The sequence below is a fragment of the Mycolicibacterium obuense genome, assembly GCF_055397605.1.
In genome coordinates this window covers 1,302,216-1,358,264 of sequence record NZ_AP043663.1, presented here as the reverse complement: position 1 = coordinate 1,358,264, position 56,049 = coordinate 1,302,216, and the positions used below count along the sequence as shown (strand labels likewise).

Here is a 56,049-nt window from a genome sequence, read left to right as displayed (position 1 = left end):
CGCCGCGGCGCGCGGGCGGCATGCCGAACTTCGAGAAATACGCCTGGCTGTTCATGCGCTTCTCCGGGCTGGTGCTCGTCTTCCTGGCGCTCGGCCACCTGTTCATCATGTTGATGTGGGACGGCGGCGTGTACCGCATCGACTTCAACTACGTCGCGCAGCGCTGGTCCTCGCCGTTCTGGCAGACGTGGGACCTGCTGCTGCTCTGGCTCGCCCAGCTGCACGGCGGCAACGGCATGCGCACGATCATCGCCGACTACAGCCGCAAGGATTCGACCAAGTTCTGGCTGAACACGCTGTTGGCGCTGTCGATGGTGTTCGTGCTGGTGCTCGGCACCTACGTACTGCTGACGTTCGACGCATCCATCTCTTGATCGGGAGCTCACGATGATTCAAGAACACCGCTACGACGTCGTCATCGTCGGTGCCGGCGGCGCAGGCATGCGGGCCGCCGTCGAGGCCGGCCCACGGGTGCGCACGGCCGTGCTGACCAAGCTGTACCCGACGCGTTCGCACACCGGCGCGGCCCAGGGCGGCATGTGCGCCGCGCTGGCCAACGTCGAAGAGGACAACTGGGAGTGGCACACCTTCGACACCGTCAAGGGCGGCGACTACCTCGCCGACCAGGACGCCGTCGAGATCATGGCCAAAGAGGCCATCGACGCGGTGCTCGACCTCGAGAAGATGGGGATGCCGTTCAACCGCACCCCCGAGGGTCGCATCGACCAGCGCCGCTTCGGCGGGCACACCCGCGACCACGGCAAGGCCCCCGTGCGCCGGGCCTGCTACGCCGCCGACCGTACCGGCCACATGATCCTGCAGACGCTCTACCAAAACTGCGTCAAGCACGACGTGGAGTTCTTCAACGAGTTCTACGCCCTCGACATCACCATGACCGAGACCTCATCGGGTCCGGTCGCCACCGGTGTCGTCGCCTACGAGCTCGCCACCGGTGACATCCACGTCTTCCACGCCAAGGCGATCGTGTTCGCCACCGGCGGGTCGGGCCGGATGTACAAGACCACATCCAACGCGCACACGCTCACCGGCGACGGGCTGGGCATCGTCTTCCGCAAGGGACTTCCCCTGGAGGACATGGAGTTCCATCAGTTCCACCCGACGGGCCTGGCCGGCCTGGGCATCCTGATCTCCGAGGCCGTGCGCGGCGAGGGCGGTCGGTTGCTCAACGGCGAAGGCGAACGATTCATGGAGCGCTACGCGCCCACGATCGTCGACCTCGCGCCGCGCGACATCGTGGCGCGCTCAATGGTTCTCGAGGTGCTCGAAGGCCGCGGCGCGGGACCGAACAAGGACTACGTCTACATCGACGTGCGCCACCTCGGCGAGGACGTGCTCGAGGCCAAGCTGCCCGACATCACCGAGTTCGCGCGCACCTACCTCGGTGTCGACCCGGTCAAGGAACTGGTGCCCGTCTACCCGACCTGCCACTACGTCATGGGCGGCATCCCGACCACCGTCAACGGGCAGGTGCTCTCGGACAACACCACCGTGGTGCCGGGCCTGTACGCCGCCGGCGAATGCGCGTGTGTGTCCGTGCACGGGGCCAACCGGCTGGGCACCAACTCGCTGTTGGACATCAACGTCTTCGGCCGCCGCGCCGGTATCGCCGCGGCGAATTACGCACTGGGACACGACTTCGTCGACCTGCCCGAGAAGCCCGCCGACATGGTGGTCGGCTGGGTCGGCGACATCCTGTCCGAGCACGGCAACGAGCGCGTCGCCGACATCCGCGGTGCGCTGCAGCAGTCGATGGACAACAACGCCGCGGTGTTCCGCACCGAGGAGACGCTCAAGCAGGCGCTCACCGACATCCACGCGCTCAAGGAGCGCTACGCCCGAATCACCGTGCAGGACAAAGGCAAGCGCTACAACAGCGATCTGCTCGAGGCCATCGAGCTGGGGTTCCTGCTGGAGCTCGCCGAAGTCACCGTGGTCGGCGCGCTCAACCGCAAGGAGTCCCGCGGCGGACACGCCCGCGAGGACTACCCCAACCGCGACGACACCAACTACATGCGTCACACCATGGCCTACAAAGACGGCAAGGACCTGCTGAGCGACATTCGGCTCGACTACAAGCCGGTGGTGCAGACGCGGTACGAGCCGATGGAACGGAAGTACTGACATGAGCGCGCCTGTTCTGGACAAGCAAGACACTCCGCCGGTGCCCGAGGGCGCGGTGATGGTGACGCTGAAGATCGCGCGGTTCAACCCGGAGTCGCCCGACGACGCGGGGTGGCAGAGCTTCCGGGTGCCGTGCCTGCCGAGCGACCGGCTGCTCAACCTGCTGCACTACGTCAAGTGGTACCTCGACGGCACGCTGACGTTCCGCCGGTCCTGCGCGCACGGGGTGTGCGGCTCGGACGCCATGCGCATCAACGGCGTGAATCGCCTGGCGTGCAAGGTGTTGATGCGCGACATGCTGCCGAAGAACCCGAACAAGCAGTTGACCATCACGATCGAGCCGATCCGCGGACTGCCCGTGGAGAAGGACCTCGTCGTCGACATGGAGCCGTTCTTCGACGCCTACCGGGCCATCAAGCCGTACCTGATCACCTCGGGCAACCAGCCCACCCGCGAACGCATCCAGAGCCAGACCGACCGCGCCCGGTACGACGACACCACCAAGTGCATCCTGTGCGCCTGCTGCACCACCAGCTGCCCGGTGTACTGGAGCGAGGGCTCGTACTTCGGCCCGGCGGCGATCGTCAACGCGCACCGCTTCATCTTCGACAGCCGTGACGAGGGCGCCGCCGAGCGGCTCGACATCCTCAACGACGTCGACGGCGTGTGGCGCTGCCGCACGACGTTCAACTGCACCGAGGCCTGCCCGCGCGGCATCGAGGTGACCAAGGCGATCCAAGAGGTCAAGCGCGCGTTGATGTTCGCTCGCTGACGAAGGCGGGCGAGGTACGAGCCCGACGAGGAAGCGGGCCATCTAGCCTCGCTCGCTGACGAAGGCGGGCGAGGTACGAGCCCGACGAGGAAGCGGGCCATCTAGCCTCGCTCGCTGACGAAGGCGGGCGAGGTACGAGCCCGACGAGGAAGCGGGCCATCTAGCCTCGCTCGCTGACGAAGGCGGGCGAGGTACGAGCCCGACGAGGAAGCGGGCCATCTAGCTTCGCTCGCTGACGAAGGCGGGCGAGGTACGAGCCCGACGAGGAAGCGGGCCATTTAGCTCCGCTCGCTAGACCGTCGTATCGTCGGCCTCCGCTGTTTCCTCGTCGTCTACCCGACCCGCCACCTGCTCGTCGTAGTACCGCAGGATCACGGCCACGGTCGCGGCCACCGGCACCGCCAGGAACGCACCGATCACCCCGAACAGCGACGCGCCCAGCGTCACCGCCAGCAGCACGATCACCGCGTGCAGCTTCATCGACTTCGCCTGCAGCCACGGCTGCAGCACGTTGCCTTCGAGCTGCTGCACGGCGACGATGATGCCGAGCACGATCAGTGCGTTCACCGGCCCGTTGGCGACCAGCGCGATCAGCACCGCCAATCCGCCCGCGACGAACGCGCCGACGATCGGGACGAAGCCACCGATGAACGTCAGGATCGCCAGCGCGTAGGCCAGCGGGACGCCGAGGACGACCAGCCCGATGCCGATCAGCACCGCATCGACGAGGCTGACGATCGCCTGGGTCCTGATGAACCCGCCGAGGGTGGCCCACACGCGCTGCAGGACCTCGGCGAGGTGCGGGGCCGCGGGCCTGCCCGCGACGTGCCGCAGCCACGGCAGGAAGCGCGGCCCGTCCTTGAGGAAGAAGAACGCGACGACGATCGCGGTGAACAGGGTGACCAGCGCCGACGTCGCGGCACCGACACCGGTGAACAATCCGGACGCGATCTTGGCGCTGCTGGAGTTCAGCGTGTCGTTGATCGCCTCGACACCTGAATTCAATTGTGCGTCACTGATGTTGAGCGGCGGGCCGCCCAGCCAGTCGCGCACTTCGACGACCCCGGCAGTGGCCTGCTCGGCCAGCTCGCCCGCTTGGTTGATGATCGCCGGCGTGACCGCGGCGAGGACACCGGCGAGCACGGCGATCGCCGCCACCAACACGAGCAGCGCCGCCGCGGCCGGCGGAAGCCCCCTGCCGCGCAACCAGCGCACCGGCGGCCACAGCACCGTGCACACGATCAGGGCCAACACCACCGGCAGCAGGATCACCCAGGTCTCGCCGATCACCCACGACAGAATCCACACGGCCGCGGCGACCGCGACGAGACGAAGCGATGCGCTCGCCAATGATTGGAGATGCCGGTTGTACGTCTGGCCACGGTCCACCCGCCCTTTCTACCCATCGGGACGGAATTCACCGCCATCGGCGAGCCAGGAAGTCGCGGATCAGCCCCGTCACCGCCTCCCGGTCGCTCTCGAGCAGGAAGTGGCCGCCGTCGCGCAGGTGGATCTCGGCGTCGACAGCGTCCTCGGCGAAGGCCCGGGCACCGTCCGGCCCGAAGAACGGGTCCTTGTCACCCCACACCGCCAGCACCGGCACCCCACTGGTGCGCAGGTACTCGTGCAGCGCGGGATACAGGCGCGGGTTGCTCGCGTAGTCCTTGAACAGCGCCAGTTGGATCGCGTCGTTGCCGGGGCGCGACAACAGCGCGAAGTCGTGGTGCCAGGTGTCCGGGCTGACGACGCTCGGATCGGGCACGCCCGCCACGTATTGGTTCCGCGTCGCCTCGAACGACAGGAACTGACGCAGTGCGGCGGCCGTCTCCGGCGTCTGTTCGCGCTGGTAGTCCCAGACCGCCGTCCAGCCCTCGGGGACGAAGCCGGCGTCGTAGCCGTTGCCGTTCTGGGTGATGATCGCGGTGACGGCCTGGGGGTCGCGCAATGCCAGCCGCCAGCCCACCGGGGCGCCGTAGTCCTGCACGTACATCGCGTACGTGGTCACGCCGAGCTGGTCGAGCAGGCCGGCGGTCAGGTCGGCCAGCGCGTCGAAGGTGTAGTCGAACTCCTCGACCGGCGGCGCGTCGGAGTAGCCGAAGCCCAGGTAGTCCGGCGCGATCACGTGGTAGCGGTCGGCGAGTTCGCCGATCAGGTCGCGGAACATGAACGAGCTGGTGGGGAAGCCGTGCAGGAGCACGATCACCGGGGAGCCGGGCGCGCCCGCCTCGCGGTAGAAGATCTGGCGACCGGAGACGGTGGCGTACCGGTGATGGACGACGCTCATGATGTAACTCCCTAAATTGACTTTAACGGTTAGCCCCAGTGAACCGTCCACCGTGTAACCTGTCAATAGCATTTAGGAGGTTAGTCATGGAACTGCCGGTCGCCGGGCCCGCCGACGAGACACTGCTGCTCGATCTGCTCAACACCACCCCGGTCCTCGACGGCGTGCCCACCGATCTCCTCGCAGACCCCGGATGGCTGCGCGAGCACCACATCGACGAGTCCGACCTCGCCCGGCTCACGGCCGCCCGCGACGCACTGCAGGCGGTGGTCCGCGGCGAGCGGTCCCCGTCGACGCTTCAACCGTTCCTCGACGGCGTGGCCCTCACACCGACCACCACCGAAGACGGCATCGACTGGCAGTTCTCGGCCCTCGACGCAGCCGCCCGAGCCGTCCTCGCCTGGGACACCCTGCGGATCAGCAGACCGGGACGCCTGCGGCCCTGCGCCAACGACGAGTGCCACCTGTTCCTGCTGGATCGCAGCAAGCCCAACACCGCGCGGTGGTGCTCGATGGCGATCTGCGGCAACCGGATGAAAGCCCGCAGGCACTATCGGCGCACCCACTCCGACTGAGTCGGGCATGCTGCTCAGGTGCTGACGCTGAGCCAGGTCGTCGGGACCGCCGTCCGCGGTCCCGACGGGACACCGATGGGTCGCGTTGCCGACCTGACGGTCAGCCTCGCCGACCCGAACCCACTGCCGATGATCGACCGCGTGCTGATCCGGCGGCCGCACGCCCACGACCTGTTGCTTCCGTGGTCAGCGGTGTCGGCCGCCCAAGGCTCGCTGTCCCTCACCGGCGAGGCCGCGGGGTTCGCGATCGACTCCCTCGCCGCGGCGCTCGACGACGACGAAATCCTGTTGGGGCGCGACGTTCTCGACACCCAGGTGGTGGACATCGGCGAGCAGCGACTGGCGCGAGTCGCCGACGTGGTGCTCGCCCGCACCCCCGACGGACACATGGAGGTCGTCGGGGTCGAGGTCGGATTCGGCGCCGTGCTGCGCCGACTCGGGCTGCGCGCGCTGGCCGCACGCGCCGGACGGGATGCCGTCGCGTGGAGTGATCTGCATCTGACATCCGATCGCGGCCACGCCGTGCAACTCGCCACCCCGCGTTCGGCGGTGCATCACCTCGACGCGCGTGCCCTCGCCACACTGGTGGCCCGGCTGGACACCGGCGCGGCGACCGCCGTGCTCGCCACCCAGGAGCCGCACGCGGCCGCCGAGATCGTCCGCGCCGGACCCGATGCGGTCGGCGAGCGTGTGTTGCGAGCACTGCCCGACACCGCCGCCGCCCAGATCGTCGCAGCGATGCCCGCCGAGCACGCCCAGACCTGGCGCCGCCGTCTCGCCCAACCCCGGGCCCGGCGGTTCCTGCGCTCGCACGTCTGGCCGCGTCGCACATGACGCGCCGCAAGAGGTTCGCCCTCGGTGGGCTGCTCGCAGTCGTCGGCCCCGGTCTTCTCGCGGGACTCTCCGACGACGATCCCGCCGGCATCACCACCTATTCGGTGCTCGGCGCCGAGCACGGCTATCAACTGCTGTGGGTGCTGCTGCTGTCGACCGTCGCGCTGGTGATGTTCCACGGCCTGGCCGCCCGGATGGGCGTGGTCACCGGCCAGGGCCTGATCGGTCTGGTACGCCAGCGCTACGGCGTCCGCGTGGGCGGCACCGTGCTGATCGCGCTGGTGATCGCGAACATCGGCACCACCTGCGCCGAATTCGCCGGCATCGCCGCAGGATTCGAACTGTTCGGCATCAGCCGCAACATCAGCGTGCCCGCCGCCGCGGTGATCGTGTCGATGCTGGTGCTACGCGGCAGCTTTCACCGTGTCGAGCATGTGTTGCTGGCGTTGTCGACGGTGTTCCTCGCCTACATCGCGTCCGGTGTGCTGGCGCGTCCCGACTGGGGTGCGGCGGCCAGGGGGCTCGTGGTGCCGAGCATGCCGACCGACGGCGCGACGATCGCGATCGTCACGGCGACCGTCGGCACCACCCTGGCGCCCTGGGGACTGTCGTTCATCCAGTCCTACGCGGTCGACAAGAAGCTGCGCACCGAGGATCTGGTCTTCGAGCGCATCGACGTGGTGACCGGGGCGGTACTGACCGGCGTCATCGGCTTCTTCGTCGTGGTGGCCTGCGCCGCGACACTGCACCGCGACGGCCGGTCGATCAGCGACGCCGCCGACGCCGCCGTCGCGCTGCAGCCGCTGGCAGGCGACACGGCCGCCACCCTGTTCGCCGTCGGCCTGATCTGCGCGGCGCTGCTCGCCGCCTCGGTGCTCCCGCTGTCGACGGCGTACTCGGTGTGCGAATACGCCGGCGTCGAAGCCGCCCTCGACGATCCATTCACCGACGCGCGGACGTTCTACGTCTCCTTCGGGCTGGTGACCGCGCTGGGAGCAGCGGTGGTGCTCATCCCCGGCGCGCCGCTGGTGACCATCCTGGTCGGCACGCAGGTACTCAACGCGGTGCTGCTGATACCGCTGCTGATCGCGATGATCGGCACGGGTCGCGACCGGGATCTGATGGGCGAGTTCGCGATCGGCCGGTCGGCCACCATCGCCTACGGCGTGACGACCGCGGTGGTGCTGGTGTGTGTCGCCGTGCTGGCGGTGGTGTCGGTCACCGGATGAGCCGAGTCTCGCCGGCCAGACCCATCCGAGGCCGGGGCGGCCCCGAATGCGGAGTATGGCGTCTTCCAACACCGTTGAACTGGTCGTCCTGGTCGACGACGACGGCCACCGCCTCGGCTCCGCACCCAAGGCGCAGGTCCATCACGAGTCGACACCGCTGCACCTGGCGTTCTCCTGTTACCTCTTCGACCACGCCGGCAACGTCCTGCTGACCCGGCGGGCCCTGCACAAGCGGACCTTCGCCGGCATCTGGACCAACTCCTGCTGCGGCCACCCCGCCCCGGACGAGTCGATGACCGACGCGGTACACCGCCGCGTCGGCGAGGAACTGGGCGTCGGCATCGTCGAGCTGACCTGCGTGCTGCCCGACTTCCGCTACTACGCGGTGGCGTCCGACGGCGTCGCCGAGAACGAGCTCTGCCCGGTCTACTGCGGACTCATCGACGGGCCCGTGCGCGCCGATCCGGAGGAAGTCATGGACCACCAGTGGGTGCCGTGGGAGCAGGCCTGCACCGCTGCCCGCCTGGGCTGGGCGATCAGCCCGTGGGCCGCCGAGCAGATTCCGCTGCTGGACCACGCGGGCGTCCCGCAGGGCCGCTAACCCCGGGTCTGGAACAGACGCTCCGCGTAGGCCAGGTCGTCGCGCCACAGTCTGGCCGCCGCGCGGCGCATCAGGGGCCGCAGCAGCGGTCCGGCCACCAGCCCCTTGCCGAAGTGCGGGCGATCGGAGTGCGCGATCACAGCCTCCACCACCGCGGTCCTCGGCCGCCCGTCCGAGCCCGGACCGAGCGGCGTCGCGTGGGTCTCCACCACGCTGCCCTGACCCTCGCCCTCGATGATGCGCATCGTGACCGTGCGCGGGCCGGGGGTGGTGAACTCCGCGATCACCGGAACGCCGAGGCGACCGATACGGAACGTGACGTCGACGACGAAGCGGTCCAGGGCCTCGGGGAGGTCGTCCTCGGCCGGCGGCGCGCTGAGGACCTTGAGCTGCGTGAACGAATACGGGTGAAACCACGCGCCGTGCCACGGATCGAGCCGATTGGCCACGACGTCGGCCGGTTCGCAGACCCCCTCGAGCCGGGTGACCGCCGCCAGCGCCGGGTCGCCGGGACGTGGCATGGGCGGAGGCGTGTCGGACGGTGGCGACGTCGCCGGGTCGAGCGCGTCGTCGAAGCGCACCCAGCACAACACCCCGTCGTCGTGCGAGGCGTACGGCTTCCACGCGCCGTGCCTGCGCTCGCCGAGGCGCAGACCATGCCACGGGCACACCAGCGTGCCGCACTCCACCGGTGCGGTGGCCAGATCGGCACCCAGATGCGGGCAGGCCCGCGGTGCGACGAGCAGGCCGCCGTCCGCCCCGCGCCACGCCACGATCTCCCGGCCGGCGACCGTCGTCCCCAGCGCCGAGGTGGTGAGCGTCGAACTCTCCGCGAAGGCGAACCAGTTGCCGCCCGGTCGGCGCTGGGCGCGGCGCAGAGCCGACGCGATCAGCGTGGGGCTGGCATCGGCGTACGTCGGCGTCTGGGCCGCCCAATCCAGCGCCGGAAGCACCTCGAACGGCGAGACCGCGGCCATCCGGGCGCGCCAGCCCTTGGCGTCGCTCATCGGGATGCCCCCGCAGTCGCCAGCCGGCGCAGCACACCGGAGCGGCCCTGATTGGGCACCGTGTACAGCTCATGCCCGGCCACTCCGAACCTGTGCAGCAGCTCGTTGGCGGCCGTCCAGCCCGTCGTCGCCGCCCGCTCCATCAGGGCCACCGGAAGGTCGATGCGAATACCGTCCCCCGCCAGCATGATTCGGGGATCGGGTGTGCGCACCGTCGGCCGCTCGGCGAAGTCGCCCGGGGCGAAACGTGGGCAGTCGCCGCGGAGCAGCACCCGCTCGTCGACAATCGAAGCAGTCACCGTCTCAGGGTAGAGCTCATGCATGCGCGCGATCAGGGCGTCCCGCACCGTGTTCATCGATTCGGTGTCCGTCGGTTCGCTGACCGAGTAGGCGTGCAGTTCCACCACCGATCCCCCGGTGCGCGCCGCCCAGCGCGCCGCCTCCCGCTCGTACCGTTCGACGACGCTGATGTTGTCCAGCGGTTCGCGCCCACCCGTCCCGACGAACGCGGCGCGGTCGGGACGCACCGGCCGGTTCAGCCACAACCGCAGCACCATGAACGGCGGCGCCGTGCCCAGCGCGGCGACCCGCTCCCGCCACGGTGTATCGCCGAGCTCGGGTGACGCCGCGACGATGCGCTGCAGAGCGGTGACGTCGGTGGCGAGGACCACGCCGTCGGCGTCGAGAACATCACCGCCGGCGGTGTGGACCGTCACGGTGTCCCCGGTGGTCACCGCGTCGACGCTCACCCCGGTGCGGAACACCACGCCGCGACCGCTGAGATAATCGCGCAGCGGATTCCACAGCGCCGCATCGAAATTCGCGTTCGCGACGTCGAAGATCAGGCCTTCACTGGAACCCAGGAAGTAGATGTGGAACATCGTGACCAGTTCACCGGCCGACAGCGCCTCGGGACGTGCGAAGAAGCTGCGCGCGAACACCTCGAACGCGAGGTGGCGCGCCGCATCAGGAAAGTTGATGTCGCGCAGGAAAGTCTGCGCATCCCGGTGGTCGAGCAGTCGATAGGTGTCCGGGACGGACACCGCCGCCAGGGGCGCAGCAGCCTTGGCGTCGATGCGCACGAGGTCGCGCAGTCGAAAGGTGGGGCTGCGCAACGCGAATGCCAACGCGTTCAGCGGTGGGGTCTGCGGCAGTCCGCGGAACGTGTCCCGCCGGCCGGCGCCGTCGATCAGCGGATAGTCGGCCACCGGCGTCAACGCGGACAGGGCGGGATCGCCACGCTTGAGCAGTGCGCGCAAGTTGTAGTACTGCCGGAAGAACGCGTGGAAGCCGCGGTTCATCCCGGTCTGCGAACCGTCGGCAAGCGTCTCGGTCCAGCCGCCCACCCGGCCCCCGAGATAGCTCTCGCGCTCGACGACATCGACAGCGACCCCACGTTCGGCAAGGCCGGTGGCTGCGGCCAGGCCGGCGATCCCGCCGCCCACCACGACCACGCGAGGTCTGCCACCGTCGCTGGTGATCGCGGGACGCCCGGCGCGGGCGGGCCAGGTCTGACGGCGGCGGTCAGTCACGAGCCACCGATCACACGCTGCCGTGCCGGGCGCGCGCCACCCACGACTTACCCAGCCCCGCCAGCGCGACGACCGCTCGCCGCGGCTTGCCCACGGTGGCGCGCCGGCCGAAGATGTCGAAGTCAGACGCCTCGATGCGGCCGAGGATCTCCGAGTACAGCGTCGACGCAGCGGCCACGCACGGCCGCGAGGCGTGGGCGAGCTTGCCGATGCCGGGTTGCGCCTCGTCGTAGGTCTTGCGGGTGATCGCGTGCTGTTCGGCCAGCGCGGCACGCAGTCGCGGTTCGGTGCGCCGGTTGGCCTGGCACCACCGCAACAGATCCCGATCCACACCGTGGGCGGCGAGCTCGTCGGCGGGCAGATACACCCGGCCCCGGTGCAGATCCTCGTCGACGTCGCGCAGGAAGTTGGTCAGCTGGAACGCCTTTCCCAACGCGGCGGCATAGGGGGCGGCCTCGTCCCGCGGGACGACGGTGCCGAGGATCGGCAGCATCTGCAACCCGATGACCTCGGCCGAGCCGTACATGTACTTCTCCAGGGCGGCACGGTCCGGATAGTCGGTGACCGTCAGATCCATCCGCATCGACGCGAGGAAGTCGTCGAACAGATCCCAGCCGATGTCGTACTTGCGCGCGGTGTGCACCACCGCGGCCAAGACCGGGTCGTCGCCGCACGGCTGGTTCTCGACCAGCGCGTTGAACAGTCGTGTCGACAGCTGCTGCAGCTGCTCGGCACGTTCGTCGACGGTGCGCGGATCGTCGAGATCGTCGAGGATGTCGTCGGCGAAGCGCGCGAACCCGTACAGCGCATGCACAGCGGGGCGCTGTCGCGGCGCCAGCAGCCGGGTGGCCAGGAAGAAGGTCTTGCCGTAGCGGGCGTTCAGGCTGCGGCACTGCCGATAGGCGTCGCGCAGCGACGGGTCCCGGACACCCGCCGCGTCGAGCTCGGTGTGGATCATGGGCGGTTGACCTCCGAGGTGGGCTGGCTGGCGTGCACGCCGGTGATGCGATCGGCGGCAAGCCGCCCGGACATGATCGCGGTCGGCACGCCGACCCCGGGGACGGTGGAAGACCCTGCGAGCACCACGTTGTCGACGCCGCGGACGGTGTTCGCCGGCCGGAACGGCCCGGTCTGAGAGAACGTGTGCGCCAACGCGAACGGGCTGCCGGCAGCCATACCCTGCCGGCTCCAGTCCGCCGGGGTCACGACGTGGAGGACCTCGGCGTCATCGGCGACACCCGGCGCGCGCTTGCGGACAGCGTCGATCATGTCGTCCACGTAACCCGGCCCGACGGTGTCCCAATCCACTACGCCCACATCGGTGTTCGGGGCAGGAGCGAGCACGTAGAGCAGGTCGCGACCGGCCGGGGCCAGTGACGGATCACCCGCGGTCGGCCGGGTCACCAACAGCGACGGATCACGCATGGTGCGGCCGTCATCGATGATGTCGCGGAACGTCTGGTGCCACGCGTCGCCGAACAGGATCGTGTGATGCCCGGCGGCCTCACCGACGGCCTCGCAGCCGACGTGTGCGACGACCGCCGACGGTGCGGCGCGCAACTTCACCGGCCTGCGCGGGGTGCGCCGCACCAGGCGGTAGGTGTCGGGCAGCTCGGTGGTGAGCACCACCGCGTCGGCCGGCACCCGGACACCCTCCGCGGTCCGCACCGCGGTCACCCGGGACCCACTGAACTCGAGTTCGGAAACCGTTGCGTTGTAGACGAATTCGACGCCCGCATCGGAGGCCGCGGCGGCCATCGCGTCGGGCAGGGCACGCACCCCGCCCTGCGGGAAGTACACCCCGGCCACCGTGTCCATGTACGCGATCACCGCATACGCGGCCAGCGCGCTCTGCGGTGGCACCCCGGCGTAGAGGGCCTGGAAGGTGAAGACCCGCAGCAGCCGCTCGTCGGTGATGTGGCGACGCACCATCCGTTCCCAGCCGCGGAATCCGCCGAGAGCGGCGAGCCGGGCGAGCTGCGGGGTCAGCAGCGACAGCGGCGAATCGAAATTCGCGCCGATGAAGCCGTCGAACTCGGTGCGGTAGAGCCTGGTCAGCCAGTCCCGCAGGCGGAGATAGCCGTCGGCCTGCTCGCGGCCGGCGAAGCGCTCCACCTCGGCGGCCATCGCGGCGGCGTCGGTGTGGACATGCACCGCACTGCCGTCGGCGAAGCGCGCCTCGTAGGCCGGATCGACCCGTTCCATCGGCAGCCGCGCCGCCAACGAGTCACCGACCGCGGCGAACGCGTCGTCGATGATGTCGGGCATGGTGAGCACCGTGGGCCCGGTGTCGATCTTGTAGCCGCGGATGTCTTCGCGTCCGACGCGCCCGCCCGGGTGGGCGCCGCGCTCGACGACGGTGACGGCCCGGCCGCGGCCGGCCAGCTGCAGTGCCGCCGAGAGCCCCGACAGTCCGGCTCCGACGATGACGACGCGGTCGGTGCGTCCGGTGACGGTGCGCATCACGCCGCCCGCTGGGTGCAGGCGACGGCCATGTCGGCCAACGCGGCTCGAGCGACATCGGGCAGCTCGACGGCATCCAGATGGTCGAGCGCCACGCTGTGCCGGTCGGCGATGAGCCTCTCGATCCACTCCACCGCGCCGCTCGCGACGATCAGGGTGCGCCAGTGCTCGGCGGCCTCGCGGTCGATGTGCGGGCGATTCATCAGGTCGAACAGCTGCTCGCGCAGCGGCTTGTCGGCCAGCTGGTATGCGGCGATGATCACGCTGGTGGCCTTGCGCTCCTCCATGTCGGTGCCGGCCGACTTGCCGGTCAGCGACGGGGTGCCGAACACGCCGAGGAGGTCGTCGCGCAACTGGAACGCTTCGCCGATCGCGGCGCCGTAGGCCGACAGCGCGTCGATCACGTCGTCGTCGCAACCGGCCATCACCGCCCCGATCTCCAGCGGCCTGCGCACGGTGTAGTTGCCTGACTTTCGACGCAGCACGTCGAGAACCTCCTCGAGGGTGGGCAGAGCATGTGAACTGTTGACCAGATCGGCGAACTGACCGATCGCCAGCTCGGTCCGCATGTCGTCGTAGTGGGGCCACACCCGGGCCAACGCGGGCTGCCCGACGCCGCTACGGCGCAGCATCTGCTCCGCCCACACCAGGCACAGATCGCCGAGCAGGATTGCCGCGGACTCCCCGAACCGATCGGGCGAGCCGGCCAGTCCGCGCTCCCGATGCCACCGGCCGAAGGAGATGTGCGCGGCCGGCCGGGCGCGGCGCAGCGGTGAGGAGTCCATGACGTCGTCCTGGATCAGCGCGAATGCGTGCAACAGCTCCAAGCTCGCCGAGGCGCGGACCGCGGCGGCGTGCTCCGCGGAGTCCGCGTCGCCATCCTCGCCGGCCCCGCACAGCCATCCGAGGTACATGAACGTCGACCGCACGTACTTTCCCCCGTCGAGGAAATCGGCGAGCAGGCCGCCGGCGATGTCCACATTCGTCGCGGCCAACCGGCCGGCACACTCGGACCGCACGAACTCGGCGAGATGGCTGCGCACCGACTCGCGCAGTCCGTCGCGCCAGGCGCCCAGCGGATCCCCGGGCGCCCGCGCGCCCGACATCACCAGACGAGGCACCGCCCGTTCGCCATTCCTCAAGCTGACCCCTCCTGGTGGTGCGTCCTGCTCGACCCGCGTCACCACCGATTCGTAGCGCCACCGGCCTCGGATTGGTCAGCGTCGCGACGAACGAAGCGTGGCGGTCGCCACACCGCAGCGTCTCAGTCCACCAGTACCCACTGAGAAGCCAAGCACGTATCGGCGGCGAGGTCACGTCGAATTCCGCCAGGAGATGGCGACGACGGCAGGGAGCCACCGAGCGACGCGGTAACGCTCCAACGAATTCCGAAGCTGTGAAGTTGCTGAATCGACGGAATCAGTCGATAGTGATCCCGTTCACAACGGATTCCAGCAGAGGGGCCCTGATGACCAGCGTGGAAAGCAAAGGACTCAAAGGCGGGGCGCTCGGCCTCGTCTCCAGCATCGTGGTGGGAATGGCCTCCACGGCTCCCGCCTACAGCCTGGCCGCCACGCTCGGCCTCATCATCGCCAGCGGCGGAGCCATCCTGTCGGGCGTCAAAGCGCCCGCCATCGTGCTGATCTCATTCATCCCGATGTACCTGATCGCAGTGGCCTACCAGGAGCTGAACAAGGCCGAACCCGACTGCGGAACCACCTTCACCTGGGCCTCCCGCGCCTTCGGACCGGTCATCGGGTGGCTCGGCGGATGGGGCATCATCGCCGCCGACGTCATCGTGATGGCCAACCTCGCCCAGATCGCGGGGGCCTACTCCTTCACCTTCGCCGGGGATCTGGGCTGGAGCGCGGCCGCCACGCTGTCGGACAGCACGTTCTGGTCCACCGTGGCCGGCGTCATCTGGATCGCCGTGATGACCTACATCTGCTACCGCGGCATCGAGGTGTCGGCACGGTTGCAGTACGCGCTGCTGGCCATCGAGGTCGTCGTGCTGATCGGCCTGTCCATCGTGGCGCTGGTCAAGGTGTACACCCGCACCGCGGAGAGCTATTCGCTGATGCCGTCGCTGTCCTGGTTCTGGCCCGGCGGACTGGACTTCAGCACCGTCATCGCACCGGCGGTCCTGACCACCATCTTCATCTACTGGGGCTGGGACACCGCGGTGGCGTGCAACGAGGAGTCCGACGACCCCGGACGCACCCCCGGCCGGGCCGCGGTCATCTCCACCTTCCTGCTGCTGGCCACCTACGCGCTGGTGAGCGTCGCGGCCGTCGCCTTCGCCGGCGTCGGCACCGACGGCGTCGGGCTGGGCAATCCGGACAACTCCGCCGACGTGTTCGCCGCCATCGGACCGGACCTGTTCGGCGACAGCGTGCTCGGCCACCTCGGCATGCTGCTGCTGTCCGCCTCGATCCTGACCTCAGCCTCGGCGTCGACGCAGACGACGATCCTGCCCACCGCGCGGACCACGCTGTCGATGGGCGTCTACCGCGCCCTGCCCGAATCCTTCGCCAAGATCCATCGGCGCTACCTGACCCCCACCACGTCGACCATCGCGATGGGCGTCGTCTCCGCCGTGTTCTACGTCCTGTTCACCGTCATCAGCACCAACCTGCTGACCGCGCTGATCGGGTCGGTGGGCCTGATGATCGCGTTCTACTACGGGCTGACCGGCTTCGCGTGCGTGTGGTTCTACCGAAAGACGTTGACCCGCAACACCCGTGACCTGGTCATGCGCGGCGTGGTGCCGCTGCTAGGCGGAATCGTGCTCACCGTCGTCTTCGTCTACGGCCTGCTGCAGTACGCCAAGCCCGACTGGCTCACCGACGACGACGGCAACAACGTGACGATCTTCGGCGTCGGCGCGGTCGCAGTGGTCGGCATCGGCGCGCTGATCCTCGGACTGGTGTTGATGGTCATCTGGCGGATCGCCTCACCGGACTTCTTCGCCGGCCGCACGCTCCCCCGGCGCAGCCACGACCTGGTCCTGGAGACCGTGCCCGACCAGGAAGCGGCCGTGGCGCACTTCGGCCTGCCCGACGCCGGGGAGATGCCCACCGTCATCGCCCCCGATCTGTCGAACCTGCCGCCCGGCGAGCGGGCGATCGACCCGCGCACCGGCGAGGAGTTCACCCGGGGCTGATCAGTTCCACAGGTTTCTCGCACTGTCCTGCCAGCTCACTGACAGGACCGTATATTTCCGCGCATGGCGATCACGGAAGAACCGTCGACACCCGCGGTCGGCGGGAAGGGGCTACAGGCAGGCGCCCTGGGGCTGGTGGGCAATGTCGTGATCGGGCTGGCCGCCGTCGCGCCGGCCTACAGCCTGGCCGCCACCCTCGGCTACGTGGTGCTCGAAGTCGGTGAGAAGGCGCCGTCGATGTTCGTGCTGGCGTTCCTGCCGATGCTGCTGGTCGCCTTCGCCTACAAGGAGCTGTCCCAGGACACCCCGGACTGTGGAACCACGTTCACCTGGGGCACCAAGGCGTTCGGGCCGTGGATTGGCTGGATCGGCGGGTGGGGCCTCGCGGTGTCGGCGATCATCGTGCTGGCCAACGTCGCCGAGATCGCCGCGATCTACCTGTACAACTTCCTCGGCCTCGATTCACTGGCCGACAATCCCGTCGCCACGGTGTCGCTGGGCTGCTTCTTCATCATCTCGATGACGTTGATCTCGGCCCGCGGCATCGTCGTCAGCGAACGCGTGCAGAACATCCTCATCACCATCCAGTTCGGCGTGCTGATCGTGGTCAGCATCATCGCGCTGGTCAGGGTGTTCTCGGGAAATGCCGGCGCACAGGCGATCACACCGGAGTGGTCCTGGCTCTGGCCGAGCGGGCTGGACATGTCCTCGATCGCGGCCGCGGTGATCCTGTGCATCTTCATCTACTGGGGATGGGACGCCTGCCTGGCGGTCGGCGAGGAGACCAAGGACCCGGGTAAGACGCCGGGCATCGCCGCGGTGATCACCACGCTGATCCTGGTGTGCACCTATGTACTGGTGGCCTACGCACTGCAGTCCTTCGCGGGTTTCGGTGACGTCGGAATCGGGCTGAACAACCCCGACAACACCGACGACGTGCTCACCGTCCTCGGCGAACCGGTGGCCGGCACCGTCGCCGCGTCGGCACTGCTGCTCACCGTCTCGGTGTCGGCGCTGTCCTCGACGCAGACCACGATCCTGCCGACCGCCCGCGGCACCCTGTCGATGGCGGTGTACGAGGCGATTCCGAAGCGATTCGCCAACGTGCACCCGCGCTACATGACACCGGCGTTCGGGACCATCGTGATGGGTCTGTCCGCGCTGTTCTTCTACCTGCTCCTGAAGGTGTTGTCCGAGAACGCGCTTGCCGACTCGGTGGCGTCGCTGGGGCTGGCGGTGGCCTTCTATTACGGGATCACCGCATTCGCCTGCGTGTGGTACTTCCGCCGCACGCTCTTCGCATCAATGCGAAACCTGTTCTTCCGCGGCATCTTTCCCCTCGTGGGTGGGCTCGCGATGGCCGCCGCGTTCATCGTCAGCGCCAAGGACATGATCGCTCCCGACTACGGCTACACCGCCTTCGGCCCCATCGGCGGCGTGTTCGTGCTCGGCATCGGCATGCTGGTGCTCGGCGTGCCGCTGATGCTGGCCTGCTTCGCCTTCGGCACCAAACGGTTCTTCCGCGGGGAGACGCTGAACGCCCGCACCGAAGTCCAGGTCCCCGACGTCTACTAAGGAATCGCCATGCACCTGACCGTGGGCTACCTCGCCACGCCGACCGGCGACGACGGCGTCGCGCTGGCCGCCGCTCTTGCCACGACGTTCGGCGCGACCGTCGACGTCGTCCTCGTCGTCCGCGAAGAACTCCCCGACGGCCACCCCGGCCGGGCCGAATACCAGCGCCTGCTGCTCGAACGCGGCGAAGAGTGGGTGGCGCGGGCGGTGGCCTCACTGGCCCGCGACGGCATCACCGCGGGCTCGTCGGTGATCGTCGGCGAGTCGTTCGCGCAGACGCTCGTCGACGTCGCTCTGGAGAAATCGTCGGACCTCATCGTGGTGGGCGGGGCGCGGGACGGCTTCTTCGGGCGGCACACGATCGGCCCGGTCACCGGCGCGCTGCTGCACTCCTCGCCGCTGCCGGTGGCGCTGGCGCCGCGCGGTTACGCCGAAGACCCCGACGACAACTTCGCCGCGATCACCGCGGCCGTGCCCACCCGGCCGGGTGACGACAACCCGCTGCCCTTCGCGATCACACTCGCCAGCGCTGCGAGCCTGCGCATCCGCATGCTGTCACTGGTATCGGCGGAGAATCTCGCCGAGGCAGGCAGCGCGCGTGAGGTACGGCAGCTCCAGGTCGCGGCGGCCGAGGAGAACCAGGCCGTCGCCGCGCGGGCGCTGCCCGACGCACCGGACATCGAATCGCTGGTGGCCGACGGCATGACGCTGGAATCGGCGCTCAAGAAGCTCAAATGGGACGACGGCGACCTACTCGTGGTCGGCTCGTCCCGGTTCGCCGCGCCGCGCCGCATCTTCCTGGGCTCGACGGCGTCGAGAATTCTCGCCGGGGTCGACGTACCGGTGATCGTGGTGCCGCGCGACGCGTGAGGACCTGGTTCGCGAAAGTGCACTCACGGTTGCGATCCGGGCGAGATCACGACAGTGAGAGCACTTTCGCGACAGCTACCGCTTGGCGAAAATTGTTCGGTGCCAGTCCTTGTCGACGACGCCGGTGATGTCGCTCATCACGTGCTTGATCGACAGGTACTCCTCGAGCGAGTACTGGCTCATGTCCTTGCCGAAGCCCGACGCGCCGAACCCGCCGTGTGGCATCTCGGAGATGATCGGGATGTGGTCGTTGATCCACACGCAGCCGGCGTGGATCTCCCGCGACGCACGTTGCGCGCGGTACACATCGCGCGTCCACGCCGAGGCCGCCAGGCCGTACGCGGTGTCGTTGGCCTGCCGGATCGCATCGTCGTCGTCGGTGAACGACCGCACCGTGAGCACCGGGCCGAAGATCTCGTCGCGGTAGACCTCCGAGCGCTCCGACACGTCGGCGATCAGCGTGGGCCGATAGAACGAGCCCGGGCCGTCCGGGGCCACGCCGCCGGTCACGATGCGTCCGCCCTCTCCCGGCGCGCGCGCCACCATGTCGGCCACCTTGGCCCGGTGCGCCAGCGTGATCAACGGCCCGAGGTCGGTGTCCGGGTCCTGCGGATCGCCGACGACGATCTTGCTCATCACCTCGGCGACGCCGGCGACGAAGTCGTCGTAGAGCTCGCGGGCGACGATCGCGCGTGTCGCCGCGGTGCAGTCCTGTCCGGTGTTGATCAGCGAGCCCGCGACCGCGCCCTGGATCGCCGCGTCCAGATCCGCGTCGTCGAACACGACGAACGGCGCCTTGCCGCCGAGTTCCAGCTGGGTGCGGTGGCCGTGGACCGCGGCCGCCGCCATCACCTTGCGCCCCACGGCCGTCGACCCGGTGAACGTGACCATGTCCACCCCGGCGTGGCCGGCCAGCGCGGTGCCCACGTCACCGCCCGCGCCGGTCACCACGTTGAGCACCCCGGGCGGCAGTCCCGCTTCACTGGCCAACCGGGCCAGGGTCAGCGTGGTCAGCGGGGTGATCTCGGCGGGCTTGATCACCACCGAGCATCCGGCGGCCAACGCCGGCAACACCTTCCACACCGCCATCTGCAGCGGGTAGTTCCACGGCGTGATCGTCGCGACCACCCCGACCGCCTCCCGGCGGATTGAGGAGGTGTGGTCACCGGAGTACTCCCCGGACGCCTTGCCCTCGAGATGGCGCGCGGCGCCCGCGAAGAAGTCGATGTTGTCGACGCTGCCCGGCACGTCGAACTCGCGGGCCAATCGCACCGGCTTGCCGGTCTGACTGACTTCCTCGGCGACCAGGGTCTCGGCGGCCTCATCGGCGAGCTTGGCCAGTGTGGCCAGGACCGCCGATCGTTCGGCCGGGGTGGCCCCGGCCCAGCCCGACAGTGCCGCGCGGGCCGACGAGACCGCCCGGTCGACGTCATCGGGGGCGGCCAGCGCCATCTGCGCGACCGGCGCACCGGTCGCGGGGTCGATCACCGTGTGCGAGGCGCCGCCGGTGCGTACCGGTTCACCGTCGATCCAGCTGCTGGCGACATCTGTCTCCGAAACCACAGTCATGGCCCAAAACTACCGTGCCCGCACCGGAGAAATCTACGCATTACGGCACCGTCAACGACTCACAGCAAGTGATTTCATGGTTATGGTTGCTTGAAACGACGGATTCCGTGCACAATCACAGGCATGGTCAACCCGGGCGTTCCGCACGCCGTCGGCCCCGTCTCCTTCCGAGTGAACCAATCCCGACCCGGTGCCGCCTTTCAGCTCGACGAGCTGTCCAAGGCCATCATCGAGAAGCTCCAGCAGGACGGCCGACGGTCCTATGCGGGTATCGGAAAGGCCGTCGGCCTGTCCGAGGCCGCGGTGCGCCAACGCGTGCAACGCATGGTCGACGCCGGGGTCATGCAGATCGTCGCGGTCACCGATCCGATGCAACTCGGATTCGCCCGTCAGGCGATGATCGGCGTGCGCTGCACCGGGGACACCACCAAGATCGCCGAGAAGCTGGCCGCCCTGGAATCCGTCGACTACGTCGTGCTGACCGCGGGCTCCTTCGACGCCATCGTCGAGGTGGTCTGCGAAGACGACGACCACCTACTGCAACTTCTCAACACCCAGATCCGCGCGCTGCCGGGAGTGATATCCACAGAAACCCTTGTCTATCTGAAACTTGTTAAACAGCAATACAATTGGGGCACTAGATGACGATCATCTCCGAAACACCGCAGACCACCGACTCCGATTTGGGCGCCCGGGCCAACCGGCACCTGTGGGGCCACTTCGCCCGCCACGGCGGGGACATCACGCCGACGGTGATCACCCGCGGCGACGGCGTCCACATCTGGGACAGCGAAGGCAACAAGTACATCGACGGCCTGTCGGGCCTGTTCGTCGTCCAGGTCGGGCACGGCCGCGCCGAACTCGCCGAGGCTGCTGCCAAGCAAGCCGAATCGCTGGCGTTCTTCCCCCTGTGGTCGTTCGCGACGCCGCCGGCGGTCGAGCTGGCCGAGCGGATCGCGGGGTACGCACCCGGCGACCTGAACCGGGTGTTCTTCACCACCGGCGGCGGCGAGGCCGTCGAGAGCGCCTGGAAGCTGGCCAAGCAGTACTTCAAGCTGACCGGCAAACCCGGCAAATACAAAGTCATTTCGCGGTCCATCGCCTACCACGGCACCCCTCAGGGCGCCCTGGCGATCACCGGCATCCCGACGTTCAAGGCGCCGTTCGATCCGCCGACACCGGGCGGCTTCCGCGTTCCGAACACCAACTTCTACCGGGCGCCCGAGCAATTCAGCTCCGACCCCAAGGCGTTCGGCCGCTACTGCGCCGATCGGATCGCCGAGGCCATCGAGTTCGAGGGCCCCGACACCGTCGCTGCGGTGTTCCTGGAGCCCGTACAGAACGCCGGCGGCTGCTTCCCGCCGCCGCCCGGATACTTCGAGCGGGTCCGCGAGATCTGCGACGAGTACGACGTGCTCCTGGTTTCCGATGAGGTGATCTGCGCGTACGGCCGCATCGGATCGATGTTCGCCTGCAACGATTTCGGCTACGTCCCGGACATCATCACCAGCGCCAAGGGCCTCACCTCGGGCTACTCCCCGCTCGGCGCGATGATCGCCAGCGACCGACTGTTCGAACCGTTCAACGACGGCTCCACCGTGTTCGGGCACGGATACACCTTCGGTGGGCACCCGGTGTCGGCGGCGGTCGCGCTGGCCAACCTCGACATCTTCGAGCGCGAGGGCATCAACGACCACGTCAAGGAGATGGCGCCGGCCTTCCGGGCCACGTTGGAGAAGCTGCACGACCTGCCCATCGTCGGCGACGTCCGCGGTGAAGGATTCTTCTACGGCATCGAACTCGTCAAGGACAAGGCCACCAAGGAGACGTTCAACGACGAGGAGTGCGAGCGGCTGCTGCGCGGGTTCCTCACGCCCGCCCTGTTCGAAGCCGGCCTGTACTGCCGCGCCGACGACCGTGGCGACCCAGTCGTGCAGCTCGCCCCGCCGCTGATCTGCGGACAGCGCGAGTTCGACGCGATCTACGACGTGCTGCACTCGGTGCTGGGCGAAGCCAGCCGCCGGATGTAGGCGAGACTGGGCGGCATGGCCAAACCGCCCATCGATCCCGTCCGCTGGCAGGCGCCCCCGGTGGGGGCCCTGCCAGACTTCCGGTCGGCGGCCATCACGCTGACCGCCGTACCGGGTGGCGAACCCGAGGACGTCGTCGTCGACGGCGCCGGTCGGCTCTGGACCGGCGCCCTCGACGGCAGCATCGTGCGGTTCGAAGCGGACGGCACCGCGCCGGAGGTGATCGCGAACACCGGCGGGCGACCGCTCGGCCTGGCGTTCGCGCGAGACGGCCGACTGTTGATCTGCGACAGCCCGCGGGGCCTGCTGGCGCTGGACCCCGGCAGCGGACGGATCGAGACCCTGGTGGACACGATCGCCGGCCGGAGACTGCAGTTCTGCTCCAACGTCACCGAAACCAGCGACGGCACAATCTATTTCACCGAGTCGACGACGGCGTTCACGGTGGCCCACTACCTGGGCGCGATCCTGGAAGCGCGCGGACGCGGCGCACTGCACCGCCTCGATCCCGACGGGACCGTCACCACCGTCGCTGACGGGCTCTACTTCGCCAACGGGGTCACGCCGACCGCCGACGGCGCGGCGCTGGTCGTGGCCGAAACCCAGGGCCGACGACTGTCGAAGTACTGGCTCACCGGACCGCGCGCCGGGACATGGCAACCGCTCGCCGAGAACCTGCCAGGAATGCCGGACAACCTGTCGACCGGCGCCGACGGGCGTATCTGGTGCGCGATGGTGACGCCGGCCAATCAGCTGGCCGACCGACTCGCCGCCGGCCCACCATTGCTTCGCACGCTGATCTGGCGGCTGCCCGCACGGCTGCAGCCGAAGCCCCGATCCGTGGTGTGGGTCGTCGCCTTCGACGCCGCCGACGGCACCGCCGTCGCCGGAATGCGCACCACCCACCCGCAGCTGCGGATGGTCACCGGCATGGTGGAGAGCAACGACCGGCTGTGGCTGGGCAGCATCGGCGGCCCGTATCTCGGCAGCATCGCGCTCAGCGACACGGTGTCGTGAGACACACTGCGCCACTTTTGGGAAGCATCTCAGGCGGCGCCGGGTTGTACCGCGCGGATCGGACACGCCACGAAGTCCGGTCGCAGACCGACAATTTCACACAGTCAGAACCGCGCGACATCGCTCCACGGCTCCGACCCGATCAAGGGAAGAGCACCCCATGAAGTCATTCACGATCACCACCACCGCCGCTGCCGCCCTCACCGCGGGCGTCCTCGGCTTCGCCGCCCCCGCGCTGGCAGCCCCGTCCGGCGCCGGCAGCGCCGCTGACACGATCAGCGCGCTCGAGGCGCAGGGCAACCGCGTTGTCGTCAACCGGCAGAGCAGCACGCCGCTCGACGAGGCATCGGTGGTATCCGTCACCCGCGGACCCGACGTCCGCCAGGCGGTGCCGAATGCCACCTCCAACGGCGACAACACCCGCTCGGTGAGCAACCAGACGGTGTACGTCAACGTGCGCTGAGCACTGCAGACACGACAAAGGGGCACCTCCTCACGGAGGTGCCCCTTTGCGTGGGGGTCAGAGGGAGTGCGCGCGCGACTGGAAGGACGGGTGACGACGCATCGCCTCCTCCATCGCGCTGGCCCTCCGCTCGGAGGCGTTGAACGCGGGATGTGATCGCAGGTCGACCACACCGGTGCTCGCGTTGGTGGTGCTCGCGTTTGTCGCCATGTCAACGTCCTTCCGCTGAATCGCCTGGATTCCTTCAGCGTGCTCGGCCCACCTGAGCGATTCGGTCAGTGTTAGCCGTGAAGTTGATGAGAAAGTAACCGGCCGCGCAGGCCGATAAACACGTTCAGCCGCGCAGTGTGAGCACGGTGATGTCCGGCGGTGCACCGACACGGACCGGTGGCCCCCAGAAGCCGGCGCCCCGCGACACGTACAGCTGCGTGCCGTCCACCGTCGACAGGCCCGCGAGCGAGGGCTGAGCCAGCTCGACCGCATAGTGGAACGGCCACATCTGCCCGCCGTGCGTGTGACCGGACAGCTGCAGATCGACATTGCGACGCGCCGCTTCGGCGACCTGAACCGGCTGGTGCGCCAGCAGGATCGTCGGCGTCCCGGCGTCGGTGCCGCGCAGCGCCGCGTCGAAATCGGGCGGCTCCTCGGCCGACCGGCCGGCGAGATCGTTGACCCCGGCCAGATCGAACGCCGCGGCGCCCCGACGGATCCGGGTGTTCTCGTTGCGCAGCACCTGCACCCCCAGCTGATCGAGTTCGGTCAGCCACGCCGCGGTGTCGTCGACGAAGTACTCGTGGTTGCCGGTCACGAAGAACGTGCCGTCCCGCGACACCAGGTCGGCCAGCGGCGCCGCCGCAGGTCCCAGCTGCGCGACCGTGCCGTCGACCAGGTCGCCGACCACGGCCACCAGATCGGGTTCGGTCTCGTTGACCATCCGCACGATCCGTTCGGTGTGGCGGCGGCCCAGCAGCGGTCCGAGATGGATGTCGGAGACCACGGCGATGCGGAACCCGTCGAACTCGCGCGCGAGCCGCGGCAGCCGCACCGGAACGCGGAGCACGTCCGGCGGCCCGAGCGCGGTGGCGACACCGACACCGGTCACGCCGACCGCCGCAGCGCCTGCGGCCACCGCGCCCGCGCGGGCGAGGAAGAGCCGACGCTCGAGGTCGGGTGCTTCCTCGGCGGGCCGCCGGGGTCGGGTCAGCCGGCGGATCAGGCGCACCGGCTCGAGGACCAGCAGCGCCAGGACCAGGTACACCAGGAGGCCGAACCACAGGTAGCCAGGCGAGGCGAGCCAGCCGGAGCCGGCGGGATCGCGCCGGGACACCAGCGCCGCCACCAGCAGCGCGGTCAGGATCAGCAGCAGGGCGGTCAGGATTCGGCGCACCCGCCCCGGACGGGTGGTCGAACGCACGGTGCGAAACCAGACATAAAAGGTCATCAGCCCGAGGGACGAGCCGAGAACGACGAGGAACATGGACTACTTTCTGGCGGCTCGGGCGGTCCCGCCAGCCTAGGTGAGCCTCGCCGAAGGTCGTCGTGGCCAGTCACTTGCGAAACTCTCATCACATCCGTCACCGCGTGGCTCACCGATCGCGATGTCGTGATCGCCTAATCTTCAACCCCGATGGCGACCTTCACGACGTTCCCGCTGCGAGTGTCTGCGCTGCTCACGGCGGCAATGCTGGCACTGGCGCCGGTCGCTGCGGCCCAGCCGCCCGCTCCTGAGGCGAACACCTGCCCGTACCGGGAGGCGACCCCGCCGGCCGTCGACGCGTCCGAGGTTCCGGAGTCGGGCGATCCGCCGGCGCCGCTGCCCGTTCCGCCCAAACCGATGGGTGGCGACGCGCTGTCCGGCTGCGGCGTGATCACCGCGCCCGGCACTCCCCCGGTTCCCGGCGACGTCTCCGCCGAGGCGTGGGTGGTGGCCGACATCGACTCCGGTGACGTGATCGCCGCGCGGGACCCGCACGGCCGTCACCGCCCGGCCAGCATCATCAAGGTGCTCGTCGCTATGCAGGCCATCCGCGACCTGCCCTTGCACAAGGTGGTACCGGGTACGCAGGAGGACGCGAACGCCGAGGGCACCAGGGTGGGCGTCGGCGAGGGTGGCTTCTACTCCGTCAACGACCTGCTGCACGGGCTGCTGATGCACTCGGGCAACGACGCCGCACACGCGCTGGCGATGCAACTGGGCGGCATGGACGCCACGCTGACCAAGCTCAACGCGCTGGCCAACAAACTCGGCGCCCGAGACACCCGCGTGGCCACCCCGTCCGGGCTGGACGGACCGGGGATGAGCACCTCCGCCTACGACGTCGGACTGTTCTACCGGTACGCGTGGAACAACCCCGTCTTCGCCGACATCGTTCATACGCAGGAGTTCTCGTTTCCCGGCCGGGGCGACGGCAACTACCCGATCGAGAACGACAACAAGCTGCTGGCCAACTATCCCGGCGCGCTCGGCGGCAAGACCGGCTACACCGACGATGCCGGGCAGACGTTCGTCGGCGCCGCCGACCACGGCGGTCGACGCCTGGTGGCGGTGCTGATGCGCGGCACCCGGCAACCGATCGCGCCCTGGGAACAGGCCGCGCACCTCCTCGACTACGGCTTCGCCACTGCGCCGGGCACCAAGGTCGGCACGCTCGTCGAACCTGATCCGTCCCTGCAGACCCCGGACGCCGACCCGGCGGCTGCCTCGGCCGCGACGAGCAAGGCCAGCGCCGCGCTACCCGAGATGGATGCCACGCCGGTGCGCGTCGGCGTCTGCATCGTCGGCGCCGTGATCGTGTTCAGCCTGATCATGGGCGCCCGCGCGCTCAATCGCAGGCCCCAGCACTGACGTTTCAGCGCTTGCGGCGCCGCACGACACTCAGCGCGCCCACCGCGCCGACCACCGCTGCACCCGCCGCTTGCCAGGGCGCGAGCCCGGGCCGGGTGATGATGCGATTGCGGATGACGGCCGGGCCCGGCGCCGGAATCGGTGCCTCCACCATGTTCTCCGGCATCGTCGCCGCCCACGCCGTCGCGAACAAGATCAGCCGCGCAGTGATGTAGGCGAACACCATCAGGCCCAGCACCGGACCGAACGTGGCTCCCGCCGGGCCCGTCAGCACGGACTTCAGGTAGATCGAGGCCACCAACTTGAACACCTCGAACGCGACCGCGGCCAGCAGGCCGGCGCGCACGCTGCTGCGGAAACTCGTGGATTCCCGCGGCAGCCGCGAGATCATCCACGTGAACAGCAGCCAGGACACCAGCAGCGACACCGCGATCGAGCCGATCCGCAGCAGCACCCCGATGACCGGCGACTCCGGGAAGCCCAGCCAGTCGAGCACGTTCTTCATCACCGAGCCGTTGCCCAGCGCCGACAGCGCGACCGTCACGACGATCGCGGCGAACGTCGACAGCAGCGCCAGCAGATCGCTCAGCTTCGTCTTGACGAACCCCAGCTGCTCTTCGCGGTACAGGCCCCACATCTGGCTGAGCGCCTCACGCAGATTGGCCATCCAGCCCAGACCCGCCCACGCCGCAGTGAGGAGGCCGATGACGCCGACGGTGCCGCGGGACTCGATCGCCGACTCCATCAACTGCACGACCTGCTGACCGAGGTCACCGCTGACCGCGCCCGCGATCTTGCCCTTGAGCTGCTCGAGCAGCTCCGGCTGATAGGTGAGCACGAACCCGCCGATCGCGAAACCCACCATCAGCAACGGGAACAGCGCGAAGATCGTGAAGTAGGTGATGCCGGCGGCGTAGAAATCGCCCTTGCTGTCGTTGTAGCGCTGCTGGGCCCGCATGACGTGGTCGAACCACGGCATACGCGCCCGCAAACGATCCAGAAACCCGGGCTTGTCCTCGGGTTTCTCCGGGTCGGCCGAACCGTCCGGCGCCGTCATCGTCAGCCTCCCGTCATCGCGGTGCGAGGAATCCCACCCGGTCGTATACCCGTGCCAGCGTCTTGGCAGACACTTCACGGGCGCGGTGCGCGCCGGCAGCCAGCACGTTCTCCAGTTCGGCCGGATCTGCGAGGTACTCGTCGACGCGCGCTTTGATCGGGGTGACGAATTCGACGACGGCGTCGGCCGTCTCTTTCTTCAGGTCGCCGTACCCACGGCCGGCATAGCCGGCGACCAGGTCCTCGACAGAATTGCCCGTCACCGCCGACTGGATCGTCAGCAGGTTCGAGACCCCCGGCTTGGCCTCCGGATCGAACCGGATCTCGCGCTCGCTGTCGGTGACGGCGGAGCGGATCTTCTTGGCCGTGCGGGCCGGATCGTCGAGCAGGCTGATCAACCCGGCGTCGGTGGCCGCGGACTTGCTCATCTTGGCGGTCGGATCGGCGAGGTCGTAGATCTTCGCGGTGGCCTTGGGGATCATCGCTTCGGGGATGACGAACGTGTCGGGGAAGCGCGCGTTGACGCGCTGAGCGACGTCGCGGGCGAGCTCGAGGTGCTGGCGCTGATCCTCGCCGACCGGTACCAGATCGGTGTCATACAGCAGCACGTCGGCGGCCATCAGGATCGGATAGGTGAACAGGCCGACCGTCTGCGCGTCGGCGCCGTGCTTGGCCGACTTGTCCTTGAACTGCGTCATCCGCGACGCCTGCCCGAAACCGGTGAAACAGCCCAGCACCCAAGCCAATTCGCTGTGCTCTGGGACATGGCTCTGCACGAACACCGTGGCGCGGGCCGGGTCGACACCCAGGGCCAGATACTGCGCGGCGGTGGCCAGCGTGCGGCGGCGCAGTGTCGCGGGATCCTGGGCGAGCGTGATCGCGTGCAGGTCCACCACGCAGAAGTAGGCGTCGTGGCCGTCCTGCAGACCGACCCACTGCGCGACCGCGCCGAGGGCATTGCCCAGATGCAGGGAGTCGGACGTCGGTTGCGCGCCGGAGAAGACGACGGGCTTGGCTGGAGTGCTCATGATGAGGTCCAGTTTTTCACGCGCCGTCGCGGTTTCGTCCGGCGGCCGACCGGCGGCGCTCGGTAGCATGCCCGCAACCGAGGGGGTTCCTATGCGGCGATGGGCGTCGATCCTTGTCCTGCTCGTGCTCGCGACGCTCCTGGGTGGCGGCCCTGCGCACGCGGCACCAGGCCACGCCGTCGTCATCGTCTCCGGCGGCGACGCGGTCAGCCCGTTCACCACCCCTGACGCGGCCTGCCGGTCCGGCCTGGCCGCCGGCAACACCGACACCGCGCTGCGGGAGAACCTGCTCGCCGCGGGCCACACCGTCTACACGTCCCCGGCGATGGCCGGTCGCGGTCCCGTCATCGACCAGGGCGGGTTCGGCGCGTTCGGCGACTGCCCGATCACGCTGCCGGAGATCATGACCGTCGATTCCACGGCCTCGATCGACCTGGCCGGCGAACACCTCGCCCGCTTTCTGACCTACCTCCACGACACGCGTGGAGTCGACGTCGTCGACGTCGTGGGCCATTCGATGGGCGGGCTGTACTCGCGGGCGGCGATTCGCGTGCTGCAGAGTCTCGGTTCGCCGATCCGCATCCGCTCACTGACAACTCTCGGGACGCCCTGGGAGGGATCGTTCCTGTCCGACTACGCCAACGGCATCACCCCGTTGGCGGACTGCGCGGGCGACGCCTACTGCGAGAAGGCGTCTCTGGCGATGGCCGCCGAGGTGACCCGGTTGCAGACCGGATCGGGGCGAGAGGTCAACCAGGGATATCTGATGGGCCCGCAGGGCTGGAACGAATACCAGGCCGGCGTGCTGGACCAGATCCCCGTCGTCCTGATCGGCGGCGCCCGCTTCACCCGCCCGGCACCGGTCAACCCGATGGTGTGGCCCAACGACGGCATCGTGACCACGCGAAGCGCGCTGGCCACCGACATCAGCGATCGCGTGCTGCCGCACCGCCGCTGCGTGTCCTTCGACGACACCCACAGCATCTTCGTCTCGGATTCGGTTGGGCTGCCATGGGATACGGGCATGACGTGGGATCCGCGGGTATTCGACGTGGTGCGGGGTGCGATCAACGACGCCGACGGCGCGCTATCGACCCCCACCCGCGTCGGCTGCTGAGTGATTTCGGCGTGGCCATCGTCGCTCAGCGACGACAACCACGCCGAAATCACGCGTAGGTGACCGTCACGGGGCAGTGATCGGACCAGCGCAGCGCATACGCGGCGGGGCGTTCGGTGCGCACCGCGGCCACGCGCGCCGCCAACCCCGCAGTGGCCAGGTGGTAGTCGATGCGCCAGCCGGCGTCGTTGTCGAACGCCTTGCCCCGCCACGACCACCACGCATACGGCCCGGGCTGGTCCGGATGCGCCGCCCGCACCACGTCCACCCACCCCGTGGCCAGCAGCTCGGTCAGCCACCGGCGTTCCTCGGGCAGGAACCCGGCCTTCTTGACGTTGCCCTTCCAGTTCTTGATGTCGTGTTCGGTGTGCGCGATGTTCCAGTCCCCGCACAACACCGCATCGCGGCCGTCGGCGCGCAGCACCGACATCCGCTGCGCCACTGCAGCCATGAAGCGTTCCTTCTCCCGCTGCCGCTCGGTGTCGGCCTCGCCGGTCGGGAAGTACACGCTGCCCACCGTCACACCGCCGGTGTCCACCTCGATGTAGCGGCCGTGGGCGGCGAACTCGTCGGCGCCGCAGCCGATCCGCACCTCGTCGTGGACGGTCCGGGACACCACCGCGACACCGTTGCGACCCTTGACGTGCGGCGCGGCCGAGGCCAGGTGCCAGCCGTCGGCGAGCAGCGGCGCCAGCGCCTCGGCCACCTGGTCGTCGTCGGCGCGGGTCTCCTGCAGGCACACCACGTCGGCGTCGGTCTGCGCGAACCACGGCAGCAGGCCACGGTTGTCGTCCGAGCGCTGCTTGATCGCGGCACGGATGCCGTTGACGTTGACTGTGCTGATCGTGAGGGGACGCGTCACGGCCGTCGACCCTAGCGGCCGTTCTTGCGGTACCGGCGGTATCACCTTAGGGTCGGGCGCTATGAGCAAACGCGCGCCCATCCACCTCGGCTCCGGGGAACCGGTGTTGCTCCTGCACCCGTTCATGATGTCGAACAACGTTTGGAAAGACGTCGCCCCGGCGCTGGCCGACACCGGCCGCTACGAGGTGTACGCGCCGACGATGGCAGGCCACCACGGCGGCAGCCCCAACCGCTCCTGGCTGCTCGACAGCGGCACCCTCGCCGACGACATCGAGCGCCACCTCGACCGCCTCGGGTGGGACAGCGCCCACATCGTCGGCAACTCGCTCGGCGGCTGGGTGGCCTTCGAACTCGAACGCCGCAACCGGGCCCGGTCCCTGGTCGGCATCGCCCCGGCCGGCGGATGGCACCGCTGGACCCCGGCGAAGTACGAGATCGTGGCAAAGTTCGTGCTGGGCATGCCCGTCTGGGTGGTGGCCAAGCTGCTCGGGGCGCGGGCGGCGCAGGTGCCCGGCGCACGATTCCTCACCAGCGTCCCGGTCAGTGCCCGCCCCGACGGCATCACCGACGCCGACATCCTCGAGATCATCGACGACGTCCGGCACTGCCCGGCCTATTACCAGCTGCTGGTCAAGGCGCTGTTGATGCCGGGGCTGATGGAGCTCGCCGACTCCTCGACGCCCACCTACCTGGTGGTGTGCGAGAAAGACCGGGTGCTCCCCCACCCGCGGTTCACGGCGCACTTCCGCAAACATCTGCCTCGATCCACCCGCTTCACCACACTCGACGGTGTCGGACACATTCCGATGTTCGAGGCGCCCGAGCGCATCGCCGACGTGATCCGCGAATTCCTCGACGAACAGACCGGCCCGCAGCGCGCCATCAGCTGAACCCGGTGGCACCCGATCCGCCGGGTGCGTTATTCTTCGTCACGGTCATGAGTGCCAGCGTCAAGCCCCGGCTTGCTGGCCGGCAACCCTCCAACCGCGGTGGGGTGCCCCGGGAGACGACCAGGTTGAGTAGCCGGATACGGCTATAAGGCAAGCGCGGGTCCGCTGTGAAACGGGCCCCCCGTTCACGGAGGAGACATCGATGAGCCTCGATGAGTTTGACGACCCCACCAGTCGGTGGGCGTTCGAGACCAAGCAGGTCCACGCCGGCCAGGCACCCGACACCGCCACCGGGGCGCGGGCACTGCCGATCTACCAGACCACCAGCTACGCATTCCGCGACACCGACCACGCCGCAGCGCTGTTCGGGCTGGCCGAGCCCGGCAACATCTACACGCGCATCATGAACCCGACCCAGGACGTCGTCGAGCAGCGCATCGCCGCTCTCGAGGGCGGCGTCGCGGCATTGTTCGTGTCCTCCGGGCAGGCCGCGGAGACGTTCGCGATCCTCAACCTGGCTCAGAACGGCGACCACATCGTCTCCAGCCCGCGGCTCTACGGCGGCACCTACAACCTGTTCCACTACTCGCTGCCCAAGCTCGGCATCGAGGTCAGCTTCGTCGACAACCCCGACGACCCCGAATCGTGGCGAGCGGCGTTGCGCCCCAACACCAAAGCGTTCTTCGCCGAGACGATCTCCAATCCGCAGATCGACGTGCTCGACATCCCGATGGTGTCCGCGGTGGCCCACGAAGCCGGGGTGCCGCTGATCGTCGACAACACGATCGCCACGCCGTACCTGATCCAGCCGCTGCGCCACGGCGCCGACATCGTCGTGCATTCGGCCACGAAGTACCTCGGCGGCCATGGCACCGCGATCGCCGGCGCGATCGTCGACGGCGGCACTTTCGACTGGACCAACGGACGCTTCCCCGGGTTCACCGAACCGGACCCGAGCTACCACGGCGTGGTGTTCGCAGAACTCGGCGCACCGGCGTTCGCGCTCAAGGCCCGCGTGCAACTGCTGCGCGACTTGGGTTCGGCCGCATCGCCGTTCAACGCCTTCCTGATCGCCCAGGGTCTGGAGACGTTGAGCCTGCGCATGGAGCGTCACGTCGCCAACGCCCAGCGGGTGGCCGAGTACCTGGCCGGCCGTGACGACGTGGTCTCGGTCAACTACGCGGGCCTGCCCAGCTCACCCTGGTACGAGGTGGGAAAGAAGTTGGCGCCCAAGGGAACCGGCGCGGTCCTGGCTTTCGAGCTGGCAGGCGGTGTGCCCGCGGGCAAGGCGTTCGTCGACGCGTTGACGCTGCACAGCCACGTCGCCAACATCGGTGACGTGCGCTCGCTGGTGATCCACCCGGCGTCCACCACCCACCAACAGCTTTCGGCCGACGAGCAGCTCGCCACCGGCGTGACACCCGGGCTGGTGCGACTCGCGGTCGGCATCGAGGGCATCGACGACATCCTGGCCGACCTCGACAGGGGCTTCGCCGCGGCGCAGCGCGCCGGCGGCACCGCCGATGCGCAGCTGCTCGAGGTGCAGACGTGACCCTCATGGATGTGGTGAACGATCGCGTGGCGCTGCCGCCCGAAGGCGAGATCGGCATCGTCGACATCGGATCGCTCACTCTCGAGAACGGCGAGGTACTCGACGACGTCTCGATCGCGGTGCAGCGCTGGGGCGAGCTCTCACCGGAGCGGGACAACGTGGTGGTGGTGCTGCACGCGCTCACCGGCGACTCGCACATCACCGGTCCGGCGGGCCCCGACCACCCGACTGCCGGCTGGTGGGACGGCGTGGCGGGCCCCGGCGCGCCGATCGACACCGATCGCTGGTGCGCGATCTCGACGAACGTGCTGGGCGGTTGCCGCGGCTCGACCGGGCCGAGCACTATCGCACCGGACGGAAAAGCCTGGGGCTCACGGTTTCCGGCGACAACGGTCCGCGACCAGGTGGCCGCTGATGTCGCGGTGCTGGAACGGCTGGGCATCTCCGAGGTGGCGGCTGTGATCGGTGGCTCCATGGGTGGCGCCCGCGCCCTCGAGTGGATCGTCAGTCACCCCGACGATGTCCGCGCGGCGCTGGTCCTCGCGGTCGGCGCGCGCGCCACGGCCGACCAGATCGGTACGCAGAGCACGCAGGTCGCCGCGATCACCTCGGATCCGAACTGGTGCAACGGCGACTATCACGACACCGGGCGCTCACCCGATGCCGGCATGGAGATCGCCCGTCGCTTCGCCCACCTGACCTATCGCGGCGAGACCGAGCTCGACGAGCGGTTCGGCAACGAGGCGCAACCCGGTGAAGACCCCACCGCGGGTGGCCGGTACTCCGTGCAGAGTTACCTGGAGTACCAGGGCCGAAAGCTGGTGGCGCGCTTCGACGCCGGCACCTACGTGGCGCTGACCGACGCCCTGTCCAGTCACGACGTCGGCCGCGGACGCGGTGGGGTGGCAGCCGCCCTGGCGGGCTGCCCGGTGCCCACCGTCGTGGGTGGTATCACCTCTGACCGGCTGTATCCGCTACGGCTGCAACAGGAATTGGCGGATCTGTTGCCGGGCTGCGACGGGCTCGACGTCGTCGAGTCGAAGTTCGGGCACGACGGCTTCCTGGTGGAGACCGATGCGGTGGGCGTACTGATCCGACGCACACTGGAGTTGGCCGGCCGGTGAGCGGTTCGGCACAGCGACGGTCGCTGTCCTTCGGCGCCGAGGCCGCCGCCTACGAGCGCGGCCGCCCGTCCTACCCGCCGGAGGCCATCGACTGGCTGCTCCCCCACGGCGCACACACCGTGCTGGATCTCGGCGCGGGCACCGGAAAGCTGACCACGCGCCTGGTCGAACGTGGCCTCGACGTCGTCGCCGTGGATCCCATTCCGGAGATGCTCGAAGTGCTGCGCGTATCGCTTCCCGACACGCCCGCGCTGCTCGGCACCGCCGAGGAGATCCCTTTGCCGGACAACAGTGTCGACGCCGTGCTGGTCGCCCAAGCCTGGCATTGGTTCGATCCGGCTCGCGCGCTCGAGGAGATCGCCCGGGTGCTACGTCCCGGCGGACGGCTCGGCTTGGTGTGGAACAACCGTGACGAAAGATCCGGCTGGGTCAAGGATCTCGGGCAGATCATCGGCCACGAGGTCGACCCGTTCACACAGACGGTGGAGCTGCCCGCACCGTTCTCCGATGTGTCGCGACACCAGGTCGAATGGACCAGCTACCTGACGCCCCAGGCGCTCATCGATCTGGTGGCCTCCCGCAGCTACTGCATCACCTCGCCCGAGCAGGTGCGTACCCGCACGCTGGACCGGGTGCGCGAACTGCTGTCCACGCACCCGGCGCTGGCGAATTCCACGGGCCTTGCGCTGCCGTACGTCACCGTGTGCGTGCGCGCGACCCTGTCCTGACCGTCAGGCGCGCTACTGGCAGGTGAGACCCTGCACACGACTCGCCGCCGCACGGTGCCGTCGGAGAGCTTCCGGCACATCCACGGTGACGGGCTCCCCGTCGCGGACCACGAACTTCCCGCCGACGATGGTGTGCCATGCCGAGGCCGGGCCGCAGTGCATCAGCCCGGTCACCGGGTCATCCAGAACGCCCGCGTAGGGCAGGGTGTCCATCCGCCACACGGACACGTCCGCGTTCGTGCCGACTGACAGCTGACCGATCTCGCCGTCCCGACCCACAGCGTGCGCACCCCCGCGCGTTGCCATTCGGAGGGCGTCTCTGGCACTCATGGCCGACGCGCGACCCTCCCGTTGGCGGCTGAGTAGCATCGCCGTTTTCGTCTCCAGCCACAGCGACTGATGGTCGGCGGCAGTCGCTCCGTCACAACCGATTCCGACGTTCACCCCGGCGTCGAGCATGGCCCGGATCGGTGGCGGCCCGCCGGGTAATCCGCCGTCGATCATCGTCATGCTCGGGCAATGGGCGACGGACACCCCGGCTGCGGCGAGTGCGTTGATCTCGTCGTGGTTCGGGTAGACGACGTGCGCCAACCAGGAACGCCGGCCGAGCCAGCCGAAATCCTCGTACACCTGGAGCGGGCGCCGGCCGAAGCGGGCTCCGACGTAGGCCTCCTCGTCGGGATCGTCGGCGACATGGCTGTGCAGCCGGACGTCGAAGGCGTCCGCGAACGCCGCCGACTCGATCATCGCCGCGTCCGAGGAACTCATCAGCGTGCTCGGTCCGATGCCCACGCGCACCATCGAACTCGGCGTCGGGTCGTGGTACGCCTCCACGAGCCGTCGGCTGTCGTCGAGAACGTCGTCGACGCGCTCGACGAGGTTCGGCGGGCAGATGGCGCCGTCGGCCTCCCCGAGAGTCATCGATCCGCGCACCGGGTGGAAGCGGACGCCGATGTCGCGTGCGGCCTGGATCTGCGCATCGATCAGTTCCGGCTCGGGATGGAGATAGAGATGGTCGGCGCTGGTGGTGCAGCCGCTGAGCGCCAGTTCGGCGAGCCCGACCGTGGTCGAGATGGCCACCGCCTCGGCGTCGAGCCGGCCCCAGGCGGTGAAATAGGCCCAGAACCAGTCGGTGAGATTGTCGACGTGCGCGGCAGCGGCGTAACACCGCGTCAGGTTCTGATAGAGGTGTTGATGCGCGTTGACCAGCCCAGGAAGAACGAGGCAGCCGGACGCGTCGACGACGGTCTCGGCTTCCGGCGGTGCCGTGTCTTTGTCGCCGACCGCGACGATGACACCGTCGTCGACGGCCAGCCAGCCGCCGGGCAGCTCAGTGCCCGTGTCGTCGAAGGCGCAGAGCAGCAGCGAGTTCCGGATCAGGAGATCCACGGGTGGGGTCATGACGGTTGCTCCATCGGTTGCGGCAGGGAGGTGGTGGGGACGACGCTGCGACCGGCGGTCCATCCTGCGATCGCCTGACAGACCACGACCGCGATGAGGACGGACCCCGCGTACGCCCACGACAGACCGGCCCAGCGAACGAGGCCGAGCAGTACCGGCCCGAGCGCCGCCAGCGCGAAGCCGACGCCCTGCGCGAACGCGGAGAACGGCGCGACCGGCCTGCTCGGATCGGCTTTGAGGACGATCAGCGCCATGGCGAGCCCGAACGTCGCACCCTGGCAGAACCCCAGCGTGACGACGAACAGCGGTGCCAACACTGCCGGAGCCCATACGACACCGACGAGGCCGATCACGGTGCCGGTGCTGACCGCCACGATGATCCAGTGCTGCCTGCGCACCCGTGCCGCCACCACCGAAACACCCAGCGAGCCGGGCAGTCCGGCGATGCTGGCCAGCGCCAGCAGACTCGCTGCCTGCATGGGTGGTACGCCGCGGTCGACGTAGATGGACGTCAGCCATCCCGTGACGGCGAAGAACACGAACGCCTGCGCGCCGAAGAACGCCGTGACCTGACCCAGGAGCAGTGTTGGTCTCGCACAAGACGGGGCGGGTGCGGACGCGGCACGACGGTGCGGCGTACCGCCGATGACCACCGACGCGGCCATCGCCGTCAGTGCGCACGCGGGCAGCGCCCAGAGGGCCAGCGCGAGGGACAGCGATCCGGTTAAGTGGACCAACGGGATCGTCAGTCCCGCGCCGACTGCAGCACTGACCCCGAAGCTCGTCGAGAACACGCCGGACCACCATCCGATCCGGCCCCCGAGATGTTCTCGAATCATCTGCGGGACAAGAACGCTGAGTCCCGCCATCGCAAGTCCTGCCACCACGGTTCCGACGAAGAGCGCGGTGAGACTCGCCGGCCGTAGCGCGACCGACAGTGTGAGCAGCGCTGCGAGTCCGAGGAGGGTCCGTTCGACTCCCCACCACCGCTCCAGCGCCGGCGCCAGGACGGCGCCGGCGGCGAGCATCGCCACCGGGAGGCCGGACAGGACCGCGACACCCGGGGGGCCCAACCCGTAGTGCCGGGTCACCGCGTCCAGCGTGGACGCCACGCTCGTGATGGGATGGCGAAGGTTGAGGCCCGCCGCGACGACAAGTACCGCGTAGCCCGCCGTGCGTTTCCGAGTGTCAGTCACGACGGTCCGGCAACTGACCCGAGTGATCATCGAGCACGCTCAGCGCGGCGGCGGTGGCTGCGGACGGATCTGCGCGCTCGATGGCGTCGAACAGTTCGTCGTGGAACTCGCCGTGGGGATCGTCGGCGACAGCCATGCAGTTGGTCCGCCGCACCGAATCCCGCAGTGACGTTTCGAAACTCGAGTACAAACCCGCGAGCAGAGTGTTCTTCGAGGCACGGGCGATGCCGATGTGGAACGCGACATCGGCATCGATGAATGCGGCGACGTCACCTGCTGCGACCGCGGCAGCGCGCCCGTCGAGCGCAGTGCGCAGTGCGTCGAGGTCGGCCGGGGAGCGGCGCTGGGCGGCCTCGCGCGCCGCGAGTACATCGAGGGCGCGTCGTACCGCGAGCACTTCAGCCTCGTCGGAGGCGTCGAGCGCGTTCTGCAGAGCCACCGTCATCTCGTCCTCTGCCACCACATAGGTGCCGTCGCCCTGGCGTGTCTCGAGCAGGCCCAGTTGGACCAGCGATCGCACCCCCTCGCGGACCGAGGGGCGGCTCACTCCCAACATCTCGACCAGTCGAGCCTCCGTCGGGATTTTGCTGCCGACCGGGAAGGTGCCGCTCCGAATGTCATCGCGCAATCGCTCCACCACGGAGTCCACGAGTGAGACGCGAGCGATCTGCTTCATTGTTGTTCCCTCTCCGGCAATTGTGTGATAACCATATCATCTGACAAATTCTATGGCGCTGAACACAGCACCGACTTCCGAGAGACGTAGGCCCCGATGCCCCAGACCTCTGCACCGCCCATCGTCGTCGCGGCCCCCCTTGTCGACGCGCACATCCACCCCGACAAGTCATCGTGGGGCGGGCCCTGGCTCTCCCGCGACCGCGCGGACACCCTGCGTGACTTCATCGACAACGACGTTCGCACGCAGGCCGCCTACACCCGATCGGTCGAAGACCGCGCGCTGGCGTTGTTCCGCACCGCCGCCGGACAGGGGACGCGAGCCATGCGCGCTCATGTCGATATCGGTCCGGCGTGCGGCGTCGCGAACGTGCATGGCGTACGCGCTGCCGCCGACCGACTCCGCGGCGTACTCGACGTCGAGATCGTCGCCTTTCCTCAGCAGGGATTGCTCACGGCGCCAGGCACTTTCGACCTGCTCGACGCTGCGCTCGGCGAAGGCGCCGACGTCGTCGGCGGCATCGACCCCGAGGGCCTGGAGGGTGACGTCGACGGCCACCTCGACGCGGTGTTCGGCCTCGCCGCGAAACACGGCGCCGACGTGGACATCCACCTCCACGACGGCGGCGACGCGGGCCTGGACCAAACGCGTCGCATCGCTGCCAGAGCGACTGCCGAAGGGATGGGGCCGCGTGTCACGGTGAGTCACGCGTTCGCGGTCGCGGCCGCTACCGGCGACGCTCTGACCGCCATCGCCGATGACGTGGCCGCCGCCGGGATCTGGCTGGTGACGTGCGCGCTCGGCGGCGACCCGGTGCTGCCCGTCAGGTTCCTCCGAGAGCGCGGTGTCAACGTGGCGGTCGGCTCCGACGGTGTCCGCGACGCGTGGACGCCGTTCGGCAGCGGCAGCATGCTCGACCGCGCCCACCTGCTCTCCTACCGCACCGACGCCATGACCGACGCCGACCTCGAGTTGGCCTACGACGCCTGTTCGACGGCCGGCGCGAAGCTCCTCCGAATCACCACCGATCCCTCCGGCGACCGAATCGAGTATCCCGGAGAGTGCCTGGCCCAGGTCGTCATCGACCGTCCCACCCCCATCCGCGTGCTGCGCGACGGCGACGAGATCGCCCGCGACGGCGTGCTGGTGTCCTGACCGCGAAAGCCAGAGGAGTCCCAGCGATGCTGTCCCCGCATCGGCGATACCGGTTTCGCCCCCGATCGCTGGCCTGCTGGCTGGCCACGGCGATGATGATCGCCGGCTGTTCGATGCCTGGCGCGGACCCGTACGGATCGGCGGTCGACCAGAACGATCTCCGCACCACCACCACTCCGGGTACCGCCGACATCGACACAGTCACGTGGAACCTGCCCTACGAACCACTTTCGCTCGACGCGATGCACTCGTTCAACTACGCGGAGAACACCGTCATCGCGAACATGTGCGAATCCTTACTTCGACTCACACCGAGCCTCGAGATCCGGCCGGGCCTGGCGGTGCGGGTGGACAAGCCCGACGATCTCACCCAGATCTACACGCTGAGAAGCGATGTCACGTTCTGGGACGGCACATCGATGACCGCCCAGGACGTCGCCTACAGCCTCAACCGCCAGTTCGACCCTGACAACGCATCGTATTTCGTCGGCTATTACGGCCACGTGAAATCGATAGAGGCCACCGGTGCGCACCAGGTCACCGTCCGCTTCACCCAGCCCGACGCGCTGTTCGAGAAGGCGATGGCCACCGCAGCGGGGGCGGTGTCCCAGCAGGCGTTCACCGAACGTGCGGGCGAGGGGTTCGGCACACCCCAGGGCGGCGTCATGTGCACCGGCCCCTTTGCCCTCGACACCTGGACACCCGGTCGCGATCTGCGCCTCACCCGCAACGACGCTTACTGGGATGCCACACTGCGGCCCCGCGCGCATCACATCGATTTCAGCTTCATCGCCGACGAGTCCACGGCAGTGAACGCCCTGCGCAGCGGTGAGGTCGACGGGCAGTTCTTCTATCTGCCACCCGCCGGGCTGATCCAGTTGCAGAAGGACAGCAACCTGACGCTGAACTTCGGCAAATCCCTGGTGTACTTCGCGCTCGCCACCGCCAACGCGAACGGACCTCTCGGTGACGTCCGTGTGCGACAGGCACTTTCGGCGCTCATCGACCGCAAGGCCATCGCCGGTGTCGTCATGCAGGGAGCAGGGCTTCCCGCCCCGACGCTGGCGGGTCCCGACTACTGGGGCTATGAGAAGGACGCCTTCGAGGCCGCCGCCACCCGCTTCGGCACGGACCCCGACATCGAACGCGCACGGGGACTGCTGAAGCAGGTGGGCAACGTCGGCCCGATCACGATTGGCGTCCAGGGCAGTTCGGCTGTGCACGAGCAGACCGCCAACGTCATCCAGGCTGCAGGCCGGAAGCTCGGGCTCGACATCCGCACGAAGGTCATCCCTGTCGAACAGTTCGGCAATCTCTACAGCGACCCGACGGCACGGGAGGGCCTCGACGGATTCTTCACCACCTGGTACGGAAACCTGCCGGATCCGCTCGAGGCCTACTCGATGTTCGTGCACGACGGTACCAACAACTTCGGTGCCTACGACGCGGTCAGCGACCAGGTCAACGAAGCGATCGGGACGCTGGACCCGGCCGAGCGCGCACAGCGTGTTATCGCGATCCAGCAGAAGGTCACCGAGGACGTGCCGTGGACGCCGCTGGTGTACCTGCCGACCATTCTCGTGCAGAACTCGCGCATCTCGGGGGCGACCGCGTCGATCGCCTATCTCTATTACCCGTGGGCCGCCACCGTCGGTGGAACAGAGGAAAAAACGAAATGAGCCTTGCGACATACGCTCTCAAGAGGCTGGGCGGTCTCGTCCTGGTGCTGCTCGTGACCTCGTTCCTGGTGTTCTCGCTGCTGTATTTGGCGCCGGGCAGCCCACTGTCGTTCATTCTCGGCCCCCGCGGAGGCACCCCCGAACAGGTCGCCGCCGTGACTGCGAAGTACCACCTCGACGATCCGTTCCACCTGCGGTACGTCCGCTGGCTGGGCGACGTGCTGCATGGGGACTTCGGCCAGTCGATCGTGTACCGGCAGAACGTGTCCGACATGATCGACGGACGGATCGGCACCACGGTGATGCTGGTCGCCATCTCGGCGGTCATCATCGCCGTCGCCGGCGTCGGCTTCGGCACGGTCGCGGCCCTGAAGGGCGGCCGGACCGGCGGCCTCATCACGTCGTTGGCTTCGGTCGCCCTCTCGACGCCGGTGTTCGTCATCGGTGTCGCACTCATCAGCCTGTTCGCTGTGGCGCTCAACTGGTTTCCGGTGTTCGGTAGCGGATCGGGTGGTATCGACACGCTGCACCATCTGGTGCTGCCCGCGGTCGCCCTGAGCCTGGGCAGCATCGGGTATCTGACCCGAATCACGCGCGCCTCGGTGGACGAGGAGCGCAGCCGCGAGCATGTGCAGACGGCGGTCGCCAGGGCGCTGCCCGGCTCGGTGATCATCCGCAGGCACATCCTGCGCAACGCCCTGATACCCATCACCACCGTGCTGGGTCTCACCGTCGCGTCGCTGATCGCCGGGGCCGTCGTCGTCGAGAACGTCTTCGCCATCGACGGATTGGGCTCTCTTCTGGTGAAGGCGATTCTGCAGCGCGACTTCGCCGTGGTACAGGCGGTCGTCCTGGTCCTGGTCTTCGGGTTCGTCGTAGTCAATGCGGTCGTCGATGTGCTCTACACCGTCATCGACCCGCGCATCGCTCTGGGGAGGAAACCGTGAGCCAAGCAGTGTTGACCGCACCCGCGCTGCGTGCCGCTTCGCCGTCGCACCCTCTGCGCCGCATCACTCGTCTCACTGATCGGCTCGGGCCACTCGGCACGACCGCGGCCATCACGCTCACCGTCATCGTCCTGGCCGCGGCCGCTGCGCCGCTGATCGCGCCGTTCGATCCCAACGAGCCCGACCTGCTCAATGTCCTGAGCAATCCCACTACGACACATTGGTTCGGCACCGACGCGCTAGGGCGAGACATCTTCTCGCGCCTTCTGTTCGGTACGCGGTACACCCTGGCCGGGCCGGGACTGGTGATCCTGCTGTCGACCGTGGTCGGCTCGATGCTCGCACTCACTGCGGCCTGGTGGGGTGGGCGGGTCGACACGGCGATCTCCTGGGTTCTCGACGTGCTCTTCGCTGTCCCCGGCATCGTGTTCGCCCTCATCGCCGTAGCCCTGTTCGGGCCGAGTTTCGGCACCGTGGTCGCGGGTCTGACCATCGCCTACATCCCGTACGTGGCCCGGGTGGTACGCGGAGCCGCATTGCGTGAACGCAATCTGCCGTACGTGTCCGCCGCGTGGCTGCAAGGTCAGCGCAGTCTGTCGATCACGACATGGCAGATGCTGCCCAACCTGATGCCGCTGATCGTGGCACAGGCAGTGTCCTCACTGGGCTTCGCGGTCATCGACCTTGCGGCGGTGTCGTTCCTGGGCTTGGGTGTTCAGCCGCCGACCGCGGATCTGGGCCTCATGGTCAAAAGCGGTTTCGACAGTGTGCTGCGGGGTTTCTTCAGCGAATCCCAGGCTGCGGGCACTCTGATCGTGCTGATCGTCCTGTGCGTCACCGTCATCGGTGACCGACTCACCGCATCGGCAAGGAGTGGTCAGTGAACGCGACCCTGCTCACCATCCGCGACCTGACTGTCGACGTACCGTTTAAGGCGGCAACCAAGCGCCTGCTCAACGGCGTCGACCTCACTGTCGGAGCGGGCGAAGCCGTGGCTCTCGTCGGCGAATCCGGTTCGGGCAAGTCGCTCACCACTCGCGCCGTGATGCGGCTACTACCCGAACGCTTCGTCGTCGGCGGGACGATCGAGTTCGACGGCGCCGATGTGCTCGCGATGAAACGCGCAGAGCTGCAACGCTTTCGAGGTCGGGATGTCGGGATGATCTTCCAGGACCCGAGGGCCCACATCAACCCGGTGCACCGCGTCGACGACTTCCTCACCGAGGCGCTGCGCATCACCCGCGGGGTGTCACGGTCCGACGCCGAGGACCGCGCCGTCACGCTGCTGGAAGAGGTCGGCGTGCGCAATGCGGGCCAGCGGATGCGCCAGTACCCCCACCAGTTGTCCGGAGGACTGTTGCAGCGCGTACTCATCGCGTCGGTGCTGCTTGCCGAACCGACCCTCCTACTGGCCGACGAGCCGACCACCGCACTCGATGTGACGGCCCAGTCTGACGTCATGGCCATCATCGGCGAGCAACGCCAACAGCGCGGCCTGGCCTTGCTCTTCATCACCCACGATCTCGAGCTGGCCGCCGCGTGTTGCGACCGGATCGCGGTGATGTACGCAGGTGAAATCGTGGAGCAGGGACCCGACGTATACGACGATCCGCGACATCCCTACACCAGGGAGCTACTCTCCGCGCGGCCCAGCATCGACCACCGCAGCGACCGACTGCCTGTGCTGCAGTACAACCGAACGGTGCACGCCGAATCGAAAGCGGGAGCTTGACATGACGAATTCGCCGGTGCTCTCGGTTCGGCGCCTCTGCAAGCGGTATCCGTCTCCGGTACGGGGTGGACAGCCTGTGCTCGCCGTCGACGACGTCAGCTTCGACGTAGCAGACGGCGAGTGTCTGGCGATCGTCGGCGAGTCGGGTTCGGGGAAGACCACGGTCGCCAAGACGATCGTCGGGCTGGAATCGCCGACCTCGGGCACCATCGTCGTCAATGGGGAGCCGCGCGGTCGCCCGCCCAGCCGCCACGGTCAGCGGGTGCGGTGGGCCGCCGAGGTCCAGTACGTGTTCCAGGATCCGTACTCGTCACTCAATCCCCGGCAGCGCGTCCTGGACGTGATCGCGACGTCAGTCGGTATCCATCAGCCCGGCTTGACCAGAGCGGATCGCGACGCGGCGGCACGGACGCTGCTCGACGACGTCGGACTCGGCGACGAGTTCGCTTCACGGCTTCCGTTCGAGTTGTCGGGCGGTCAGCGTCAGCGGGTGGCGATCGCGAGAGCACTTGCCGCGAACCCGGCGCTGGTCATTCTCGACGAGGCCGTCGCGGCGCTGGATGTATCGATCCAAGCCCAGATTCTGAACCTGCTCAAAGACATTCGAGCGCAGCGACCTGTCAGCTACCTGTTCATCACCCACGACCTCGCGGTGGTGAACCAGGTCGCCGATCGGGTCGTGGTGATGGAGCAGGGCGTGGTGGTCGAGGAGGGGACGACCACCGGAGTCTTGACGCAGCCCGCGCACGCGTACACCAGAGCCCTTGTGGCCGCTGTTCCACGCGCAGGGTGGCGACCTCAGCGCCGCGCCCATCTGGCCGCGGGCTGAAGTCGCCACCGGGCAACGGTCACGCCGCCCGGGCGCGCTCCCGAAGTGCGGTGCGCAGCCCACGCTTCGGCGTTCCCGGGGTGGGTTCGACGCGGCCGAACCGCCGCTCCGAGGCCGTTTCCGGCGCGTCGTCGCTGGGCGCCTTCAGGTACTTGTCCGGCAGCGCGAGCTTGAGGATCGTCCAGAACGACTGCCAGTACTGCCGCAGCAGCGGCCCGGTGGTGTACGGCAGGTCGTACTTCTCACACAGATCTTTGACTCGCACGCTGATCTCGGCGTACCGGTTGCTCGGCAGATCCGGGAACATGTGGTGCTCGATCTGGTAGCAGAGGTTGCCGCTCATGAACGCCATGACCGGGCCGGCGTGGAAATTGGCCGAGCCCAGCATCTGTCGCAGATACCATTCGCCGCGGGTCTCGTTCTCGAACTCTTCTTCGGTGAATTTCTCTGCGCCGTCGGGGAAATGGCCGCAGAAGATCACCATGTACGCCCAGTAGTTGCGGATGAAGTTCGCCACCGCATTGCATTTGAGCGTGTGCTTCCAGTTGGTTCCGGTCAGCGCCGGGAAGACGATGTAATCCTTGCCGACCTGCTTGCCGACCTTGCGGCCGATGACCTTGAGGTCTCGCAGGACCTCGCCCCTGGACTTCTCGCCCTTGCGGTACTTCGTCACCTCGACGCCGTGCAGGGCCACACCCCATTCGAAGAACGTCCCGAGTAGCAGGTTGTAGATCGGGTTGCCGATCATCCACCGTTCCCAGCGCTGATCACGAGTGAGCCGCATGATGCCGTAGCCGATGTCATCGTCGAGCCCAACGACATTCGTGTACTTGTGGTGGATGAAGTTGTGCGACTTCTTCCACTGCACCGACGGTGAGGTGGTGTCCCACTCCCATTCGGTCGAGTGGATTTCCGGATCGTTCATCCAGTCCCACTGGCCGTGAGTGATGTTGTGGCCGAGCTCCATGTTCTCGATGATCTTCGCCGTCGCCAGCATTGCCGTCCCGGCCACCCGGGCGATTCGGCTGCTGCTCGCGAACAGTGAGATGCGGCCGCCCGCCGCCAACGCTCGCTGCAGCTGGATGGTGCGCCGGATGTACCGGGCGTCGCGCTCACCGCGGGATTCCTCGATGTCGGCGCGTATCTGGTCGAGTTCGGCCGCGAGATTCTCGACGTCCTCTTCGGTGAGGTGCGCGTAGGCCTTGATGTCGGTGATCGCCATGGTAAGTCTCCTCAGATCTTGATGGTGCAGTCACCGGAGGCGGTGGATATGCATGTCTGGATACGGTCGCCCGCACCGTGTTCCTGCCCGGAACGGATGTCCCGGACGTGCCCCTCTTCGAGCGGGAGCACACAGGTCTGGCAGATACCCATCCGGCAGCCGAACGGCATCTGAAGCCCGGCGTCCTCGCCGGCCTGCAATATTGTTGTCGCACCGTCGATCTCGACCGACTTGTCGGAGATCGCGAAGTGCACGGTGCCGCCTTCTCCGCCTTTGTCGGTGGCCGCGATCGTGAACCGCTCCATATGCAGCTGGTCGGCCAGGTCGTGTTCTTCCCACACCTCTTCGGCTGCGTCGAGCATCGCCGACGGCCCGCACACCCATGCGGAGCGCTTCTGCCAGTCCGACACGATCTGGTCGAGTTCGGTGAGCTCGACCTTGCCGTCCTCCTGGGTGAGCTGGAGGTGCAGGCGATAGCCGCGCTGCTCGTTCTCCAACTCCCGCAGTTCGTCACAGAAGATCACCGACTCGGCCGACGGCGCCGAGTGGATGTGCACGATGTCGGGCGCCTGGCCGCGGGCCCGCAGCGACCGCAGCATCGCCATGATCGGCGTGATGCCGCTGCCCGCGGTGATGAACAGCAGCGATTCCGGTGGCGGATCGGGCAGCGTGAACTCGCCCTGCGGCGCGGCCAATCGAATGATCGTGCCCGGCTCGACCCCGTCGACGAGGTGGGTGGACAGGAATCCCTCCGGGGTGGCCTTCACCGTGATCGAGATCTCGTCGCGGTCCGGCTCGGGTACCGAGGTCAGCGAGTAGGACCGCCAGTGCCAGCGGCCGTCGACGCGTAGCCCGATGCCGACGTACTGGCCGGGCTGATAGTCGCGTGCGAAGCCCCAGCCCGGCCGGATGATCACGGTGGCCGAATCGTCGGTTTCCCGGCGGACCTCGACGATCTCGCCGCGCAGCTCACGCGCCGACCACAGCGGATTGAGCAAAGAGAGATAGTCATCGGGGAGCAGCGGAGTCGTGGCGCGGGCGGCGAGCCCGCGGACCATGTTCACCCACCCCCCGCTCGGTGCTTCGACGTCGCGGGCCGGTTTCTTGGACCACCGCGCCACCGTTTTGACCACTCCGGCCATGGATCACCCCTGATGCGCTCCGCAGTAGACGGTGTGACTGCAGTCACACCGACGAGGACGATGCTGGGGTATCCCTACTCACCGGTAACGAAACATTTGTTCACCGATTGATTTTCGGGGCCTCCGGAGCCTCGTGGCCTGCGCCATCAGGCCCCGGCGGCGCCGCGTCGACCCTCGCCGTGGCGCCGGTTCGTGCCACTTTCCACACCGATCGACCGGCGACGCGCCGCCTCACGATGACCGGCCGTGCGGGTCATGTGTGGTCCCGCCGTCAGGCGTCACTGCTCGAGCAGCGGCTGCGGCATTGGATGCTCCGGTGACAGTGGGCCCGTCACCGACGCGTCGCGCACATCGATCCCCGGCGGCATTCCGGCGAGCCGACGGGCGACGGATGGGTCAGCAAACAGGAAACGGTCAGCTGGTACCCAGCGGATCGATCGTCCAGGCGATGTAGAGCATGATCGCGCTGACTGCCGCCGTGGTGGCGACGTCCACCGTGCGGCTGCGCACGGCGAGCAAACCGACACGATCTTCCGGCAAGGTCAGCCGCAGCGCCGACGCCATGCCCACCGCAATCGCCATCACCAGCGCACCCCGGCGCCAGTAACCGGCAGCCACCAGCACGAACGCGGCCAGCAGCGACAGCCCCACGATCAGGATCGGCCACTGCCCGGTGAACAGCCTGCGGGTCGCCCTCACGACGCGGCGGCAGCCTCGGCGCGCTCGACGACGTTGGTGAGCAGGAACGCCCGGGTGAGCGGGCCGACGCCGCCGGGGTTGGGTGACACGTGCCCGGCCACGTCCCAGACGTCGGGATGCACGTCGCCGACGAGCTTGCCGGCGGCGTCGCGACTGACACCCACGTCGACGACGGCGGCCCCGGGCCGCACCATCTCGGCGGTCACCATGTGCGGCACGCCCGCCGCGGCGATGATGATGTCGGCCTCTCGGGCGATCTCGGGCAGGTGCCGAGTCGCGGTGTGGCAGAGCGTCACCGTCGCGTTCTCCGAGCGGCGGGTGAGCAGCAGTCCGAGCGGACGGCCGACGGTGACACCGCGGCCGATCACCACGACGTGGGCGCCGGCGATCTCCACCTCGTAGCGGCGCAGCAGGTGGACGATGCCCCGCGGGGTGCAGGGCAGCGGCGCCGGCTCGTTGAGCACGAGCCGGCCGAGGTTCATCGGGTGCAATCCGTCGGCGTCCTTGTCGGGGTCGATCCGTTCCAGCGCCGCGTTCTCGTTGAGGTGCCGCGGCAAGGGCAGCTGCACGATGTACCCGGTGCACTCGGGGTTGGCGTTGAGCTCGTCGAGCGTGGCCATCAGGTCGGCCTGGCTGATGTCGGCGGGCAGATCGCGGCGGATCGAGGTGATGCCGACCTTCGCGCAGTCGGCGTGCTTGCCGCGCACGTAGGCCTGGGATCCGGGGTCGTCGCCGACGAGGACGGTGCCCAGCCCCGGGGTGTGGCCGGCCTCGACGAGACGCTTCGTGCGTTCCGTGAGGTCGACGAAGATCTCGTCGCGCGTGGCCTTACCGTCCAAAGTGATCGCACCCACGGCGATCATTGTGACAGGCTCTTCGACATGACAACTGTCCGCGATGTGTTCACTGGAGCCGCGCTGGGTCCCATCACACTGCGCAACCGCGTGATCAAGGCAGCGACGTTCGAGGCCGCGACGCCGAACGCTCTGGTCACCGAGGACCTGATCACCTACCACCGGCTGCCCGCGGCGGGCGGGGTCGGCATGACGACCGTCGCCTACCTGGCCGTCGCCCCGGGCGGACGCACCGAAGGGAATCAGATCTACTGGCGGCCCGAGGCGATGGCCGGGCTGCGCAAGCTCACCGATGCCGTGCACGCCGAAGGCGCGAAGATCAGCGCGCAGATCGGTCACGCCGGCCCGGTGGCCAACTCCCGGTCCAACGGGACCACCGCCTACGCCCCGGTGCGGTTCTTCAATCCGCTGTCGATGCGCTTCGCCAAGCGGGCCACCCGCGACGACATCACCGACATCACCGAGGCGCACGCGCAGGCCGCGCGCATGGCCATCGACGCCGGCTTCGACGCCGTCGAAGTCCACCTCGGCCACAACTACTTCGCGAGCTCGTTCCTGTCACCGCTGATCAACCGGCGCGACGACGAGTTCGGCGGCTCGCTGGCCAACCGGGCCAAGGTGGCCCGCGGCACCGTCCTCGCCGTCCGTCGGGCGGTGGAGAAAGCGGGCACGCCGATCGCGGTGACCGCGAAGCTGAACATGAGCGACGGTGTTCGCGGCGGCATCTCGACCGAGGAGGCACTGCAGACCGCGAAGTGGCTCGAGGAAGACGGCGGCCTGGACGCCATCGAGCTCACCGCCGGCAGCTCGCTGGTCAACCCGATGTACCTGTTCCGCGGCGATGCACCCGTCAAGCAGTTCGCGGGCGCCTTCAAGCCGCCACTGCGCTGGGGCATCCGAATGACGGGCAACAAGTTCTTCCGCGAGTATCCCTACCGCGAGGCGTACCTTCTGCGCGATGCCCGGCTGTTCCGCGCCGAGCTCTCGATGCCACTGATCCTGCTGGGCGGCATCACCAATCGCGAGACCATGGACCTGGCGATGGCCGAGGGCTTCGACTTCGTCGCGATGGGGCGGGCCCTGCTCGCCGAACCGGACCTGATCAACCGCATCGCCGCCGACGGCAACTCGGTGCGATCGATGTGCACGCACTGCAACCAGTGCATGGCGACCATCTACAGCCACACCCACTGCGTCGTGACGGGTTCGCCGTCGCCTGTCAGCTCGGGGCGGTGAGCGCCTGCGCACAATCGGTGACGATCGCATCGGCACTCGCGGGGATCGCCTGGCGCGCGCTCAGGTGACGTCGCACGATCGCGTACGGCACATCGATCACCGCCGCGCTCACCCGCGCGGAGTCACCCGGGATCTCGCCGAGCACCTTCTTGAGCCTGCGCTGCAAGCGTTTCCGGCGTCCCACGAGATTCTCGGGCCATTCGCCGAGCCCGAGTTGTCCGGGCCCCGTCAGCAGCACCTGGGCCTCGACCGGATGGGCGCGGCACCAGGCGAGCACGGACAGCGCGCCGGTGATGCAGCGTTGCGCCGGCTCGTCGTCCGTGGCAAGAGCAGCCAGCAGCGCCTCCTGCAGTCGCTCCTCACTGCGCACCCACAGTTCTCCGCACAGTGCTGCGCGGGTCGGGAACCTGTGGTAGACCGAGCCACTCGGCGCTCCCGTGCTGCGCGCCACCGCCGACATGGTGACCGCACCGGGTCCGTCGACGGCCAACAGGTCCGCCGCTGCGTCGAGGAGGACGTCGACGGTGTATCGGGCGGGCCGCGGCATTGCTCCACCCTAAAGTAGAGGTTTACCTCTAAAATACGATGCGCGTGCCCGAGCTGATCCAGCGCCCGCTATTGCGGCTATTCACAGGACATTTCATGGTGCACACGACGGGCGTGTCGCACGCACGGGTAGGGAACAGCGAGATAACGGCCCGGCCACAGATCACCCACAGGGTCACGCGAGGTACTCGATGAGCGGGGCCTACCGATAGAGTTGCGCGCGATGTCTATTGTCGCCGCCGGAGCGGCTCTGTGACCCGATCTGCACCTCCTGCGCTGACCGTGCGTTATGACGGGTCCACCCGCACTTTCGCAGCCGGCAACGACGTGGTCGTCGGCCGGGACCTGCGCGCCGATGTCCGCATCGCCCATCCGTTGATCTCCCGCGCACACCTCGTGCTGCGTTTCGACCAGGGCCGCTGGCTCGCGATCGACAACGGTTCGCTCAACGGGATGTTCGTCAACAGCCGGCGGGTGCCCGTCGTCGACATCAACGACGGCGCTCAGATCCACATCGGTAATCCCGACGGCCCGCTGCTGACCTTCGAGGTGGGCAAGCATCAGGGCTCGGCGGGCACCCCACCCCCGACCACGGCCGTCCCCGTCGCGAGCCGCCCCAGCGGGCAGTGGCCGAGCCAGACGGCCACCCACCCGGGGCCACCACCGACTCGTCCACCCGGCGGGCGGTCCTACCCGACCACCGGACCACGCACCGGCTATCCCCCGCCACCGCCGCCGTCGCGCCCCGTACAGCAGCAGCCGATCTCGTCGCCGGCGATGGAGTCGGTCACCCAGATGGGGCCCGCCGCGGCGCCCCGCTCCGGCGGTGACGGCAACATCGCCACCAGCATGCTCAAGATCCTGCGTCCCGGCCGGGCGCCGGAGGTACCGCCGGGTTCGGTGAAGATCGGCCGCGCCGGCGACAACGACATCGTCATCCCCGACGTGCTGGCCTCCCGTCACCACGCGACCCTGGTGACGACGGGCGCCGGCACCGAGATCCGCGACAACCGCAGCATCAACGGCACGTTCGTCAACGGCTCCCGCGTCGAGACGCAGCTGCTCTCCGACGGCGACACCGTCACCATCGGCAACGTCGACCTGGTCTTCCGGGACGGCGCACTGGTCCGGCGCACCGAGACCGCCGCCGCCACGGCGACCGGCGGCCTGGAAGTGCACGGCGTGACGTGGACGATCGAGAACAACAAGACGCTGCTGGACAACATCTCGATCTCGGCGCGGCCGGGCACCCTGACCGCGGTGATCGGCCCGTCCGGCGCGGGTAAGTCGACCTTCGCCCGCCTGGTCGCCGGCTACACGCATCCGACGACGGGCCAGGTGTCGTTCGAAGGCCACGACGTGCACGCCGAGTACGCCTCGCTGCGCTCCCGGATCGGGATGGTGCCGCAGGACGACGTCGTGCACGGCCAGCTCACCGTGCGCCAGGCGTTGATGTACGCCGCGGAGCTGCGGCTGCCGCCGGACACCACGAAGGCCGACCGGGAACAGGTCGTCAACGAGGTGCTCGAGGAACTCGAGATGACCAAGCATCTCGACACCCGCGTCGACAAGCTCTCCGGCGGCCAACGCAAGCGCGCCTCGGTGGCGCTGGAACTGCTGACCGGCCCGTCGCTGCTGATCCTCGACGAGCCGACCTCCGGGCTGGATCCCGCGCTCGACCGGCAGGTCATGACGATGCTGCGTCAGCTCGCCGACGCCGGCCGCGTCGTCCTGGTCGTCACGCACTCCCTCACCTATCTGGACGTGTGCGACCAGGTTCTCCTGCTCGCGCCGGGCGGCAAGACCGCGTTCTACGGACCGCCCAACCAGATCGGCCCGTCGATGGGCACCACGAACTGGGCTGACATCTTCTCCACCGTCGCCGGCGATCCGGACGCGGCCGCGCAGCGCTACCTGGACCAGCACGGTCCACCGCCGCCCCAGCCGCCGGCGCTGACACCGTCGGAGCTCGGCAACCCCACCCGCACCAGCTTGCGCAGGCAGCTCTCCACCATCGCGCGACGGCAGATCCGGCTGGTCGTGTCCGACCGTGGCTACTTCGCGTTCTTGATGCTGCTGCCGTTCATCATGGGCATCCTGTCGCTGTCGGTGCCTGGCGACGTCGGCTTCGGTGTGCCGAAGACGGCGCTCGAGGGCGGTGAAGCCCCCAACGAGCCCGGCCAGATCCTGGTGATGCTCAACGTCGGCGCAATCTTCATGGGGACCGCGCTGACGATCCGGGCGCTGATCGGCGAGCGCGCCATCTTCCGGCGCGAACAGGCGGTCGGTCTGTCGACCTCGGCGTATCTGCTGGCCAAGATGGTGGTGTTCACCGCGTTCGCGGTGGTGCAGTCGGCGATCGTGACCGCCATCGCGATCATCGGCAAGGGCTGGGGGCCCGGCGCCGTGGAGGCCGGCAACGTGATCGGCAACCGCAGCCTCGAGTTGTTCGTCGACATCGCGTTCACCACCGTCGCCGCGGCGATGGTCGGCCTGGCCCTGTCGGCGCTGGCCCGCTCCGCCGAGCAGATCATGCCGCTGCTGGTGGTCGCGATCATGAGCCAGCTGGTGTTCTCCGGCGGCATGATCCCGGTGACCGACCGGCTCGTGCTCGACCAGATGTCGTGGGCGACACCGGCACGCTGGGGCTTCGCCGCGTCGGCGTCGACGATCGATCTGATCCGGTTGGTGCCCGGGCCGCTGACCCCGCAGGACGACCACTGGAAGCACACGTCGGGCGCGTGGCTGTTCGACATGGCGATGCTGGTCCTGATCAGCGTGGTGTATGTCGGTTTCGTGAGGTGGAAGATCCGCCTGAAGGCCGCGTGACGACGAGCCTGCGAGGAGTCGCGCAATCAGACACCGCTTAGAGGTCGGGCGGCAAAACCTCTGCACGGGCGACCCTTCCGAACGCAATAGACTCGGGCGGGGCGTGCGAGGGGGTTGTGTGACGGACAGCGATGCGGCGATCCGCGCCGTGGCACTGGACGCGGCATTGACGGAGTTGCAGCAGTGGGGTGTGGACCGCTTCAGCATCGAGGGTGTCGCGCACCGCTGCGGCGTGGCCCCCGAACAGATCGGTCAGTTGTGGCACAGCCCGCGCGATCTGGTCGTCGATGCCCTGACCAGCTCCACGTCCAGCGCCATCCGGACGCCGGACACGGGCAGCCTCGCCGAGGACCTGACCGAGCTCGCGGTGTCCGTCGGGCACTACCTCAACGAGCAGGTGGGCCGCCGCATCGCGCGGATGCTCGTCATCGACAGCAAGTCACACACTGTCGATGACGAGACCCGGCACTTGTTCTGGCAGCACCACCTACCGGTGATGGAGACGATCCTCGCGCGGGCGACCCGGCGCGGCGAGATCCACCTCGAGTTCCGGGCCATCCATGTGCTGCAGCTGCTGACGGCGCCGCTGCAGACGTGCGCGCTCTACAGCAGCGCGCCGGTGGAGCCCGGGTACTGCCGCGCGATCGCCGATCTGGTGACGCGCGCGGTCAGCACCGGGAGCTGATCAGCCGCCGTGGATGTCGAGACCGTGTGCGGCGGCGAAGGCGAGCGCCTGCTCGATGTCGATCTTGGCGCCGCGCAGCGACGCCGTCGTCCAGAACGTCGGATCGGCACGCGCCCCGCGCAGATCCGCCTCGTCCAGGCGGGTGCCCTGTACCCGGGCCCCGGTGAGATCGGCGCGGGCCAGCACCGCTCGTCGTAGGTCGGCGCCGACGAGGCTGGTTTCCCGCAGGCGGCAGTCCGACAGATCGATCGTGCGCAGGTCCGCTCCCCCGAGGACCGCGAGCGTGAAATCGCATTCGACGAACGTCACCGGCCGGATTCGGCACTCGACGAACGTCGAGCCCAGAAAACTGCAGTGACGAAAGACGCTGTGCCACAGCGACGTACGACGGAACATGCAGTTCCGGAACGCAGATCCGACGTGTTCGGATTCCGACAGGTCGACCCCGGAGAAATCGCAGCCGTCGAAGACGACCCGCTCCGTGCGTAGCCGGCTGAAATCCTCGTCGCGAAAATCCGCGTCGGCGAATTCGCTGTCGGTCTGATCGTCCATGGTGGTCAGCCGGCAGGGGCCAGCCGACTCAGCGCGTACTCGGTCACCGCGATCAGCGCAGCCTTCGTCGACTCACGGCTGCGCGCGTCCACGGTGATCAGCGGGACGTGCTCGGGCAGCGCCAGCGCGGTCCGCACCGCCGCCAACCGATGACGGGGCGCACCGTCGAACTCGTTGACGGCCACCAGGAATGGCAGATCACGGGCTTCGAAGAAGTCGACGGCGGCGAAGCTGTCCTCGAGTCGGCGGACGTCGACCAGGATGATCGCGCCGATCGCGCCGCGGATCAGGTCGTCCCACATGAACCAGAACCGGCGCTGGCCGGGTGTGCCGAACAGGTACAGCACCAGGTCGTCGCTGAGGCTGATGCGACCGAAGTCCATCGCCACCGTCGTCGTGGTCTTGTCCGGCAATCCGGCGAGTTCGTCGACACCTGCGGAGGCGTCGGTCAGCAGCGCTTCGGTGCGCAGCGGCACGATCTCGGACACCGCGCCGACGAACGTGGTCTTGCCCGCGCCGAACCCGCCGGAGACGACGATCTTCGTGGAGGCGGTCCTGGGCTGCTCGGACCTAGAGTGCACGAAGGCCACGCAGCGTCCTTCCGATCAGGTCCCGTCGCTCGTCTGTGGTCGCCGTCGCCGAGAGCGTGTCGTGGACGGTGACATAACCCTGCACCACCAGGTCGCCCACCACCACGCGCGCCACGCCGAGGGGCAGATGAAGATCCGCCGCGATCTCGGCGACCGACGGGCGCGCGGCGCAGGCCGCCATGATCTGCGCCCGCACGTCCGCGCTCGGCCAGTCCCACGCCAGCGGCGGCGTCGCCGGCCCGACCGCGGCCTCCCACGGCACGTCGACGCCCGCGTCCGTGCGGCCCGCGGTCAGGGTGTACGGGCGGACGAGTCGGGGCCCCGGGTCGTCAGTCATCGCAGGGTCATGAGCGCAACGGATCTCGTCGTGGCGAGGCGATCGCGGCACCCACCCGCTCGACGAGGATCGCCATCTCGTAGCCGATCTGGCCGATGTCAGCGCCGCGCGCGGCCAACGTGGCGAGGTTGGAGCCGTCCCCCACCCGCATCAACAGCAGGTAGCCGTTCTCCATCTCGACGACGGACTGCAGCACGTACCCACCGTCGAACAGCTGCGCCGCACCGGCCGACAGGCTGGCCAAACCTGAGGCCACCGCGGCCATCTGGTCGGCCCGCTCCGCCGGCATGTGTTCGCTGGCCGCGGTCAGCAGACCGTCGGCCGAGACGAGGATCGCGTGTGAGACCCCCGGCGTCTCCCTGGCGAACCGTGCCACCAGCCAATCGAGCGACTCAGTCACCTGCCTCCTCCC

General features: G+C 68.5%; 55 protein-coding genes and 1 riboswitch (2 of these 56 running past the window's edge). Of the genes, 29 read left to right on the top strand and 26 right to left on the bottom strand.

Annotation, left to right across the window (positions count from 1 at the left end; translation table 11 throughout):
* The 3 genes in view from ACZ50N_RS06575 to ACZ50N_RS06565 are tightly spaced (at most 13 nt apart) and all read left to right on the top strand, a layout consistent with a single transcriptional unit that may run on beyond the window.
* On the top strand, nucleotides 1-374 hold the 3' portion of the coding sequence (locus ACZ50N_RS06575) for a succinate dehydrogenase hydrophobic membrane anchor subunit (protein WP_046366036.1). The gene continues 100 nt to the left of window position 1, outside the view; only the last 374 of its 474 coding nucleotides appear in the window; the start codon falls outside the window, past its left edge; its stop codon occupies nucleotides 372-374.
* Between the two features lie 13 nt (nucleotides 375-387).
* Nucleotides 388-2,142, top strand: a complete 1,755-nt coding sequence (gene sdhA, locus ACZ50N_RS06570; protein ID WP_046366037.1) for a succinate dehydrogenase flavoprotein subunit — start codon at nucleotides 388-390, stop codon at nucleotides 2,140-2,142.
* Between the two features lies 1 nt (nucleotide 2,143).
* The gene (locus ACZ50N_RS06565) at nucleotides 2,144-2,914 is read left to right on the top strand and encodes a succinate dehydrogenase iron-sulfur subunit (protein ID WP_046366038.1); all 771 of its coding nucleotides are present in this window, start codon (nucleotides 2,144-2,146) and stop codon (nucleotides 2,912-2,914) included.
* A gap of 291 nt (nucleotides 2,915-3,205) precedes the next feature.
* Here ACZ50N_RS06565 and ACZ50N_RS06560 read toward each other — a convergent pair whose 3' ends face one another.
* The gene (locus ACZ50N_RS06560; RefSeq protein WP_133413503.1) at nucleotides 3,206-4,303 is read right to left on the bottom strand and encodes an AI-2E family transporter; all 1,098 of its coding nucleotides are present in this window, start codon (nucleotides 4,301-4,303) and stop codon (nucleotides 3,206-3,208) included.
* A gap of 28 nt (nucleotides 4,304-4,331) precedes the next feature.
* Entirely contained in the window at nucleotides 4,332-5,198 is an 867-nt protein-coding gene (locus tag ACZ50N_RS06555) for an alpha/beta fold hydrolase (RefSeq protein WP_133413504.1), read from the bottom strand.
* Between the two features lie 86 nt (nucleotides 5,199-5,284).
* Between ACZ50N_RS06555 and ACZ50N_RS06550 the strand changes: the two genes are divergently transcribed.
* Genes ACZ50N_RS06550 through idi form a run of 4 tightly spaced genes read left to right on the top strand, consistent with a single transcriptional unit; the run spans nucleotide 5,285 to nucleotide 8,437 of the window.
* Nucleotides 5,285-5,773, top strand: coding sequence for a CGNR zinc finger domain-containing protein (locus ACZ50N_RS06550; RefSeq protein ID WP_464474948.1), 489 nt, complete (start codon nucleotides 5,285-5,287; stop codon nucleotides 5,771-5,773).
* Between the two features lie 18 nt (nucleotides 5,774-5,791).
* Nucleotides 5,792-6,607, top strand: a complete 816-nt coding sequence (locus tag ACZ50N_RS06545; protein ID WP_464468781.1) for a magnesium transporter — start codon at nucleotides 5,792-5,794, stop codon at nucleotides 6,605-6,607.
* Nucleotides 6,604-7,836 (top strand): Nramp family divalent metal transporter, encoded by a 1,233-nt coding sequence (locus tag ACZ50N_RS06540; protein ID WP_464474947.1) that lies wholly within the window; start codon nucleotides 6,604-6,606, stop codon nucleotides 7,834-7,836. The genes ACZ50N_RS06545 and ACZ50N_RS06540 overlap by 4 nt, the downstream gene beginning before the upstream one ends.
* 55 nt (nucleotides 7,837-7,891) lie before the next feature.
* Nucleotides 7,892-8,437: an isopentenyl-diphosphate Delta-isomerase gene (idi, locus tag ACZ50N_RS06535; RefSeq protein WP_046361686.1), complete on the top strand. Its 546-nt coding sequence runs from the start codon at nucleotides 7,892-7,894 to the stop codon at nucleotides 8,435-8,437.
* Here idi and ACZ50N_RS06530 read toward each other — a convergent pair.
* The 5 genes from ACZ50N_RS06530 to ACZ50N_RS06510 are packed head-to-tail and all read right to left on the bottom strand — an operon-like array spanning nucleotide 8,434 to nucleotide 14,545.
* On the bottom strand, nucleotides 8,434-9,444 hold the full coding sequence (locus ACZ50N_RS06530; RefSeq protein ID WP_277243560.1) for a DUF5914 domain-containing protein: 1,011 nt from the start codon (nucleotides 9,442-9,444) through the stop codon (nucleotides 8,434-8,436). The genes idi and ACZ50N_RS06530 overlap by 4 nt on opposite strands.
* On the bottom strand, nucleotides 9,441-10,976 hold the full coding sequence (locus ACZ50N_RS06525) for an FAD-dependent oxidoreductase (protein ID WP_277243561.1): 1,536 nt from the start codon (nucleotides 10,974-10,976) through the stop codon (nucleotides 9,441-9,443). Before ACZ50N_RS06525 ends, ACZ50N_RS06530 begins: the two co-directional genes overlap by 4 nt.
* A 10-nt stretch (nucleotides 10,977-10,986) precedes the next feature.
* On the bottom strand, nucleotides 10,987-11,934 hold the full coding sequence (locus ACZ50N_RS06520; protein ID WP_046361689.1) for a phytoene/squalene synthase family protein: 948 nt from the start codon (nucleotides 11,932-11,934) through the stop codon (nucleotides 10,987-10,989).
* Entirely contained in the window at nucleotides 11,931-13,439 is a 1,509-nt protein-coding gene (gene crtI / locus ACZ50N_RS06515; RefSeq protein ID WP_464474946.1) for a phytoene desaturase family protein, read from the bottom strand. Before crtI ends, ACZ50N_RS06520 begins: the two co-directional genes overlap by 4 nt.
* On the bottom strand, nucleotides 13,439-14,545 hold the full coding sequence (locus tag ACZ50N_RS06510) for a polyprenyl synthetase family protein (protein WP_464475599.1): 1,107 nt from the start codon (nucleotides 14,543-14,545) through the stop codon (nucleotides 13,439-13,441). Before ACZ50N_RS06510 ends, crtI begins: the two co-directional genes overlap by 1 nt.
* Nucleotides 14,546-14,907: 362 nt before the next feature.
* On the opposite strand from ACZ50N_RS06510, the gene ACZ50N_RS06505 reads away from it, so the two are divergent.
* The 3 genes from ACZ50N_RS06505 to ACZ50N_RS06495 all read left to right on the top strand — a co-directional run bounded on the left by ACZ50N_RS06505 (nucleotide 14,908) and on the right by ACZ50N_RS06495 (nucleotide 19,047).
* Entirely contained in the window at nucleotides 14,908-16,602 is a 1,695-nt protein-coding gene (locus ACZ50N_RS06505) for an APC family permease (protein WP_046361692.1), read from the top strand.
* A gap of 63 nt (nucleotides 16,603-16,665) precedes the next feature.
* Entirely contained in the window at nucleotides 16,666-18,177 is a 1,512-nt protein-coding gene (locus ACZ50N_RS06500; RefSeq protein WP_464474945.1) for an APC family permease, read from the top strand.
* Nucleotides 18,178-18,186: 9 nt separating this feature from the next.
* Nucleotides 18,187-19,047 (top strand): universal stress protein, encoded by an 861-nt coding sequence (locus tag ACZ50N_RS06495; RefSeq protein ID WP_464474944.1) that lies wholly within the window; start codon nucleotides 18,187-18,189, stop codon nucleotides 19,045-19,047.
* Nucleotides 19,048-19,122: 75 nt separating this feature from the next.
* Here ACZ50N_RS06495 and ACZ50N_RS06490 read toward each other — a convergent pair whose 3' ends face one another.
* Nucleotides 19,123-20,616: a gamma-aminobutyraldehyde dehydrogenase gene (locus ACZ50N_RS06490; RefSeq protein WP_048424609.1), complete on the bottom strand. Its 1,494-nt coding sequence runs from the start codon at nucleotides 20,614-20,616 to the stop codon at nucleotides 19,123-19,125.
* A gap of 123 nt (nucleotides 20,617-20,739) precedes the next feature.
* On the opposite strand from ACZ50N_RS06490, the gene ACZ50N_RS06485 reads away from it, so the two are divergent.
* The 4 genes from ACZ50N_RS06485 (at nucleotide 20,740) to ACZ50N_RS06470 (ending at nucleotide 24,126) form a co-directional block, all read left to right on the top strand.
* Nucleotides 20,740-21,261 (top strand): Lrp/AsnC family transcriptional regulator, encoded by a 522-nt coding sequence (locus tag ACZ50N_RS06485; RefSeq protein WP_043406241.1) that lies wholly within the window; start codon nucleotides 20,740-20,742, stop codon nucleotides 21,259-21,261.
* Entirely contained in the window at nucleotides 21,258-22,646 is a 1,389-nt protein-coding gene (locus ACZ50N_RS06480) for an aspartate aminotransferase family protein (RefSeq protein ID WP_046361696.1), read from the top strand. Before ACZ50N_RS06485 ends, ACZ50N_RS06480 begins: the two co-directional genes overlap by 4 nt.
* A gap of 15 nt (nucleotides 22,647-22,661) precedes the next feature.
* Entirely contained in the window at nucleotides 22,662-23,663 is a 1,002-nt protein-coding gene (locus tag ACZ50N_RS06475; protein ID WP_464474943.1) for an SMP-30/gluconolactonase/LRE family protein, read from the top strand.
* A gap of 160 nt (nucleotides 23,664-23,823) precedes the next feature.
* Entirely contained in the window at nucleotides 23,824-24,126 is a 303-nt protein-coding gene (locus ACZ50N_RS06470; RefSeq protein WP_046361698.1) for a hypothetical protein, read from the top strand.
* Between the two features lie 57 nt (nucleotides 24,127-24,183).
* Here the strand turns inward: ACZ50N_RS06470 and ACZ50N_RS06465 are convergent, their stop codons facing one another.
* Nucleotides 24,184-24,336 carry a hypothetical protein gene (locus ACZ50N_RS06465; RefSeq protein WP_157863517.1) on the bottom strand — a complete coding sequence of 51 codons (153 nt, stop codon included), beginning with the start codon at nucleotides 24,334-24,336 and terminating at the stop codon, nucleotides 24,184-24,186.
* Between the two features lie 124 nt (nucleotides 24,337-24,460).
* Nucleotides 24,461-25,603, bottom strand: coding sequence for a metallophosphoesterase (locus ACZ50N_RS06460; protein ID WP_464474942.1), 1,143 nt, complete (start codon nucleotides 25,601-25,603; stop codon nucleotides 24,461-24,463).
* A gap of 150 nt (nucleotides 25,604-25,753) precedes the next feature.
* Between ACZ50N_RS06460 and ACZ50N_RS06455 the strand changes: the two genes are divergently transcribed.
* Complete coding sequence (locus ACZ50N_RS06455; RefSeq protein ID WP_464474941.1) at nucleotides 25,754-26,971, top strand: D-alanyl-D-alanine carboxypeptidase family protein; 1,218 nt, start codon at nucleotides 25,754-25,756, stop codon at nucleotides 26,969-26,971.
* Between the two features lie 4 nt (nucleotides 26,972-26,975).
* Here ACZ50N_RS06455 and yhjD read toward each other — a convergent pair whose 3' ends face one another.
* Together yhjD and trpS are read right to left on the bottom strand one after the other, a co-directional pair.
* Entirely contained in the window at nucleotides 26,976-28,028 is a 1,053-nt protein-coding gene (gene yhjD, locus ACZ50N_RS06450; RefSeq protein ID WP_046361701.1) for an inner membrane protein YhjD, read from the bottom strand.
* A 13-nt stretch (nucleotides 28,029-28,041) separates the two neighbouring features.
* The gene (trpS, locus tag ACZ50N_RS06445) at nucleotides 28,042-29,055 is read right to left on the bottom strand and encodes a tryptophan--tRNA ligase (protein ID WP_464468791.1); all 1,014 of its coding nucleotides are present in this window, start codon (nucleotides 29,053-29,055) and stop codon (nucleotides 28,042-28,044) included.
* A 67-nt stretch (nucleotides 29,056-29,122) separates the two neighbouring features.
* Here trpS and ACZ50N_RS06440 point away from each other — a divergent pair, with 67 nt between their 5' ends.
* Complete coding sequence (locus tag ACZ50N_RS06440; protein ID WP_464474940.1) at nucleotides 29,123-30,172, top strand: alpha/beta hydrolase; 1,050 nt, start codon at nucleotides 29,123-29,125, stop codon at nucleotides 30,170-30,172.
* A gap of 49 nt (nucleotides 30,173-30,221) precedes the next feature.
* On the opposite strand, the gene ACZ50N_RS06435 is transcribed toward ACZ50N_RS06440, so the two are convergent.
* Entirely contained in the window at nucleotides 30,222-31,034 is an 813-nt protein-coding gene (locus tag ACZ50N_RS06435) for an exodeoxyribonuclease III (protein WP_046361703.1), read from the bottom strand.
* A gap of 61 nt (nucleotides 31,035-31,095) precedes the next feature.
* Between ACZ50N_RS06435 and ACZ50N_RS06430 the strand changes: the two genes are divergently transcribed.
* From ACZ50N_RS06430 to ACZ50N_RS06415, 4 genes are all read left to right on the top strand, one after another.
* Entirely contained in the window at nucleotides 31,096-31,926 is an 831-nt protein-coding gene (locus ACZ50N_RS06430) for an epoxide hydrolase EphH (RefSeq protein WP_111508351.1), read from the top strand.
* A gap of 43 nt (nucleotides 31,927-31,969) precedes the next feature.
* A riboswitch (SAM riboswitch) is annotated at nucleotides 31,970-32,089 on the top strand.
* Between the two features lie 39 nt (nucleotides 32,090-32,128).
* Complete coding sequence (locus ACZ50N_RS06425) at nucleotides 32,129-33,478, top strand: bifunctional o-acetylhomoserine/o-acetylserine sulfhydrylase (RefSeq protein WP_464474939.1); 1,350 nt, start codon at nucleotides 32,129-32,131, stop codon at nucleotides 33,476-33,478.
* Nucleotides 33,479-33,483: 5 nt separating this feature from the next.
* Complete coding sequence (gene metX, locus ACZ50N_RS06420) at nucleotides 33,484-34,602, top strand: homoserine O-acetyltransferase MetX (RefSeq protein WP_172835631.1); 1,119 nt, start codon at nucleotides 33,484-33,486, stop codon at nucleotides 34,600-34,602.
* Nucleotides 34,599-35,330 (top strand): class I SAM-dependent methyltransferase, encoded by a 732-nt coding sequence (locus ACZ50N_RS06415; protein ID WP_046361707.1) that lies wholly within the window; start codon nucleotides 34,599-34,601, stop codon nucleotides 35,328-35,330. The genes metX and ACZ50N_RS06415 overlap by 4 nt, the downstream gene beginning before the upstream one ends.
* Nucleotides 35,331-35,342: 12 nt before the next feature.
* Here the strand turns inward: ACZ50N_RS06415 and ACZ50N_RS06410 are convergent, their stop codons facing one another.
* The 3 genes from ACZ50N_RS06410 to ACZ50N_RS06400 all read right to left on the bottom strand — a co-directional run bounded on the left by ACZ50N_RS06410 (nucleotide 35,343) and on the right by ACZ50N_RS06400 (nucleotide 38,603).
* Entirely contained in the window at nucleotides 35,343-36,731 is a 1,389-nt protein-coding gene (locus ACZ50N_RS06410) for an amidohydrolase family protein (protein WP_464474938.1), read from the bottom strand.
* A complete protein-coding gene (locus ACZ50N_RS06405) occupies nucleotides 36,728-37,843 on the bottom strand; it encodes an MFS transporter (RefSeq protein WP_464474937.1) in 1,116 nt (371 codons plus the stop codon). The genes ACZ50N_RS06410 and ACZ50N_RS06405 overlap by 4 nt, the downstream gene beginning before the upstream one ends.
* A gap of 76 nt (nucleotides 37,844-37,919) precedes the next feature.
* Complete coding sequence (locus ACZ50N_RS06400; protein WP_464474936.1) at nucleotides 37,920-38,603, bottom strand: FadR/GntR family transcriptional regulator; 684 nt, start codon at nucleotides 38,601-38,603, stop codon at nucleotides 37,920-37,922.
* Between the two features lie 96 nt (nucleotides 38,604-38,699).
* Here ACZ50N_RS06400 and ACZ50N_RS06395 point away from each other — a divergent pair, with 96 nt between their 5' ends.
* The 6 genes from ACZ50N_RS06395 to ACZ50N_RS06370 are packed head-to-tail and all read left to right on the top strand — an operon-like array spanning nucleotide 38,700 to nucleotide 44,945.
* Nucleotides 38,700-39,758 carry an amidohydrolase family protein gene (locus ACZ50N_RS06395; protein WP_464474935.1) on the top strand — a complete coding sequence of 353 codons (1,059 nt, stop codon included), beginning with the start codon at nucleotides 38,700-38,702 and terminating at the stop codon, nucleotides 39,756-39,758.
* A gap of 26 nt (nucleotides 39,759-39,784) precedes the next feature.
* Nucleotides 39,785-41,437: an ABC transporter substrate-binding protein gene (locus ACZ50N_RS06390; RefSeq protein ID WP_464474934.1), complete on the top strand. Its 1,653-nt coding sequence runs from the start codon at nucleotides 39,785-39,787 to the stop codon at nucleotides 41,435-41,437.
* Nucleotides 41,434-42,384, top strand: a complete 951-nt coding sequence (locus ACZ50N_RS06385; RefSeq protein ID WP_046361713.1) for an ABC transporter permease — start codon at nucleotides 41,434-41,436, stop codon at nucleotides 42,382-42,384. Before ACZ50N_RS06390 ends, ACZ50N_RS06385 begins: the two co-directional genes overlap by 4 nt.
* Nucleotides 42,381-43,268 (top strand): ABC transporter permease, encoded by an 888-nt coding sequence (locus ACZ50N_RS06380; RefSeq protein ID WP_198529117.1) that lies wholly within the window; start codon nucleotides 42,381-42,383, stop codon nucleotides 43,266-43,268. Before ACZ50N_RS06385 ends, ACZ50N_RS06380 begins: the two co-directional genes overlap by 4 nt.
* A complete protein-coding gene (locus ACZ50N_RS06375) occupies nucleotides 43,265-44,116 on the top strand; it encodes an ABC transporter ATP-binding protein (protein WP_464474933.1) in 852 nt (283 codons plus the stop codon). Before ACZ50N_RS06380 ends, ACZ50N_RS06375 begins: the two co-directional genes overlap by 4 nt.
* A 1-nt stretch (nucleotide 44,117) precedes the next feature.
* Nucleotides 44,118-44,945, top strand: a complete 828-nt coding sequence (locus ACZ50N_RS06370) for an ABC transporter ATP-binding protein (protein ID WP_046361714.1) — start codon at nucleotides 44,118-44,120, stop codon at nucleotides 44,943-44,945.
* Between the two features lie 19 nt (nucleotides 44,946-44,964).
* Here ACZ50N_RS06370 and ACZ50N_RS06365 read toward each other — a convergent pair whose 3' ends face one another.
* The 4 genes from ACZ50N_RS06365 to ACZ50N_RS06350 form a co-directional block, all read right to left on the bottom strand.
* Nucleotides 44,965-46,167 carry a fatty acid desaturase family protein gene (locus ACZ50N_RS06365; protein WP_046361715.1) on the bottom strand — a complete coding sequence of 401 codons (1,203 nt, stop codon included), beginning with the start codon at nucleotides 46,165-46,167 and terminating at the stop codon, nucleotides 44,965-44,967.
* Between the two features lie 11 nt (nucleotides 46,168-46,178).
* Complete coding sequence (locus ACZ50N_RS06360) at nucleotides 46,179-47,309, bottom strand: ferredoxin reductase (protein ID WP_046361716.1); 1,131 nt, start codon at nucleotides 47,307-47,309, stop codon at nucleotides 46,179-46,181.
* A gap of 414 nt (nucleotides 47,310-47,723) precedes the next feature.
* On the bottom strand, nucleotides 47,724-48,008 hold the full coding sequence (locus tag ACZ50N_RS06355; protein WP_046361717.1) for a DUF3017 domain-containing protein: 285 nt from the start codon (nucleotides 48,006-48,008) through the stop codon (nucleotides 47,724-47,726).
* Nucleotides 48,005-48,862, bottom strand: a complete 858-nt coding sequence (locus tag ACZ50N_RS06350; RefSeq protein ID WP_172835630.1) for a bifunctional methylenetetrahydrofolate dehydrogenase/methenyltetrahydrofolate cyclohydrolase — start codon at nucleotides 48,860-48,862, stop codon at nucleotides 48,005-48,007. Before ACZ50N_RS06350 ends, ACZ50N_RS06355 begins: the two co-directional genes overlap by 4 nt.
* A gap of 27 nt (nucleotides 48,863-48,889) precedes the next feature.
* On the opposite strand from ACZ50N_RS06350, the gene ACZ50N_RS06345 reads away from it, so the two are divergent.
* Complete coding sequence (locus ACZ50N_RS06345) at nucleotides 48,890-50,098, top strand: NADH:flavin oxidoreductase (protein ID WP_046361719.1); 1,209 nt, start codon at nucleotides 48,890-48,892, stop codon at nucleotides 50,096-50,098.
* Here ACZ50N_RS06345 and ACZ50N_RS06340 read toward each other — a convergent pair.
* Nucleotides 50,082-50,645: a TetR/AcrR family transcriptional regulator gene (locus tag ACZ50N_RS06340; RefSeq protein ID WP_048424622.1), complete on the bottom strand. Its 564-nt coding sequence runs from the start codon at nucleotides 50,643-50,645 to the stop codon at nucleotides 50,082-50,084. The two genes, ACZ50N_RS06345 and ACZ50N_RS06340, sit on opposite strands and share 17 nt — an antisense overlap.
* Nucleotides 50,646-50,896: 251 nt before the next feature.
* Between ACZ50N_RS06340 and ACZ50N_RS06335 the strand changes: the two genes are divergently transcribed.
* Nucleotides 50,897-53,473 (top strand): FHA domain-containing protein, encoded by a 2,577-nt coding sequence (locus ACZ50N_RS06335; RefSeq protein WP_464474932.1) that lies wholly within the window; start codon nucleotides 50,897-50,899, stop codon nucleotides 53,471-53,473.
* A 118-nt stretch (nucleotides 53,474-53,591) separates the two neighbouring features.
* Nucleotides 53,592-54,158, top strand: a complete 567-nt coding sequence (locus ACZ50N_RS06330) for a TetR-like C-terminal domain-containing protein (RefSeq protein WP_464474931.1) — start codon at nucleotides 53,592-53,594, stop codon at nucleotides 54,156-54,158.
* Here the strand turns inward: ACZ50N_RS06330 and ACZ50N_RS06325 are convergent, their stop codons facing one another.
* The 5 genes in view from ACZ50N_RS06325 to ACZ50N_RS06305 are tightly spaced (at most 7 nt apart) and all read right to left on the bottom strand, a layout consistent with a single transcriptional unit that may run on beyond the window.
* On the bottom strand, nucleotides 54,159-54,710 hold the full coding sequence (locus tag ACZ50N_RS06325; RefSeq protein ID WP_046361723.1) for a pentapeptide repeat-containing protein: 552 nt from the start codon (nucleotides 54,708-54,710) through the stop codon (nucleotides 54,159-54,161).
* A 5-nt stretch (nucleotides 54,711-54,715) separates the two neighbouring features.
* Nucleotides 54,716-55,291 (bottom strand): GTP-binding protein, encoded by a 576-nt coding sequence (locus tag ACZ50N_RS06320; RefSeq protein ID WP_046361752.1) that lies wholly within the window; start codon nucleotides 55,289-55,291, stop codon nucleotides 54,716-54,718.
* On the bottom strand, nucleotides 55,281-55,637 hold the full coding sequence (locus ACZ50N_RS06315) for a DUF742 domain-containing protein (RefSeq protein WP_046361724.1): 357 nt from the start codon (nucleotides 55,635-55,637) through the stop codon (nucleotides 55,281-55,283). The genes ACZ50N_RS06320 and ACZ50N_RS06315 overlap by 11 nt, the downstream gene beginning before the upstream one ends.
* Nucleotides 55,638-55,644: 7 nt before the next feature.
* A complete protein-coding gene (locus tag ACZ50N_RS06310; RefSeq protein ID WP_464468801.1) occupies nucleotides 55,645-56,037 on the bottom strand; it encodes a roadblock/LC7 domain-containing protein in 393 nt (130 codons plus the stop codon).
* Nucleotides 56,030-56,049, bottom strand: partial view of a sensor histidine kinase gene (locus ACZ50N_RS06305; RefSeq protein ID WP_464474930.1) — the 3' portion only. Its footprint extends 2,353 nt past the window's final position; only the last 20 of its 2,373 coding nucleotides appear in the window; its start codon lies off the right edge, out of view; it ends in the stop codon at nucleotides 56,030-56,032. Before ACZ50N_RS06305 ends, ACZ50N_RS06310 begins: the two co-directional genes overlap by 8 nt.

Bases quoted from the DNA above. Each gene is read 5' to 3' on its own strand.
- ACZ50N_RS06440 (WP_464474940.1), top strand. From the start codon at position 29,123: ATGCCCGCAACCGAGGGGGTTCCTATGCGGCGATGGGCGTCGATCCTT.
- ACZ50N_RS06520 (WP_046361689.1), bottom strand. From the start codon at position 11,934: ATGATCCACACCGAGCTCGACGCGGCGGGTGTCCGGGACCCGTCGCTG.
- ACZ50N_RS06365 (WP_046361715.1), bottom strand. From the start codon at position 46,167: ATGGCGATCACCGACATCAAGGCCTACGCGCACCTCACCGAAGAGGAC.
- ACZ50N_RS06510 (WP_464475599.1), bottom strand. From the start codon at position 14,545: ATGTCGGGCGCGCGGGCGCCCGGGGATCCGCTGGGCGCCTGGCGCGAC.
- ACZ50N_RS06495 (WP_464474944.1), top strand. From the start codon at position 18,187: ATGCACCTGACCGTGGGCTACCTCGCCACGCCGACCGGCGACGACGGC.
- ACZ50N_RS06370 (WP_046361714.1), top strand. From the start codon at position 44,118: ATGACGAATTCGCCGGTGCTCTCGGTTCGGCGCCTCTGCAAGCGGTAT.
- ACZ50N_RS06480 (WP_046361696.1), top strand. From the start codon at position 21,258: ATGACGATCATCTCCGAAACACCGCAGACCACCGACTCCGATTTGGGC.
- ACZ50N_RS06555 (WP_133413504.1), bottom strand. From the start codon at position 5,198: ATGAGCGTCGTCCATCACCGGTACGCCACCGTCTCCGGTCGCCAGATC.
- ACZ50N_RS06460 (WP_464474942.1), bottom strand. From the start codon at position 25,603: ATGTTCCTCGTCGTTCTCGGCTCGTCCCTCGGGCTGATGACCTTTTAT.
- ACZ50N_RS06400 (WP_464474936.1), bottom strand. From the start codon at position 38,603: ATGAAGCAGATCGCTCGCGTCTCACTCGTGGACTCCGTGGTGGAGCGA.
- ACZ50N_RS06485 (WP_043406241.1), top strand. From the start codon at position 20,740: ATGGTCAACCCGGGCGTTCCGCACGCCGTCGGCCCCGTCTCCTTCCGA.
- ACZ50N_RS06565 (WP_046366038.1), top strand. From the start codon at position 2,144: ATGAGCGCGCCTGTTCTGGACAAGCAAGACACTCCGCCGGTGCCCGAG.
- ACZ50N_RS06425 (WP_464474939.1), top strand. From the start codon at position 32,129: ATGAGCCTCGATGAGTTTGACGACCCCACCAGTCGGTGGGCGTTCGAG.
- sdhA (WP_046366037.1), top strand. From the start codon at position 388: ATGATTCAAGAACACCGCTACGACGTCGTCATCGTCGGTGCCGGCGGC.
- ACZ50N_RS06345 (WP_046361719.1), top strand. From the start codon at position 48,890: ATGACAACTGTCCGCGATGTGTTCACTGGAGCCGCGCTGGGTCCCATC.
- ACZ50N_RS06455 (WP_464474941.1), top strand. From the start codon at position 25,754: ATGGCGACCTTCACGACGTTCCCGCTGCGAGTGTCTGCGCTGCTCACG.
- ACZ50N_RS06505 (WP_046361692.1), top strand. From the start codon at position 14,908: ATGACCAGCGTGGAAAGCAAAGGACTCAAAGGCGGGGCGCTCGGCCTC.
- ACZ50N_RS06340 (WP_048424622.1), bottom strand. From the start codon at position 50,645: ATGCCGCGGCCCGCCCGATACACCGTCGACGTCCTCCTCGACGCAGCG.
- ACZ50N_RS06490 (WP_048424609.1), bottom strand. From the start codon at position 20,616: ATGACTGTGGTTTCGGAGACAGATGTCGCCAGCAGCTGGATCGACGGT.
- yhjD (WP_046361701.1), bottom strand. From the start codon at position 28,028: ATGACGGCGCCGGACGGTTCGGCCGACCCGGAGAAACCCGAGGACAAG.
- ACZ50N_RS06540 (WP_464474947.1), top strand. From the start codon at position 6,604: ATGACGCGCCGCAAGAGGTTCGCCCTCGGTGGGCTGCTCGCAGTCGTC.
- ACZ50N_RS06325 (WP_046361723.1), bottom strand. From the start codon at position 54,710: ATGGACGATCAGACCGACAGCGAATTCGCCGACGCGGATTTTCGCGAC.
- trpS (WP_464468791.1), bottom strand. From the start codon at position 29,055: ATGAGCACTCCAGCCAAGCCCGTCGTCTTCTCCGGCGCGCAACCGACG.
- ACZ50N_RS06550 (WP_464474948.1), top strand. From the start codon at position 5,285: ATGGAACTGCCGGTCGCCGGGCCCGCCGACGAGACACTGCTGCTCGAT.
- ACZ50N_RS06410 (WP_464474938.1), bottom strand. From the start codon at position 36,731: ATGACCCCACCCGTGGATCTCCTGATCCGGAACTCGCTGCTGCTCTGC.
- crtI (WP_464474946.1), bottom strand. From the start codon at position 13,439: ATGCGCACCGTCACCGGACGCACCGACCGCGTCGTCATCGTCGGAGCC.
- ACZ50N_RS06470 (WP_046361698.1), top strand. From the start codon at position 23,824: ATGAAGTCATTCACGATCACCACCACCGCCGCTGCCGCCCTCACCGCG.
- idi (WP_046361686.1), top strand. From the start codon at position 7,892: ATGGCGTCTTCCAACACCGTTGAACTGGTCGTCCTGGTCGACGACGAC.
- ACZ50N_RS06530 (WP_277243560.1), bottom strand. From the start codon at position 9,444: ATGAGCGACGCCAAGGGCTGGCGCGCCCGGATGGCCGCGGTCTCGCCG.
- ACZ50N_RS06500 (WP_464474945.1), top strand. From the start codon at position 16,666: ATGGCGATCACGGAAGAACCGTCGACACCCGCGGTCGGCGGGAAGGGG.
- ACZ50N_RS06475 (WP_464474943.1), top strand. From the start codon at position 22,662: ATGGCCAAACCGCCCATCGATCCCGTCCGCTGGCAGGCGCCCCCGGTG.
- ACZ50N_RS06465 (WP_157863517.1), bottom strand. From the start codon at position 24,336: ATGGCGACAAACGCGAGCACCACCAACGCGAGCACCGGTGTGGTCGAC.
- ACZ50N_RS06385 (WP_046361713.1), top strand. From the start codon at position 41,434: ATGAGCCTTGCGACATACGCTCTCAAGAGGCTGGGCGGTCTCGTCCTG.
- ACZ50N_RS06390 (WP_464474934.1), top strand. From the start codon at position 39,785: ATGCTGTCCCCGCATCGGCGATACCGGTTTCGCCCCCGATCGCTGGCC.
- ACZ50N_RS06315 (WP_046361724.1), bottom strand. From the start codon at position 55,637: ATGACTGACGACCCGGGGCCCCGACTCGTCCGCCCGTACACCCTGACC.
- ACZ50N_RS06395 (WP_464474935.1), top strand. From the start codon at position 38,700: ATGCCCCAGACCTCTGCACCGCCCATCGTCGTCGCGGCCCCCCTTGTC.
- ACZ50N_RS06360 (WP_046361716.1), bottom strand. From the start codon at position 47,309: ATGGCCGGAGTGGTCAAAACGGTGGCGCGGTGGTCCAAGAAACCGGCC.
- metX (WP_172835631.1), top strand. From the start codon at position 33,484: ATGGATGTGGTGAACGATCGCGTGGCGCTGCCGCCCGAAGGCGAGATC.
- ACZ50N_RS06430 (WP_111508351.1), top strand. From the start codon at position 31,096: ATGAGCAAACGCGCGCCCATCCACCTCGGCTCCGGGGAACCGGTGTTG.